This is a genomic window from Teichococcus rhizosphaerae (assembly GCF_002631185.1).
Taxonomy (GTDB): Bacteria; Pseudomonadota; Alphaproteobacteria; order Acetobacterales; family Acetobacteraceae; genus Pseudoroseomonas; species Pseudoroseomonas rhizosphaerae.
Genome location: NZ_PDNU01000047.1, coordinates 1 through 41,231 on the forward strand (window position 1 = coordinate 1; position 41,231 = coordinate 41,231).

The 41,231-nt window shown below is 66.2% G+C and carries 31 protein-coding genes and 3 pseudogenes; 19 read left to right on the forward strand and 15 right to left on the reverse strand.

Going from position 1 to position 41,231, the window contains the following annotated elements; genetic code table 11:
- Positions 1-3,419, reverse strand: a pseudogene (locus CR162_RS22520) (calcium-binding protein); the annotation flags it as partial.
- An 884-nt stretch (positions 3,420-4,303) separates the two neighbouring features.
- On the opposite strand from CR162_RS22520, the gene CR162_RS18575 reads away from it, so the two are divergent.
- Positions 4,304-6,421 (forward strand): ELWxxDGT repeat protein, encoded by a 2,118-nt coding sequence (locus tag CR162_RS18575; RefSeq protein WP_099097021.1) that lies wholly within the window; start codon positions 4,304-4,306, stop codon positions 6,419-6,421.
- 471 nt (positions 6,422-6,892) lie between these two features.
- Here the strand turns inward: CR162_RS18575 and mobC are convergent, their stop codons facing one another.
- Entirely contained in the window at positions 6,893-7,339 is a 447-nt protein-coding gene (gene mobC, locus CR162_RS18585) for a plasmid mobilization relaxosome protein MobC (RefSeq protein WP_099097023.1), read from the reverse strand.
- 27 nt (positions 7,340-7,366) lie between these two features.
- On the opposite strand from mobC, the gene CR162_RS18590 reads away from it, so the two are divergent.
- Positions 7,367-8,443, forward strand: a complete 1,077-nt coding sequence (locus CR162_RS18590; RefSeq protein ID WP_099097024.1) for an IS5 family transposase — start codon at positions 7,367-7,369, stop codon at positions 8,441-8,443.
- Positions 8,444-8,513: 70 nt separating this feature from the next.
- Here CR162_RS18590 and CR162_RS18595 read toward each other — a convergent pair whose 3' ends face one another.
- Genes CR162_RS18595 through CR162_RS18605 form a run of 3 tightly spaced genes read right to left on the reverse strand, consistent with a single transcriptional unit; the run spans position 8,514 to position 10,043 of the window.
- Entirely contained in the window at positions 8,514-9,380 is an 867-nt protein-coding gene (locus CR162_RS18595) for a type IV secretory system conjugative DNA transfer family protein (RefSeq protein WP_245870487.1), read from the reverse strand.
- On the reverse strand, positions 9,377-9,700 hold the full coding sequence (locus CR162_RS18600; protein WP_099097045.1) for a conjugal transfer protein TraD: 324 nt from the start codon (positions 9,698-9,700) through the stop codon (positions 9,377-9,379). The genes CR162_RS18595 and CR162_RS18600 overlap by 4 nt, the downstream gene beginning before the upstream one ends.
- 4 nt (positions 9,701-9,704) lie before the next feature.
- Positions 9,705-10,043 carry a conjugal transfer protein TraD gene (locus tag CR162_RS18605; protein ID WP_099097025.1) on the reverse strand — a complete coding sequence of 113 codons (339 nt, stop codon included), beginning with the start codon at positions 10,041-10,043 and terminating at the stop codon, positions 9,705-9,707.
- A gap of 189 nt (positions 10,044-10,232) precedes the next feature.
- Here CR162_RS18605 and traA point away from each other — a divergent pair, with 189 nt between their 5' ends.
- The gene (traA, locus tag CR162_RS18610) at positions 10,233-13,526 is read left to right on the forward strand and encodes a Ti-type conjugative transfer relaxase TraA (protein WP_218014931.1); all 3,294 of its coding nucleotides are present in this window, start codon (positions 10,233-10,235) and stop codon (positions 13,524-13,526) included.
- A gap of 68 nt (positions 13,527-13,594) precedes the next feature.
- Here the strand turns inward: traA and CR162_RS23335 are convergent.
- A pseudogene (locus CR162_RS23335) lies at positions 13,595-13,672 on the reverse strand (hypothetical protein); the annotation flags it as partial.
- Here CR162_RS23335 and CR162_RS23340 point away from each other — a divergent pair.
- Positions 13,652-13,858 (forward strand): hypothetical protein, encoded by a 207-nt coding sequence (locus CR162_RS23340; RefSeq protein WP_218014934.1) that lies wholly within the window; start codon positions 13,652-13,654, stop codon positions 13,856-13,858. The pseudogene CR162_RS23335 and the gene CR162_RS23340 sit on opposite strands and share 21 nt — an antisense overlap.
- Positions 13,859-14,017: 159 nt before the next feature.
- Positions 14,018-14,824: an IS5 family transposase gene (locus tag CR162_RS18625; RefSeq protein WP_099097026.1), complete on the forward strand. Its 807-nt coding sequence runs from the start codon at positions 14,018-14,020 to the stop codon at positions 14,822-14,824.
- 1,152 nt (positions 14,825-15,976) lie between these two features.
- On the opposite strand, the gene CR162_RS18630 is transcribed toward CR162_RS18625, so the two are convergent.
- Entirely contained in the window at positions 15,977-16,519 is a 543-nt protein-coding gene (locus tag CR162_RS18630) for a hypothetical protein (RefSeq protein WP_141563231.1), read from the reverse strand.
- A gap of 584 nt (positions 16,520-17,103) precedes the next feature.
- Between CR162_RS18630 and CR162_RS18635 the strand changes: the two genes are divergently transcribed.
- The 11 genes from CR162_RS18635 (at position 17,104) to CR162_RS18680 (ending at position 29,144) form a co-directional block, all read left to right on the forward strand.
- On the forward strand, positions 17,104-17,736 hold the full coding sequence (locus CR162_RS18635) for a ParA family protein (protein ID WP_176559921.1): 633 nt from the start codon (positions 17,104-17,106) through the stop codon (positions 17,734-17,736).
- Positions 17,717-17,968 carry a hypothetical protein gene (locus CR162_RS18640; protein WP_099097029.1) on the forward strand — a complete coding sequence of 84 codons (252 nt, stop codon included), beginning with the start codon at positions 17,717-17,719 and terminating at the stop codon, positions 17,966-17,968. The genes CR162_RS18635 and CR162_RS18640 overlap by 20 nt, the downstream gene beginning before the upstream one ends.
- A gap of 319 nt (positions 17,969-18,287) precedes the next feature.
- A complete protein-coding gene (locus tag CR162_RS18645) occupies positions 18,288-19,004 on the forward strand; it encodes a hypothetical protein (protein WP_099097030.1) in 717 nt (238 codons plus the stop codon).
- A gap of 194 nt (positions 19,005-19,198) precedes the next feature.
- The gene (locus CR162_RS18650) at positions 19,199-21,343 is read left to right on the forward strand and encodes a sensor histidine kinase (protein WP_099097031.1); all 2,145 of its coding nucleotides are present in this window, start codon (positions 19,199-19,201) and stop codon (positions 21,341-21,343) included.
- Positions 21,344-21,516: 173 nt separating this feature from the next.
- Positions 21,517-23,046 carry an IS21 family transposase gene (istA, locus tag CR162_RS18655; protein ID WP_099097032.1) on the forward strand — a complete coding sequence of 510 codons (1,530 nt, stop codon included), beginning with the start codon at positions 21,517-21,519 and terminating at the stop codon, positions 23,044-23,046.
- Positions 23,036-23,818, forward strand: a complete 783-nt coding sequence (istB, locus tag CR162_RS18660; RefSeq protein ID WP_099097033.1) for an IS21-like element helper ATPase IstB — start codon at positions 23,036-23,038, stop codon at positions 23,816-23,818. The genes istA and istB overlap by 11 nt, the downstream gene beginning before the upstream one ends.
- Positions 23,819-24,156: 338 nt before the next feature.
- Positions 24,157-25,626 carry a DUF2231 domain-containing protein gene (locus CR162_RS18665; RefSeq protein WP_099097034.1) on the forward strand — a complete coding sequence of 490 codons (1,470 nt, stop codon included), beginning with the start codon at positions 24,157-24,159 and terminating at the stop codon, positions 25,624-25,626.
- Between the two features lie 291 nt (positions 25,627-25,917).
- Positions 25,918-26,136: a hypothetical protein gene (locus tag CR162_RS22155; RefSeq protein WP_141563232.1), complete on the forward strand. Its 219-nt coding sequence runs from the start codon at positions 25,918-25,920 to the stop codon at positions 26,134-26,136.
- A gap of 69 nt (positions 26,137-26,205) precedes the next feature.
- Positions 26,206-27,873: a DUF2491 family protein gene (locus CR162_RS18670; RefSeq protein ID WP_176559922.1), complete on the forward strand. Its 1,668-nt coding sequence runs from the start codon at positions 26,206-26,208 to the stop codon at positions 27,871-27,873.
- Between the two features lie 30 nt (positions 27,874-27,903).
- The gene (locus CR162_RS18675) at positions 27,904-28,317 is read left to right on the forward strand and encodes a DUF350 domain-containing protein (protein ID WP_099097036.1); all 414 of its coding nucleotides are present in this window, start codon (positions 27,904-27,906) and stop codon (positions 28,315-28,317) included.
- Positions 28,318-28,343: 26 nt separating this feature from the next.
- Positions 28,344-29,144: a hypothetical protein gene (locus tag CR162_RS18680; RefSeq protein ID WP_099097037.1), complete on the forward strand. Its 801-nt coding sequence runs from the start codon at positions 28,344-28,346 to the stop codon at positions 29,142-29,144.
- A 164-nt stretch (positions 29,145-29,308) separates the two neighbouring features.
- On the opposite strand, the gene CR162_RS18685 is transcribed toward CR162_RS18680, so the two are convergent.
- The 7 genes from CR162_RS18685 to CR162_RS22165 form a co-directional block, all read right to left on the reverse strand.
- On the reverse strand, positions 29,309-29,608 hold the full coding sequence (locus CR162_RS18685; RefSeq protein ID WP_245870488.1) for a hypothetical protein: 300 nt from the start codon (positions 29,606-29,608) through the stop codon (positions 29,309-29,311).
- A 78-nt stretch (positions 29,609-29,686) separates the two neighbouring features.
- Positions 29,687-30,034, reverse strand: coding sequence for a hypothetical protein (locus tag CR162_RS22160; RefSeq protein WP_141563233.1), 348 nt, complete (start codon positions 30,032-30,034; stop codon positions 29,687-29,689).
- Between the two features lie 126 nt (positions 30,035-30,160).
- On the reverse strand, positions 30,161-32,362 hold the full coding sequence (locus CR162_RS18690; protein WP_099097038.1) for a hypothetical protein: 2,202 nt from the start codon (positions 32,360-32,362) through the stop codon (positions 30,161-30,163).
- A gap of 85 nt (positions 32,363-32,447) precedes the next feature.
- Complete coding sequence (locus tag CR162_RS18695; RefSeq protein WP_176559923.1) at positions 32,448-34,226, reverse strand: matrixin family metalloprotease; 1,779 nt, start codon at positions 34,224-34,226, stop codon at positions 32,448-32,450.
- A 101-nt stretch (positions 34,227-34,327) separates the two neighbouring features.
- Positions 34,328-34,600, reverse strand: coding sequence for a hypothetical protein (locus CR162_RS18700; protein ID WP_176559924.1), 273 nt, complete (start codon positions 34,598-34,600; stop codon positions 34,328-34,330).
- A gap of 8 nt (positions 34,601-34,608) precedes the next feature.
- The gene (locus CR162_RS18705; RefSeq protein ID WP_245870489.1) at positions 34,609-35,562 is read right to left on the reverse strand and encodes a hypothetical protein; all 954 of its coding nucleotides are present in this window, start codon (positions 35,560-35,562) and stop codon (positions 34,609-34,611) included.
- Between the two features lie 26 nt (positions 35,563-35,588).
- Positions 35,589-35,813 carry a hypothetical protein gene (locus tag CR162_RS22165; protein ID WP_141563235.1) on the reverse strand — a complete coding sequence of 75 codons (225 nt, stop codon included), beginning with the start codon at positions 35,811-35,813 and terminating at the stop codon, positions 35,589-35,591.
- 308 nt (positions 35,814-36,121) lie between these two features.
- Between CR162_RS22165 and CR162_RS18710 the strand changes: the two are divergent.
- Positions 36,122-37,168 (forward strand): annotated as a pseudogene (locus CR162_RS18710) (IS5 family transposase).
- A gap of 57 nt (positions 37,169-37,225) precedes the next feature.
- Here the strand turns inward: CR162_RS18710 and CR162_RS18715 are convergent.
- The gene (locus CR162_RS18715; RefSeq protein WP_099097042.1) at positions 37,226-37,582 is read right to left on the reverse strand and encodes a hypothetical protein; all 357 of its coding nucleotides are present in this window, start codon (positions 37,580-37,582) and stop codon (positions 37,226-37,228) included.
- A gap of 330 nt (positions 37,583-37,912) precedes the next feature.
- On the opposite strand from CR162_RS18715, the gene CR162_RS18720 reads away from it, so the two are divergent.
- A complete protein-coding gene (locus tag CR162_RS18720; protein ID WP_218014933.1) occupies positions 37,913-38,407 on the forward strand; it encodes a thermonuclease family protein in 495 nt (164 codons plus the stop codon).
- Positions 38,408-38,466: 59 nt separating this feature from the next.
- Entirely contained in the window at positions 38,467-39,384 is a 918-nt protein-coding gene (locus CR162_RS18725) for a 3'-5' exonuclease (RefSeq protein ID WP_099097043.1), read from the forward strand.
- The last annotated feature ends 1,847 nt before the right edge of the window (positions 39,385-41,231 follow it).

Consider the following 41,231-nt stretch of genomic DNA (forward strand, 5'->3'; position numbering starts at 1 on the left):
ATCAGGCGCTGGCCCAGATCGGAGGTGACCGCCTCGACGTTCATCGCCGCCGTGCCGATCATGATGAGGCTCTCGACATTGGGGTGCAGGTAGTAGGTGGAGCCGCTCTCCATCAGCACCGTGTCATTGCCGTAGGCGGGGCCACTGTACTCCACCAGCAGGCCGCCCTGGCTGTCGATGTAGTACCAGTCGTCGCCCGCGCCGCCCTGCACCGTGTCGCCGCCGGCGTGATAGAAGATGTCGTTGCCGTCGGTGCCGACGCGCGTCTCCTGCACGCCGGGCGTGCCATCGTCGATGTGGGTGGTCGGCAGGCTGCCGAAGGAGGACAGGCCGGAGTTCTCCTTGATGATCGCGGAGGACAGGGGCGAGGTGCCCTCCACGAAGGCGAAGTCGGACGCGTGCAGGTTGGAGAGTTGCACGTTCTTCAGCGTCAGGCCGTCGCCGCCGTCGAGGTTGAAGATCACGTCCGCGCCGCTCTGGTAGGCACGCAGGATGGCCGTGTTGAAGTCATGCAGGCCGAAGTTCTCGAGCCGGACCACGTCGCCGGAGGAGAAGTCGGTGACGGTATCGTGGCCCATCCCCTTCTCGAGGACGAAGGTGTCGTTGCCCGCGCCGCCGGTGAGGAAGTCGAAGCCCCGCTTGCCGTTCAGGGTATCGGCTCCGGTCCCGCCCACAAGGTTGTTGTCGAAGCGGTTGCCCGTGCCCACATGGTTGGCCGAGCCCGTGAAGACGAGGTTCTCCACGTTGTCACCCAGCTTGTAAGAGGTCAGGCCAGTGATCACCTGGTCCACGCCGGGGTTGCCGTAGATGCCCTCGAACGCCCTCTCGATCACCCGGTCATTGGCGTGGACGACATAATAGGTGTCGCCGCCGCCGCCGCCGATCAGCGTGTCACCGCCGCCGTTGCCCTTCATCGCGTTGTCCAGGGCGATGTTGTTGGAATTCTTGGTCCCGACCAGCGTCTCGCCGCCTGCGGCCGTCCCATTCACGGTCGCATTCGAAGTGGGTGTCGCCGCGGCAGAGGTCGGCACCGCGTAGGTGATATGCTCGACCGCCGGGCTGATGACGACGTTCTCCGAGGTCAGGGCCCCCACCGTCTGCCCGAGCAGCGTCAGGGTCTGCCCGTTGCCGAGCGCGATGGAGACGTTGCTCCCGACCTGCGTGGCGGCGGCTTTCACGGCGGCGAAGTTGGCGAAGGAGAAGCCGTCGAGCCGGATGACGTCGCCCCCGGCACCCGCCTGGAAGTCGGTGATGAGGTCGTTGCCCTGGCCGCGCGCGATGACGAAGGTGTCGGAGCCGCCGTTGCCGGTCAGGACGTCGTTGCCGCCCTTGCCGTCGATCAGGTTCGGCGCGTCGTTGCCGTCGATGCGGTTGTTCAGGCCGTTGCCGGTCCCCGAGGTCCATCCGGTGCCGGTCAGCACCAGGTTCTCGACGTTCGCAGCGAGAAAGCGGCCGTCCTCCCAGGTATAGACGGTGTCGATCCCCCCGTTTGCGGCCTCGACGACGGTGTCGCCCGGATTGAGGTAGTAGTGGTCGTCGCCTGCGCCGCCAACCAGGGTATCGCCGCCGCCCTGGCCGTTGATCACGTCGTTGTTGGCCGTGCCGTTAACGGTCTCGGCAGCGGCGGTCCCGTCTCGCCAGACCTCACCCTCGCCGCTGAGCGGCGCCAGGTCGGAGCCGGGTACGCCGCCGGGCGGAGGAATGTTGACCAGGTCAAAGTCGCTGGCGGTGAGGGCAGAAAGCTGGATGCCCTTCAGTGTCAGGGTCTGACCGTCACCGAGGGCAATTACGACGTCTTCGCCCTGCTGTGTGGCAGCGGCGAGGACGGCGGCACCGTCCGTGAAGGAGAAGCCGTCGAGCCGGATCAGCTCGCCGGAGGCCGCTCCGGGATGGAAGTCGGTGACCGTGTCGTTCCCCTCGCCCTTGCGGATGACGAAGGTGTCGTCGCCGTCGCCGCCGGTCAGCCAGTCGTTGCCGCCCATACCGTCCAACGTGTTCGACGCCTCGTTGCCGTCCAGGCGGTTGGCCAGGTCGTTGCCCGTGCCGCTGGCCGCTTCCGTGCCGGTCAGGACGAGGTTCTCGATGTTGGCGCCGAGCGTCCAGCTCATCCCGGCGCGGACCGTGTCGATACCGCCGTTGGCGGCCTCGAGCGCCACATCGGCCGCATTGCGCACCTGGTAGGTGTCGTCGCCTGCGCCGCCCTCCAGGGTGTCGCCGCCGCCGAGCCCGTCCAGCATGTCGTTGCCGGAGGTGCCAACCAGGTGCTCGCCCGCGAGGCTGCTGTTGCCCATCACCGGGTTAGTCGGCTCTCCGCTCACCGGTGGCCCCTCCACAGGCGGAACTTCGGTGTCGGGGGTGTCGTCGAAGGCGTTCTTGTATGCCTGGGAGGTCACATCCAGGGGGCCTACCATGTCCATGGCGCCTTGGTAGTCATCGTCAGAGTTCCAGTAGATCTGGTACTCGGCACCGGCGCCGTTATTGGCGCTCTGGAACCAGTCCAGAACGCCCTCGATGTAGGCGGAGGCGTCGGCGACCCGGATCTGCCCCTTCTCGATCTGGTCCTGCGTCAGCGGTCGGTCCTGCGGCACACCCCACTCGGAGAAGCCTACGGGCACTCCGTACTTCTCGCCCATGTACTTGTTCCAGGCGAGGTTGTAGTGCGCCCACTGCGTGGGGTCGTCGTCCCTCATCTTGGCCTCGGACATCGCCGCGAAGGCCGCAGCCGCGTCCGAGCCGTGGTTTTGCTTCCAGTAGAAGTCCATGCCGATGACGTCGACGTACTCTGCGCCGGGAAACGCGTCTTCGGGATTAGGCAGGCGGGAGTCGGCCCACCCCTCCATGACGTTCCACTCGAACTTGAACACGTCTCCCCGTTGGGCGTCGATGGCGGCCTGCTTGAACGCTTGGACGAAGTTGATGAATGCCAGCTTGAAGTTGGCAGCATCCTCGGCCGTGGTCACCTTCCAGGGGAAGCCACCTTCTTTCATGTCACCTTCGGGGGTCAGCGGGGAGTAGTTGAACTCCCAGCCGGTCCGGATGTGGATCGTGGTCTCTCCGGGCTGGGCCAGCAGGATGGCCTGGGCCATCTGGTAGTAGTAGCCATCGAACTCATGGTTCGCCGCCTCGGCCAGGGTCGCCGCGCCGTCCGAGTTGGTGGGCGGGTTCCACTGTTTGGTGGCGTCGTTCCAGGTGGTCGTCGCGTCCTCCCAGACAGTCAGAGGCACCGACCAGAAGATGTCTGTTTCCGCGGGGCGGTTCGCCCAGAGGTTCTTCACGAAGTTGACGTCGGCGATGGCGTTAGACCAATGGGCCATGCCCAGTGACGCGTAGACCAGCTGGGGTGCCGTGCCCCCCATGTAAGTCGTGTAGTCGGTGAAGGCCTGATCGTCGTTTCCGACGTAGACGCCGCTGAGGGTCATGCACGATTTTCCTTGGCGCGCGCATTTGCGACACCTTCTGGACGTGAAAAGGGGCGCCCACCCGAGGGCAGGGCAGAGCTGGTCAGAGCGGACAGGGCCGACTGGGAGAGGGGAACGGCGTCAGCGCATGATGATTCCTAAACCTATGCGCGAATTTCCTTCAGAGATTCTCTCTCAAAAAGGCGAATGACGGTCAATGAAAATTCTTCCGCAGACGCATTTTTTGCGAAATGCGCCGATCGGTCTCGATATGTTCATTATTTAGGCGCGAGCTTTGCTGCCCTGTGAGTAGTGCAACGGGGCTGGAGGCGCCGTTTGCTTCCTGCCAGTTCCTTGAGCTTTGACGCTTCCGAAACAGTCCCGCCCACGTGTTGGCCCAGTGAGGATGCTTGGCTCGTACTCAGGTCATCTGAAAGGCAAGGTCACGTTTCGGTCAGCAAAACAGGCCTTCCAGAGGTGGCATGCGCTAGGTAGAAGCCCGCATCCCTTTGCTACAAAAAGCGAATCGCTCTGGAGCCATGGCTGCGCAGTCGTGGTCAGGTCGCAAAGCCGCGTCGCACAACATGATTATCGTCTAATTTATATTGACAGTTTGTTGACGCATATTCAAGACAGTTCGTGGTTGCCAGGTCCGCAACTGGCGCGTTCGCGGCGCCCGGGGTTTCCAAACCCTTCGACACGGCGCGTGCTGCCGGGAGACGCTCTTCTTCCTGTCGGTAGAGGAGGACCGGTTCGTGCCGCGGGGATAAACTCGCCGATCCCGGCGTGCCGCTAGCGCTCACGGTCCGGGCGGCGTTGGTGAACCTGCAGCGGGCTGCGGAGGCCCGAATAGAAAAGGTGCGCGCGTCATTCCGGGGGCGGGCGAGGAAACGAGTGGACGGTCGATGGTCGCTTCGAACACCTATCTGTACACAGGCTTCGGCGAGGGCGCGCCGCAGCGCGGCATCTGGCTGCTCGACGTGGACACGGGCGAACGCAGCCTTGTGAAGGGCATCTCGGCTGCGGGCCTCGTCCAGACGGTCGGCGGGCGCGTGCTCTTTACCGGCACCGACGCTGAACACGGCGTCGAGCTCTGGGTCACGGACGGCACCACCGAAGGCACGGTGCTGCTGAAGGACATCCACCCGGGCGGGATGCCGAGCAACGGGACGTTTCCGAGCGAGTTTCCGCAGGGGCTCAAGACCCTGTCGGACGGCCGGGTCCTGTTCACCGCGAACGACGGCGAGCACGGCTGGGAGCTTTGGGTCACCGACGGCACGCCGGACGGCACCAGGATGGTCCTCGACCTCGTCCCGGGCGCCGGGGGTAACCAGCCGAGGGACTTGGTTTCCCTGCCGAATGGCAAGGCCACCTTCGTCGCGCTCGGGGCTGATGGCCATCCCGGCCTTTGGGTGACCGACGGCACCGCTGAGGGCACGAAGGAGATCCTGGACGCCTTCCCCTACTTCACCGCCAACCAGGACAACCGTGCCGTGGCGCTCGGTGAGGGGCAGGCCCTCTACCGCGTCGAGTTCGACGCCAAGGGCCAGGGCGGCCAGTACTGGGTGACGGATGGCACTGCCGAGGGGACGCACCTGCTCGACGTGCCCTGGGACGACGGCCGCGCCGCCTACAGGACGCACGACATGGTCCGGACCGAGGAGGGTGACGTCATCGTGCCGGTCGCGGGGACGGCGGATGGCAGCGTTCCGCCTGCCCTGTGGATCGTGGAAGGGGCCGACGCCTCCGCGAGGCATCTCCTGGATTTCCCTGCCGGGACCAGTTTCAGCGGCCTGACCTTCACCAACCTCGGTGCCGGGCAGACCCTGATCCGCGCGGGAGGCGCGGACGCCAACCTCCTCTGGGTCACGGACGGCACCGAGGCTGGCACGCTCCGCGTCGAGGACGGATGGACCGGCGCCCCCGCCTCCTCCTACGTCCCGGTCGGCGACGGCAAAGCCCTCCACATCGAGCAGGAGGGCTCCACGGGGCCGACCACCGTGTGGCTGGTCGACGGCACCGACCGCGTCCTGCTCATGGAGGCGAGCGCAGACAATCCCCCAGGCGACGATGTCAACGCCCGGGTCCTCGCCGACGGCCGGACACTCTTCATCGCCCGGGAGCTCGAGACCGCGCGCGAGGAGATCTGGATCACCGACGGCACCGCCGCGGGGACGAAGCTCATCGGAGCGCAGGTTGCCGACCCCAACTTCGTCCCTATCACCCTCCCCGAAGCCGAAGCACCGACCACGCCGGAGACGCCCGTTGCGCCGCACCACGAGTGGTCGGCTGCCAACGCGCTGTTCGACGTCTCCTTCTACCTGGAGCACAACCCCGACGTCGCGGCCGCCGGGGCGGACGCGTACCAGCACTTCCTCCAGTTCGGTGCGGCCGAGGGGCGCGACCCGAACGCCTTCTTCGACATGTCGTTCTACCTGAACCAGAACCCCGACGTGCTGGCCGCGGGCGTCAACGCCCTCGAGCACTACATGACGTCCGGCTGGCAGGAAGGACGCGCGGCCAGCTTCTCCTTCGACGGCGCGGCCTACCTCACGGCGAACGACGACGTCGCTAGAGCAGGAATGAACCCGCTCGAGCACTACCTGCACTACGGCGAAGTGGAGCACCGTGCAGCGCCGCAAGCGATGCCGCATGACACGGGACCGCAGAACCCGCTCGTGGACGCTTTGTTCTATTTCTCGACTTACGCCGACGTCGCCCGTGAGGGTGTCGATCCGACGCAGCACTTCATGACCAGCGGCTGGCAGGAGGGGCGCGATCCCAACGCTTTCTTCGACACCGACTGGTATCTCGCCCATAACACCGACGTGGCGACCGCGCAGGTGAACCCGCTCGAGCATTACCTGCAGTTCGGTGCTGGGGAGGGCCGCGATCCGAGCGCCGCCTTTGACGGGGAAGCCTACCTCGCGCACAACCCCGATGTGGCCGAGGCCGGGATGAACCCGCTCGTCCACTACCTCGAATACGGCATCGCCGAGCACCGCGACGCCTTCGCCGCCTGATCCATTCGCTCATCAGGCCGAGAAAGCTCCACCACCAGGCCCTCATCGCGCCTGGTGGTGGCGGCAAACAGAGAGGCAAAGGGCCAGCCGGGGAATGAGGAGAAGGGCGGGGCAGCGACGCAATCAGGTTTCAAGCTGAGACACGACCCGCGCGGGTCGGAGCCGCTTCCGGTCAGGGCGTGCGCAATCCGGACCGAATGCACCCGGTGTCGCCGTCCACCGCACCGCTCGCTCGCCGCCACACTTCGCGCTGATGGGAGAAATCTGCGCCGGGTGATGCTCCGCAAGGCACCCAGGCGTGGCGCCGTCCGATTGCGCGGTCTTCGAGGACAGCGACGAAGGTGTGGAGGCCGCGCACCGTGCAAGCATGACATGCTACGACATCCGCAGCGCCTTCCAATCGGTATAAGCGGCAAGGAACAAAGAAAAGGCAGGCTTGCACCGTGCAAGACCTGGTGTTCTTCCTGGCCCTCAACTCTCCCTGTCCGCAAACCGCGCAGGCCGGCGCCGTGGCCGCCTTCGGCGCTTCGCCTCGGCCGCGCGCGCCTGGGCGTCGGCCAGTTCTACCGCCTCGGGCTTAGGTGTCGGGCGCTCATCGAGGGGCAGACCCCAATAATCAAAGTTGCCGGTCATCATCGCCACGACACGTAGCATTTCATCCCGCACTGCCTCGGCTGCCTCGCGAGCCTGTAGGCCCTGGTTGGGGGGATACTCCCCTTTATGGACCGCGACGTTGAGTGCCCGCGCGATCTGGTTGACGTTGTTCCCGATCCGCCGCAGCTCCTTAAATACCTCGCGCAATTCGTCCAACTCGGCCGCATTCCACTGCGGCCTGCGAGCAAGATGGATGATCGCAAGGGACCGGAGCCAGTTGGACACTTCGAAAAACCTCGCGGCTGAGGCGTCGACCTGATTCACTGACGCTGGTCAGCGGAGGCGGCGGGAATGGCGTATCAGCCTGGCTTCTTCGATGTGGATGAGCGCTATGCGGCCTTGTCGGCGGCTGGCGATCCACTGGAGCGGCTCTCGGCGGTGGTCGATTTCGAGATCTTCCGCCCGGTGCTGGATGCGGCGCTGAGGCGGTCGGACCGCAGCCGTGGTGGGCGCCCGCCCTATGACGCGGTGCTGATGTTCCGCATCCTGGTGCTGCAGGCGCTCTATAGCCTCTCCGACGAGCAGGCGGAGTTCCAATTGCGGGACCGGCTGTCTTTCATGCGCTTCGTGGGCCTGGGCCTGCACCAGGCGGTGCCGGACGCCAAGACGATCTGGCTCTGTCGCGAGCAGCTCAAACAGGCGGGCGCCATTGAGGGCCTGTTCCGCCGCTTCGACGAGGTGCTGACGGCCAAGGGTTATCTGGCCATGGGCGGGCAGATCATCGACGCCACGATCATCGCCGCGCCGCGCCAGAAGCTCACCGTCGAGGAGAAGGCCACAATCCGGCAGGGCGGCACGCCTACGGATTGGTCTCGCGCCAAGCGGGCACAGAAGGATCGAGATGCTCGTTGGACCCTCAAGCGTGGGAAGGCCAAGCCCAAACCCGAAGGCAATCAGCGCCAGGCCATCCAGATCGCGGTGCCGGTCTTTGGCTACAAGAGCCACATCGGCATCGACCGGCGGCACGGGCTGATCCGCCGCTGGACGGTGACCGATGCCGCCCAGCACGACAGCCGCAGCTTTGCTGGCCTGCTCGATCCCGGGAACACCGCCAGTCGTGTCTGGGCCGACACCGCCTACCGCACGAAACGCAACCTGGAAGTCCTGGAGCGCCGCGGTCTGAGCGAGCGCATCCTGTTCCGCCGGCCACCTCGGCGCCAACTCTCTGAGCTGCAGGCGAAGGCCAATGCGTCACGCGCCCGGATCCGCTCCGGCATCGAGCATGTCTTTGCCGCGCAAAAGCACCGCATGGCGCTGTTCGTGCGCACCATCGGCATGGCTCGGGCCCAGGTGAAGATCGGCATGGCCAACCTGGCGTACAACTTCACCCGCCTCGCCTGGCTCAGCAGCCGACCTGCGCCTGGATAGCCCGGCAGCTCCACAAAGAGCGGCGCCAGCGGCGCCAAGCCCATCATCCAGTTCCATCAGCAGGGTCGCGTCACGACCGGACGCGACCATCACGCTCCCAATGGTCATGCAGCGGCAGGTACTTCGAGGTTTCCAGGCGGCGCAGCTCCGGCAGCCCTTTGCGGCCCGGTTCGCCGCGGCAGGCGAGGTGCAGCAGCAGGCCGGCGATCAGCGCCTTGGCCTCCTCGTTCCAGTGGGCCTCGGTGACCTGGCCGGGCGGATCGAAGACCAGGGCATCGGCCAGCGTCGCGGCGTCGTCGGCGAGATCGGGGGAGCGCGGGTCGAGCACCGCGGCCGGGTCGTAGCCGGCCGCGGGCTGGCCGGCGGCGCCGAAGGGGTCGAGGACGAAGACCGGACCGAAGCGGCGGCGTGCGCGGGCGGCGATGCGGGCGTTCTCGCCCTTGGGATCGACGCAGAGGATGGGCCGGTCGGCGAGCAGCAGGTTGGGCAGCACGGTGCCGACGCCCTTGCCGGAGCGGGTGGGGGCGAGGGTGAGGAGGTGGGCCGGGCCGGTGTAGCGCAGCAGCACGCCGCGCCGGCCGTCGCCGCGGCCGACGAGCAGCGCCGCGGGATCGGCGGCGCGGGCCGGGGATGCCAGCGCGGCGGCGACCTGGTGCGGGCTGGCCCAGGCAGCCGAGCCCATCACGTCGGGCGGTTGGGGCGGGCGGAGGAAGCGGCCGAGGAAGCCGAGGGCGGCACCGGCAACGCCGCTCAGGAGGATGCCGCCGTTCCAGACCAGGTTGCCGTACTCCTTCGGCACGAGCAGGCCGAGGAGGGCGAAGACAACGAAGCCGCCGAACAGGCCGACGACGCCGGCAATGGCGGCCGAGACGAGAGATGCGCCGAGGCGCCAGGTGAAGGCGATGCCGTCCAGCGCCGCGAGCAGGGCGGCCTTCACGCCGGTTGCTCCCCGGCCGTGCCCCCTTCCTCCGGCCCGATGATGCCAGCCGCCGCGGCGGCCTCGCGGTCGGCGGCGAAGGCACGCAGGCCGAGCCGGCGCCAGCGGGCGCGGAGGTGGTCGGGGGCGTCGTCGCCGGCACCCCGGAGCTGCCCGGCGAGGTCCAGCAGGGCGCCGAGCATCGTGGCGCGGTCGTCGTCGGTCAGCTCCACCAGCCCGGCCTTGGCGACGAGGCCGCCCAGCTCGATCAGGTGGCGGGTGCGCTCGCGGCGCGCCTTCGCCCAGTCGCGGGTGTCGGTGCGGGCGCGGGCGGCCTCGATCCGGTTACGCGCCACCACCAGCCGCCGGCGTGCCCGGGCCAGCCGATCCAGCGCCGCTCGCAGGCTCGCCGGCTCCGGCCCCCTTGGCTCCTTTGCCTCGCTTGGCGTCGCCGCGAAAGAAGGCCGCGCCGCGTTCGGTCCACCTCGCGACGGCTTCGGGCTGCTTCTTCGATTGCTCGACGGCGGCGAGCAGGGCACCGGCCAGGGCCTCGACGGGGAGGGCGTCGGCGCCGGTGACCTGGACCAGCTCGCCGAGCTGCACCGTCTTCTGGTTTTTGAGCTTCCTGGCCCGCTCCATGAGGGCTTGCAGCTCGGCATCGAAGTCACGGGGCTTGCGGGCCATTGGCAGTCTCTCACCACAACACGGAAGAACGAAGCGTGACCCTACCAGGGGCTGTGCCGCCCGTCACGGCCCACCGGAGCGCAGCGGAGGGGCAGAGAAGTGCGCGCTTATACGCCGCGTTGCGGCGTGCGCGGGACCGTGCCAGGTTTCCCGTTGGAAAACCCCTGGGCGGAGGAGGGCGGCGGGCGCGTGGCGATCTATCACTTCTCGGCCAAGGTGATCGGGCGCGCGGCGGGCCGCAGCGTGGTGGCGGCGGCGGCCTACCGGGCGGCCGAACGCCTCCATGACGACCGCCTGGACCGCGATCACGACTTCCGGGCCAAGGCGGGGGTGGTGCACTCGGAGATCCTGTTGCCCGAGGGAGCGCCGGAACGCTGGCACGACCGGGCGACCCTGTGGAACGAGGTGGAAGCCGGGGAGCGGCAGAAGAACAGCCAGCTCGCGCGGGATGTGGAGATCGCACTGCCGCGGGAGCTGTCGCGGGCCGAGGCGGTCGCGCTGGCGCGGGACTTCGTGGCCGAGCAGTTCGTCAGCCGCGGCATGGTGGCCGACCTCAACGTGCATTGGGCGGTGAGCGCGGATGGCGAGGCGCAGCCGCACGCGCATGTCCTGCTGACGATGCGGCGGATCGAGCCGGGGCGCGGGCCGGAGGGACGGGAGAGCGAAGCCGGGTTCGGGCCGAAGGAGCGCGCCTGGAACGACCGGGCGCTCCTGGTGGGATGGCGCGAGCGGTGGGCGGAGATCGCCAACCAGCACCTGCACGAGCTGGGGCACGACGCGCGCATTGACCATCGCGCCCTGGCCGCGCAAGGCATCGCGCTGGAGCCGCAGCACAAGGTGGGGCCGGCCGGGCAGCGCCGGGCCGAGCGGGGCGAGGAGGCCGAGCGGCGGGCCGAGCACGACGCGATCGCGCGGCGGAACGGCGAGCGGATCGCGGCGGACCCTGCCGTCGCGCTGGATGCGCTGACGCGGCAGCACTCGACGTTCACCCGGCACGCGCTGGCGCGGTTCGTGTCGCGGCACACGAACGGCGCCGAGCAGTTCGCGGCCGTGCTGGCGAAGGTGGAAGCGTCGTCGGAGCTGGTTCGCCTTGGCGTAGATGGCCGCGGGCGGGAGCGGTTCAGCACGCGCGAGATGCTCGCGACAGAGCAGCGCATGGAGGACGCGGCAGAGGTGCTCGCCCGTTCCTCTGCACACCGGGTCGGGCCGGCCGAGGCGGAGCGCGCCGCGCGCTCGGCCGCGGTGCGCGGGCGGCGGCTCGGCGAGGCGCAGCGCGACGCGCTGCGGCACGTCACGGCGGGGCGCGACCTGGCGCTGGTGGTGGGCTACGCCGGCACCGGCAAGTCGGCGATGCTGGGGGTCGCGCGCGCGGCCTGGGAGGCGCGGGGCTACCGGGTTCGCGGGGCGGCGCTGTCCGGCATCGCGGCCGAGGGGCTGGAGGCCGGGTCGGGCATCCAGAGCCGGACGCTGGCGAGCCTGGAATGGGGCTGGCGCGAGGGGCGCGAGGCGGACCGGCTGACCAGCCGCGACGTGCTGGTGGTGGACGAGGCCGGGATGGTGGGCTCGCGGCAGATGGAGCGGGTGCTGACCCACGCCCGCGCGGCCGGCGCCAAGGTGGTGCTGGTGGGCGACCCGGAGCAGCTCCAGGCGATCGAGGCCGGGGCGGCGTTCCGGGCCTTGGCCGAGCGGCACGGGGCGGCGGAGATCGCCGCGGTGCGGCGGCAGCGGGAGGACTGGCAGCGGGACGCCACGCGGGAGCTGGCGACGGCGCGGACCGAGGCGGCGCTGGCGCGTTACGAGCGGGCTGGGATGGTGCAGGCGCATGCGACGCAGGCGGCGGCGCGGGCGGCGCTGGTGGCGGGCTGGGACGCCGCGCGTCGGGAGAGTCCACAGCGGAGCCAGGTGATCCTGGCCACCACGCGGGCGGACGTGGCGGCGCTGAACGACCTCGCGTGCGCGCGGCTGCGGGCGGCGGGCGAGCTGGGCGCGGAGCACCAGGTCGCGACGGAGCGCGGCGTCCGGGCCTTCGCCGCCGGGGACCGGCTGATGTTCCTGCGCAACGAGCGGGCGCTGGGCGCCGGGCCGGGCGGCGCGGGCGGCGTCGCGGTGAAGAACGGCAGCCTGGGGACGGTGCGGGCGGTGGAGGCCGGGGGCGCGCGGCTGACGGTGGCGCTGGACGGACCCAGCGGGTCTGGCGGACCGGAGGGCGCCGGGCGGGGCGCGACGGTGACCTTCACCCTGCGCGACTACGGGCACGTGGACCACGGCTATGCGGCGACGATCCACAAGGCGCAGGGCGTCACCGTGGACCGGGCGCACGTGCTGGCCAGCAGCCACATGGACCGGCACGCGGCCTATGTCGCGCTGACGCGGCACCGGGAGGGGGTGGCGCTGCACTGGAGCGTCGAGGAGCTGGGCAGCCGCGAGGGGCTGACGCGGACGCTGGGCCGGGAGCGGGCGAAGGACACGACGCTGGACTACGCGGGGCCGGAGCACGTCGCGGCCTTCGCCGAGCGGCGCGGGTTCGATCCGCGGCGGCCGGAAGCGGAGCCGGAGCGCGCGTCACCGACGCGGGCGGCGGAGACCGCGCCCGCGCCGCTGCTGCCGGCCGTCTGCGACCCGCGGGGCCGGGACAGTCTCGGCCGGGGCACCACGGCCGCGGATCTCGCCGCGGTGGCCGCGCGCGACCCGCGGGTGCAGCAGCGCGCGGCCGAGCGGGCACGGGACCTGTGGGACGCCTACCGCGACCCCGACGAGGCCGGGCGACGGCTTCATGCCCTGATCGCACGCGCGGGCGGCGACCTGCGGCGCGCGGCGGCGGTGCTGGACCAGGAGGGGCCGGAGAGCCTCGGCGCGCTGCGCGGACGCGAGGGGTGGTTCGCCACGAGCGCGGCGAAGGCGGAGCGGGCGCGCGCGGTGCGTGGGGCGAAGGGGCTGGCCTGGGGGCTGCGGGGCGAGGCGGAGGACCGGGAGCGGGCCGGGCGGGCGCATGCGGAGGCGGTGGAGCGGCAGCGACGGCGCGACGCGGTGGCGGTGCCGGGCCTGTCGCCCGCGGCCTGGGCCGCGGTGCGGGCGGTCGAGGCGGCGCGGGAGCGGGGCGGCGGTCTGGCGCAGCCAGGGGACGAGAGCTGGCGGCGCGTCGCGCGCGCGCAGGCGGCGGTGGCCGAGGCCTGGGCGCAGGCGGTGGTGGCGCGGCCGGCGGTGGCGGCGGAGCTGCGGGCGTTTGCCCGGGCCGCCGAGGCGCGGCTGGGCTACGACGGGGTGCCGGAGGCGCTGCGGCGGGCGGAGGCGGGGCGCGGCCTGCCCGAGGCGGAGCGCCCGCGCGAGGGGCTGGCCGGGGTGGCGCGGGCGCTGGCGGCCGAGCGGCTGGGGCGGGGCGCGCATGAGGAGCGGGAACAGGCCCGCGAGAGGGCGCAGGAGCGGCAGCGCCAGGCCGAGCAGGAGCGGCTCGGGCTGCGGCGGAGACGCGGGATGCGGATGTGACGCAAGAGCACGGCGGGGGCGACCTTGCTGCCGTGTGGGCGTTCGTCGCGGAGATAGGCCCAGAGCCTGCCGGTCCTGGTTTTGCCCGTCCCCGGCGCCAGCACGGGCACCGGCGTGTCGTCGGCATGCAGCACGGCCCCGGCCATGACTGCCGCCCCAGGGCGTTCACCAGGGGCTGCAACAGCGCTGCCGACTGGCCGACCCAATCGGTGAGGGTGGAGCGCTGCAGCTCGACGCCGTCGCGCCCGCTGCACCTGCTGTATGCCGCGAACCGGAGGGTGACGCCGAAGCTCCGCAGCTTCATCGACTTCGCGGTCGGCTGCTTCGGCTGACCGAAGGTGCGGAAGGGAGGGGCAGTACCTTGGACAGCGGGTTTGTTGACGGCGCAGGGCACCCGGTTCGCAACCTGTCGAATAGTGGCCTTGGGTCGGGATAGCCCCTCCCCTACCTAGAGGGTGTTACGGACCTGCGGGTGCCCTCGTTTGGGATGAATGTCCTCTCGCAAGCCGTACCCGTCCGATGTGTCTGATGAGGAGTGGGCGCTGGTCGCGCCTTACCTGACGCTGCTGCCCGAGGATGCTGGGCAGCGCGAACACCCGTTGCGGGAAGTGTTCAACGGCCTGCGGTATCTGGTGCGCTACGGCGTGGCCTGGCGGGCAATGCCGAACGACCTCCCGCCCTGGCACGCGGTCTACGACCAAGCGCAGCGCTGGCTGCGGGTAGGCTGCTTCGAGATGCTGGCCCAGGACCTCAGGGCGATGCTGCGGCTGGCCCAAGGTCGCACGGAGGAACCCTCGGCCGCCGTGTTGGACAGCCGCACCCTGCGCTCGACGCCTGAGAGTGGTAGCAGAGCGGCCTGGGACGGCCACAAGCGCGTCAGGGGCTCCAAACTGCACCTGGCCGTCGATACGCTCGGCCACCTGCTGGCGCTCCAAGTCACCCCCGCCAATGCCGATGATCGCTCGGCTGTCTCCACTCTGGCCGAAGCTGTCCAGGACGCGACCGGCGAGAGCGTGGATCTGGCTTATGTCGATCAGGGCTATACCGGCGAGCGGCCCGCCCAGGCCGCGGCCGACCACGGCATCACCCTTGAAGTGGTCAAATTACCTGAGGCCAAGCGCGGCTTCGTGCTCCTGCCCAGGAGGTGGGTCGTCGAGCGTTCCTTCGGCTGGTTCGCCCGTTTCCGGCGCTTGGCACGCGATTACGAGCGACTGCCCGAAACGCTGGCGGGCCTGCACCTCGTCGCCTTCACCATCCTCTTGCTCAGGCGCGCCGCAGAACTCGCCGCCAGTGCGTAACACCCTCTAGCTCCAGTGATTTCACACACCGTCAGACGTGGGTTGGAAGCCGAGCCCTCGCCCGGCCCTATTGCGCATGATAACTGTCGTTATCGTGCGTGATTTGGAGGCTGCGGCAGGGAGCCACATTTCAATGTGCTGCCGCGGCAGGGCTCTCGGCATTCCTCTCTTCTCCCGCCATACAAGTGCATGACATGGCGCATCATGCGGGCCTTGATTGTCCCTCATCCTGTTACCGGTGGCGCAGGTCGGTGAGTTTCAGGGGCTCGCGCGGTTCCCCGGCAGCCAGTCTCGTTCATACGACAGGCGCGTAGCCCCTTGGCGTTACGCCGGTAAGCCGGTGTCCCTGTGCGCCTTGCACGGGGTAATTCAGGCGCGATATCCGGCGCCAGTCCGGCCCGCCAGGCAAGACCGAGCCTGGTCGTCAGGAACACGCACTGGGGCTACCCCCTCTGTCTGGGCGCCGGCCCGATGCTTCTCCCACCACGCCTTCGTCGCCACCCGCCGCTGCTCCCGCTTGGCGTCGGAGAACTGCCGGGTCGCCATGTCGGCTTTCCCCAACCAGCCGTCCAGCCGACCCAGCAGGCTGCTGTCCCGCCCCTGTCCCTATTCAGGACCAGGGTGGGGACACTCCGCGCGCGCGAGGGTCAGGTGGTGGCGAAAGTGTCCCCACCCTTCCACTGCCTCTTGCTAAATAATTGAATTATCTATTGGCAGAGGTGTCACCACTAGGGGGTGGAGACAGGGTGGGGACACCTCCGGAGACACTCTGAGAGCCCCTTGGCGAGGATGCCGACCCGCCCCTCAGCATGGGCACCCTCTCCAGCCTGACGACCACCAGTGTCTGGTATTTCCCCTTTTCTGGGTTAGCGCCTGGATGGGGTCTGTCCTGGGGATGAAGCAGGCGGCCTTTCCGGTGATGTGGAGGCTCAGGGGTAATTCAGCCGCGCTATCTGCCCGTCCAGCGTTCCCGTACGCCCCTGAGCGGCCTTTCTCCGCGGTTGCATCTTCCGCGGCCTTGTGCATGACCAGCATGGTCCAGCCGCCCGGCCACCCGGCGCCTTGTCCGCCCCGGGGTCTCCAGGGGCTTCAGGCCACCATTCCCGCACCGCTTCTCGGATCAGCGCCAGACGCCGCTGATGGGCACACCACTCAGTTCTGCCGCCAGTCCGAAACCGCGAGCTTGCGGATCCGGCTCGTGACGTCCTCGAAGCTGCGCACCTTCCCCTCCCAGACAAAGTCGATGAGGTCGCGGTTCGCCACCACCCAGGCCGACACCGCCTCGAACTCCTTCTGCGGCATCTCTCCGCTGGCCTGCAGGATGAGCGGTTCCAGCAGCACCAGGACAAGCCGCTCCGGCTCCAGCCGGGCACCAGGCGTCACGCCAATCACCAGGGGCTCATCGCCGCGTCCACGCCGCAGCCAGACCACGCCCGGCAACCCGGTCAGGTGCGGCCGAAGACTGACTGGATCGGGCAAGCCCCGGGGGCCTCCCGCAGCAGGATGCCTGACCTCCGCCTCCCGCGCCGTCGCGGCGTGGCCCAGGGTGACACCCTCCTCGTCGGCCGCCAGCGTGATCGTGGGGTCCGCCGCATAGACCATCCGCAGGGCGCCCGCGAAGGCGGCCTGGAAGGCGACAAGGTCCTGGCTGGGAGCACCGAAGCGGCGGAGCAGCTCATCCCATGTCACCGTCACGGGCTGATCGATCCCCTGCCCTGCGGCACATGCCTGATCCAGCCGCTGACTTACTGCCAGCATAGACGCTGGACAGGCTGTTGCCTTGGTTCACGACAGTGCGGCTCTGCATATCGGCCGTATTCTACCTGATTGCGGCCAAGCGCAGCGCCCACGTTGTTCGTGGCGGTGATGATGCTCCCTCGCCCCTTGGGCGGCCGACGCAGCCGGCACGGTGCGGCGGCCAGGGCCGGCGGCTGATCCCATCGTCGCTGCAGTGCAGGCCGACCTAGAGGGCGTGGTCCCGGCTCAGGATAGCGAAGTACGGGGTGGGGTTGGATTGGAGGGGCCTCAACCACCGGGCTTGGCTCCAACATGCCTATAAAAAATGCCTGTATATGGCCAGGTATCTGAAGGCGGTGATGACGCATCTCGATTAAAGACTTAAGCCTCCGCACAAATAAACCATGCAACCATGATTACAAGCAATCAACCATGTAACTTTGTAACCATACAACCAAATTTGTGAGATGGACTCACCCACGAACCATGATTACAACCTTAGCACCATGTAACCAAAAGGTGCGGTGGTGCAGACAATCGTAGTGGCCAGCCAGAAGGGCGGTGCGGGGAAAACTACCCTCACCTCCCATCTGGCCGTCGAGGCCGAGCGGCAGGGCGTCTCTCCTGTCGCCGTCATCGACACAGACCCCCAGGCAGGCTTGTCCGGCTGGTTCCGGGTACGGGCCCCCGATACTCCGGCTCTGGTCAAGGTTCTGCCGGAGGGGTTGGAGGCTACCCTGAAGAAGCTGGCAGAGGGTGGGGTTCCCCTCTGCATCGTCGATACCCCGCCCGCCATCACCGAGAGCATCGCCAGCACAGTTGCCTTGGCGGATCTGGTGCTGATCCCGGCCCGGCCTTCACCCAACGATCTGCGGGCCGTGGGCGCTACGGTGGACATCGTGGAGGAAGCCGGGAAGCCGATGGTGTTCGTGGTCAACCAGGCCATCAGCCGGACCAAGATCAAGTCCGAGACTATCAAGGCCCTCAGCCAGCACGGCCCCCTGGCGCCGGTCGAGATCCACCACCGGGTAGACTTTGCCGCCTCGATGACAGATGGCCGGACGGCCGGAGAACTCGACATCAAATCTGCCAGCGCCGCCGAGATCACTGAACTCTGGACCTACCTTGCAGACCGCCTTGCGCGGAGGAAACGCTATGGCCTCACCGCCCGCTAAGATCGACGCATCGCTGCTGGCCCGGAAGAGCGATCTCCCGACTACAGTGGCCCCGCCGAAGCCCGAGCCTGCCGTCACGCCATCCGGCACCCCGGTGCGCGAGGGCCTGACCATCCGCATCCTCGCTACGGATAGCGAGCGGCTGCGGACTCTGGCTTACAAGACGCGGCAGAAGAAGCAGGCCCTGCTGGACGAGGCCATCCGCCAGTACCTGGACAAGATGGGCGTGTGATGAATGAACCATGGTTACTTGCAACCATGGTTGTAACCATTCAACCAAGGTTCGAACCATACACGGTTAAACCGTTGTAACTACTAAACCGTTGAAATTATTAGCTTGTCATACTCGGGCGCGGCTGGAATCATTCTCCCCAGCCGCGCAATCCCGCCGGCCGGAAACAGAAAAGGGCCGGCCCCGCCGAAGCAGAACCGACCCCTCCGATACCGAGACTAGCCCGGCGCGTGTGAGAACCCCAGGCTAGTCGCGTGCCTTCGAAATCGCAAGCCTCTTGCGGTGCGGGGAATCTGTGTCCTGCGGGCTGGCAGAAGCCATGCCTGACCTGATGACGCGCGTGGCCGGCTTGGTGGCCGGCACACCGCGCGAGCTGCACCAGAAGCGCCTGGCTGAGGAGTACCTCGCCGGCGGCCTGGACATAGCTGACACCCTGCCAGCGCTCTACGCGCTGCATGCAAGCTGGGATGCCCGCCGGGAGCCGCAGGCGCCGCGGCCGCGCAGCACGCCCCGTGAGCCGCTCTCGACGGGCCGCTATGTGCCGGCGTTGAGCCTGGATCCGGTAACCCACCTGCGCGGTTGCGCGCTGGCGACGCTGCTGCTGGTGCGTTCGCTGGCCGACCAGGCCGGGCGTCTTGTCACCCTGACGGTTTCGCTTGCCACCCAGCTCGGTTACACGCGCCGGGCGGTGCAGTATGCCTATCATGAGCTGCGCGCCGCCGGATACCTGGAGCACCGCTACGATGCCCAGCACGGGGTCGTGGTGCTGGAGCTGCTGGAGGCGGTGCTGCCGGCACCGGAAGCCGTCCAGGCGCGGCAGGAGGAGCGCCAGGCGCCCACGCCCAGCACCGGCTGGCGCGAGGCCTGGAAGCGCCGGGTGCAGGCGCTCAACGCCGCCGCGCGCCGGGGGGTGCGAAATGCTGTTCGCCCATTAAACGGGATCTCTATCCAGCAAGGCCGGGCAGGGCTGCCGATGCGTCAGCTGACCAGCGTCTTGCAGGTGCCAACCTGTGAAGGGGCATTGAAGTGGCGCTGATTGCAGCGAGATTACAGCAGGCTGGGGACCCGCACGGTATGCATTGAATCCTCAAGGCGAGGTGATTACAACTTATAGTTGCGTTTCTGCTTAATTCTGCCACCCTCGCCCATGTTAGGATGCGTGAGCGGGAGGGTTAAGGAGGAGCAGGGTGCTTCCTGAGCAGACGTTCTACGGCAACGGCAGAGGCTGAGATGCCCCTCCGGCTTATTTTTACCCCCCTATCCAGTCGGACATTTGGCCTCCGTTTACATTTTCTCACGCTGATAGCTGTGGCCCTCATTCCGGCGCTCGGCGTTGGCGGGGTTGCTGCCTGGCAGGCTGTCACAGGTCGGCTGCATGCTTCCGAGGCCAATCTGCTGGATACCTCTCGGGCTCTTGCCATCGCCCTCGACCGTGAGTTTGAAGCCCATAAGGCGGCCTTGGCGGCGCTGGCTGCCTCGCCATCGTTGGACAGCGCTGATGGTGATGAACGGGCCTTGCGGCAGCAGGCTGGGCGGACGGCATTGGTTCTCCGCTCCCCCATCATCGCCATTGCTCCCGATCTCCGTCAGCGGTTCAACACCAGCCTGCCGGCCGGTCGACCCTTGCCCATGGTCAATTCGACTGAGGCGGCACAGAAGGTCTTCAGGACGGGGAAGTCTGTCGTGGGCAACCTGAACCGGGGCGCCCTGAGCGGCGCGCTTATGGCTGCGGTGATTGTTCCTGCTGTGCGTGAAGGCCAGGTCGTGGCTGCCCTCGCCACTCCTATCCTGCCGCAGCGCCTCGCTGCCTTGTTGGCAACCCAGCAATTAGAGGGTGGCGCTTTTGCTTCCATCGTTGATGGGCAGGGCGTAATCGTCGCCCGCTCCATAGATACTGCGGAACTCGCAGGGCTAGAGGCCAGCGAGTGGTACATCAAGGCGGCGGCGGAACATGCTTCGGGTCTTACCCGTGGACGTACATCCGATGGGCAGGAGGTGATCCTTGCCTTTCATCATTTGGCCAGCGCTGCAGGATGGTCGGTCGCGGTCGCCGAGCCAATTGCCCGTTATAATGCCAGTTGGCAAAGGCCGATGCTGGCTCTGGGGGTAGGGGGGGCGGGGGCCTTGGCGCTCGCCCTGGCTGTTGCACTCGTCTTTGAGCGCCGCTTCCGGCAGCCGCTCCAGGCACTGACGCTCAAAGCCTCTGAAGTCGCGGATGGCAAGAGAACCTCGCTTGCCGCCGTACCGCGCTCAGCCGTTACCGAATTCGAGATGCTGCGGGAGGCTATAACAAGGGCGGACCATGCCCTGCGCAGCCGGACAGCCGCCCTTGCTGCGAGTGAAGCCCGTCTCCGCGCCGTGGTCGAAACCGCTGTGGATGCCATCGTGGTCATCGACGAGAAGGGCATGATCCTGTCCTTCAACAATGCTGCGGAGAGGATCTTTGGCTACACGGCGGGAGAAGCAGTCGGGCTGAATGTCTCCATGCTGATGCGGAAGTCTGACGCCTTTCAGCACGACGGGTACCTGGCTCATTACCAGAAAACCGGTGAGCACAAGATCATCGGAGTTGGCCGCGAGGTCATAGGGCAACACAAGGACGGTTCTGTTCTGCCGCTCGACCTTGCCATCGCGGAATGGCGCGATGGAGAAGGCAGGCGCTTCTTCACTGGGATCATGCGCGATATCTCGGCACGGAAGGCCGAAGAAATCAGACGTGTCTTGCTGGCACGTGAGGTTGATCATCGCGCCAAGAACACGCTGGCTGTCGTGCAATCGGTGCTGCGGCTGACGCCGGTAGGTGAGCCCAAGGCCTTCGCCGCTTCTATCGAGGCCCGGGTGGCATCCCTGGCGCGGGTACACTCACTGCTCGCGCAGGAGGGATGGTCCGGGGCCGATCTGCGCGCCGTGCTGGAGCGTGAACTGGCGCCCTATACCCCGGTGAGCAGCGACAAGGAGGTCCTGATCTCCTTGGATGGACCGGCGGTCCCACTGGCTCCTACAGCGGTCCAGCCAATTGCGATGGTGATACATGAGCTGGTCACCAATGCGGCCAAGCATGGCGCGCTGAGTCAGCCAGGCGGTCGCGTGGAACTGCGATGGCAGGCCGGACGTCGTGCCGATGACGATGGCATGCTGCGATTGTACTGGACCGAAAAAGGTGGCCCCTTACTCGTCGAAGCGCCGACACGGCGCGGGTTTGGCACGCGCGTGATCCAGGCCACTCTGCGTGGACAGCTGGGCGGCTCTGTCACGCAGCACTGGAACGCTGAGGGCATGGTGTGCGAGATCGTGCTGCCTATCAGCCGATTGACGCATCAGCCAAGCGATACGGGCGGAGCCGATCCGTTTCAAATGCTGGATAGTCTTCGCTGACGCCTATGTCGAAGGGCGCCGCTTGCGAATGCCGCGGCTCCCTCCGCCAAGCCTGGAACCTGTTGATTGCCACTGAGATCTGACCCGGTTTGGGGTGAAGTTGCCACTGAGAGTTGACCCATGTTCGGACGCTAGCCTCGGCCTTTTGGGCGGGGGCAGCGGGAGTGTTGGACATGGCGTTGTTGAGCGTTATCCGGCGCTGGCATTTCCGGGAGCACCTGTCGATCCGCGCGATCGCCCGCCGGACCGGCCTGTCGCGGAACACCATCCGCAAGTACTTGCGGTCCGAGGCAGTGGAGCCTGTGTTCAGGGGCCCCGAACGCCCCAGCAAGCTGGATCCTTTCGCCGAGCGGCTGGCAGCCTGGCTGCGGACGGACGCCCGCAGGCCACGCAAACAGAAACGCACCGCGCGACAGTTCCACGCGGAGCTGGTAGGGCTCGGCTATGACGGCTCGTACCGGCGGGTCGCCGCCTTTGTGCGGGCCTGGCGAGATGACTGGCAGCGCCAGCAGCAGACCTCCGGCCGCGGCGTCTTCGTGCCGCTGGCCTTCGGCCCGGGCGAGGCGTTCCAGTTCGACTGGAGCGAGGAGCATGCTGTCATCGGCGGCGAACGCACCAAGCTGCAGGTCGCCCATCTCAAGCTCTGCCACAGCCGGGCCTTCCTGGTGCGAGCCTACCTCCTGCAGACGCACGAGATGCTGTTCGACGCCCACAACCACGGCTTCCGCTTGCTGGGTGGCGTGCCGCGGCGCGGCATCTACGACAACATGCGCACCGCCGTGGACCGGATTGGCCCGAGCCGGGAGCGGCAAATCAACGCCCGCTTCCTGGCCATGGCGAGCCACTACCTGTTCGAGCCAGAGTTCTGCAATCCGGCGTCAGGTTGGGAGAAAGGCCAGGTCGAGAAAAACGTCCAGGATGCCCGGCACCGGCTGTGGCAGCCTATGCCCCAGGCCACCAGCCTGGAGGCGCTGAACGCCTGGCTGGAGCAGCGATGCCTCGCCCTCTGGGAGGAGATCCCGCATGGGGTGGAACCCGGCAGCGTCGCCGCGGCCTGGCGGCAGGAGGTGGACTGCCTGATGCCGGTCCAGCGGGTCTTTGACGGCTTCGTGGACGAGACCAAGCGGGTCTCGCCGACCTGCCTCGTGCACTTCGAGCGCAACCGCTACAGCGTGCCCGCCTCTTTCGCCAACCGGCCGGTCAGCTTGCGGATCTACCCTGATCGCATCGTGGTGGTGGCTGAGGGGGCGGTCGTCTGCGAGCACCAGCGGATCATCGAGCGGTCGCACCATGGGCAGGGTCGGACCGTCTACGACTGGCGCCACTACCTGGCCGTGGTCCAGCGCAAGCCCGGTGCCCTGCGCAACGGCGCGCCCTTCGCCGAACTGCCGGAGGCGTTCCGGCAGCTGCAGCGTCAACTGCACGGCAGGTCCGGCGGCGACCGGGAGATGGTGGAGATCCTCTCCCTGGTGCTGCAGCACGACGAGCAGGCCGTGCTGGTCGCCGTGGAGATGGCGCTGCAGGCCGGGGTCGCCAGCAAGACCCACATCCTGAACCTGCTGCACCGGCTGACCGATGGCGCTGCCTCCCAGGTGCCGCCGATCGAGGCGCCTCAGGCCCTGGTCTTGGCGCAGGAGCCCAAGGCCAACGTCGCGCGCTACGACAGCCTGCGCCCGAGGCAAGGAGGCCGTCATGCGTCATGACCCGGCGGCCGCCGCCATCACCATCATGCTGCGCAGCCTCAAGATGCACGGCATGGCACAGGCCGCAGCCGAACTGACCGAGCAGGGCGCGCCCGCCTTCCAGAGCGCGATCCCGATCCTGTCGCAGCTGCTCAAGGCCGAGATCGCCGAGCGTGAGGTCCGCTCCATCGCCTACCAGCTCAAGGCCGCCCGCTTCCCCACCTACAAGGACCTGACAGGCTTCGACTTCACCAGCAGCCAACTCAACGAAGCCCTGGTTCGCCAGCTCCACGCCGGTGCCTTCATGGACAGCGCCGACAACATCGTGCTGGTCGGCGGGCCGGGTACCGGCAAGACCCACGTGGCCACCGCCCTCGGCGTTCAGGCCGTCGAGCACCACCGCAAACGCGTGCGGTTCTTCTCCACGGTGGAACTGGTCAACATGCTCGAGCAGGAGAAAGCCGCCGGAAGGGCCGGGCAGATCGCCACCCGCCTGCTCCATGCCGACCTGCTGATCCTCGACGAGCTGGGCTACCTGCCGTTCAGCGCCTCAGGCGGTGCCCTGCTGTTTCACCTGCTCAGCAAGCTCTACGAGCAGACCAGCGTCATCATCACCACCAACCTCAGTTTCAGTGAGTGGGCGGCGATCTTCGGGGATGCCAAGATGACCACCGCGCTCCTCGACCGGCTCACCCACCACTGCCACATCCTGGAGACCGGCAACGACAGCTTCCGCTTCAGGAACAGCTCCGCCACCCAGGCCCATCGCGAAAGGAAACCACAGCCGACCTGACGAGATCTGAAAACCCTGCATCCACAACCCGGGTCAGATCCTCGTGGCAACCCCGGGTCAGGTCTCAGTGGCAATCAACAAGATGAGGCAGTAGAGTTCAGGGGGACGCAGCAGGAGGTCGGCGACGGCGTACCCGGGGCGGTTCAGTGGAGTGTCCAGGGCTATGCATGGCGAGATGGCAGTACATGGACAGATCTATAAGCGGGCAGCCAAGAGCCTGTGCGGCTGATCAGCATCGGTGCCAAGGGCGTGATGGCTCCGCACGAACCTTGGGAAGCATTCTGCGTTGAGCAGAGGTGTTAGCCATCCAGCTGCGGCTCTGCTTTGGAAGGGATGCCATGAAACGACCGAGGTTCGCCAAGGCCGCCAGTGCAGGCATCGGCCGGATCGAAAAGGCTTCTTCGCTCGACAAGCCAAGCTATGCTGTCGAAACCGCCATTGCGCGCCCATCGCAGATCGCGGGATCTCCGGCCGAGAAGGCAGGCAATGTCCTGCACGGCACATGGTATGGGCACCCTCTTCACCCGATGCTTGTCACTCTTCCGATCGGCGCCTGGACCTTTGCTTTCGGCCTCGACCTCCTAGCGGTGCTTGGCCTCCGGTCGAAGGGCGTGGAGCGCAGCGCCGAACTCGCCTTGAAGGCAGGCGCGGCCGGTGCCGTTGTCGCCGCCGCGGCCGGATTAGCGGATTGGCAGCACACAAACGGCCGTGACCGTCGGGTTGGCACAGCTCATGCACTCGTCAACACTACTTCCCTCGCCCTTCACCTTGCCTCCGTTGCTCTTCGTGATCGTGGCCACCTTGGTCGAGGCAGGCTGGCCAGCGCAGCCGGATGGGCCTGCCTGTTGGTAGGGGGCTATCTTGGCGGCCACATGGTGTATCGCCGCCAGATCGGCGTGGATCATGCCGACCGGAGCCCGGAGCCCCGTGACTTCCAGGCCGTGTTGCCTGTTTCGGAACTGGAAGAAGACCGCCCCCTGCGCGTCGAGATCCGGGATGAGGACACCCGGCAAAATATCGGCGTTGTTCTGGTCAGACACCGGGGACGCGTGCAGGCGATGGGCGCGCGATGTTCTCATATGGGTGGGCCCTTGGATCAGGGCTGGGTTCTGAATGGCTCACTGGTCTGCCCTTGGCACGGGTCTCGTTATGATCTGGAAAGCGGATGGCCAACCAGCGGACCTTCGACCTGCCCGCAGCCGCGCTACGAAGTCCGGCTCAGAGATGGCATGGTTGAGATCAGGCGAGAACAGGAGCCGGGCGACGAGATTGTTACCGCGGCTGACATCGATAAGGTGCCCCCTTTGCCGGATGGCGTCTCCTTCAGCAAGAAGGCCAACGAGGTGCTGTTCGAGCACCACGAACTCATCCGTCAGCTTTTCAAAGCGATCAAGAACACGCCTCGGGATGATCCCCAGCGCCGTGACCTCATGCGGATACTCGCCTCAGAGCTGGAGATCCACGAGCATGTTGAGGATCACATCTTCTATCCTGCCGTCTACTCCGTCAGCGAAGACGTGCCCATTGCGCATTCCGAGCACCGTCAACTGGCCGACCTGCTGGCCAAAACGCTGAAGCTGAACACGGCGACGCAGGAGTTTGAAGAGCATCTCCAGGCGCTCTATTCCGCCATGGACCACCATGCAGGATCGGAAGAAAGGTCCATGTTCCAGGAAGCGCAGCGGCTGGGTGACGCACGTCTGCGGAAAATGGGACAAGAGCTAGAGAGGATGCTGGAGGAGCAAAGAACGTCACGTGCTCAACGGATGTTCCGCGACCTCAAGATCAGGCTCTTGGAGGGATTATAGAGAAGTTCTCTTTGTCCTGCCGCGATTTGCAACGGGTGAGGGATACTTGCTTGTAGGGCCGCCCAGGCCCGCGCGAGCACCTGGGTATGTCCGTTCCCCGAAGAAAAGGCAGAAATGCTGTTTGTCTCCCATGGGCGCAAAGCCGCCCATCACCACGGGCGATGGCTAGCAGTCTGACGAGCATTCTGCTCAAGGGTTAATATGTTGATTGGCCTTGGAAAACAGGCAGGCAAACACTGTCAAACGAAAAAACTGTGATTGACCATAGGCATTTGCCTGCAAGGAGGGTTCGTGGCTGAGATTGTACACCCGCATGACGATCCTTTTTACGGGGAACTCAGAGCTTTCGCCAACCGCGATGGCTTTGTTGTCATTGAGATGAAGGAAGAAGGAGACGCACCTTTCCTGGTCCTGAGTGCATTGGAAGCAGCCCGTTTGATGGCAGCCATGCGTCACGCTATCTCCGGAATAGAGGATGATGTGAAGAAGGCCATTCCGCCGGAAGATTGACCGTGCATGGCCGGCGAGACCGGTGGCGCGGCCAGCAGCAGCCCATGAATGGCTAGGAGCCCTGTCGGGATGAGAGCACGTCTGCCGGTGGGCCTGCTGAGCCTGCTGCTGCTGCAAGGGCCGGGGAGCGCCTCGTCACTGCCCGTGACTTTGGCCCTGTCGGCCGGCGTGGCGGGCTTCAGCGCGCCCGCGGAGGCGCGGCCCCGCTCCAGCGGCGGCTATTCCCGCCCCGGCGGGTCCTTCCGCACGCCCTCCGTGGGTGGTTCCGGCAGTTACGCCCGGCCGCGCACCCCTTCTTCCGGCGGCTATGCGCTGCCACGTTCCGGCGGCATGAGCACGCCCTACGGCGGCGGGGCCTCGGCCGGCGACCGCAGCTACAACCGTGCCCAGGCCGCCGATGCCTTGCGCAGGATGCGGGAGAGCCAAGCCGCGGCCGAGCGCGCGGCCCGCCCGGCCCCGATGCCGATCCCCTCGCCTTCGAGGGACCCTCGGGGTGGCTCCGGCTCCCCGGGCGGCGGCTATGCCGGAGGCTATCGCACGGCGCCCGGCACCAATTACGGCGGCTGGTACCGCGACCGTGGCTGGCCCATTCCGGGCACCGTGCTCAGCGGCCCGCGTTCCTTCGGCATCTGGGACGCCGCCTTTCTGTGGTTCCTGTTCAGCACGCTGAACCGCCCGGGCCATCCCGACTTCTTCCGGAACCACCAGGACGACCCAGGCTACCGGGAGTGGCGGCAGGAAGCCGAGCGCCGGGCCCAGAGCGACCCCGAGGTCCGTGCCCAGCTGGAGGACCTCGACCGGCGGATCGCGGAGAAGGGCGACCAGCCGCGCGACCCCAGCTACCTGCCGCCCGGCGTGCCGGCGGAGGTCGCCACTGGAGCCGAGGGCGCCGAGTTGCCCGACCGGCGCACGCCCACCGTGGTCCCAGTTGAGCAGGGCGGGCAGGGCATTCCCGCCTCGGTGGTCGGCGTGGTGATGCTGGGGGGTGGCCTGCTGGCGGTTCTGGCCTGGCGCCGCCGCACCGGCCCGCGTTCCGCCGGAAGCCGGCCAGGCGGAGCAGGTGGAATGGGGCAGGGCGGAACTCTGGCCAGCGCGGCCAGTATGCTGCGCCACAAGACGTCCGGCGGGGGCTATGCGCCGTCCCGCTTCCGGGTCGGGATGACACTGACTTTGGACCCCACGCCATTCCTGCTGGCAGCGGGGGCCACGCATCTGTCCAGCCCTCGCGGCGCGGGAGAGATGATCAGTGTGGAGGAAGTTGGCCGCATCGGCGGCGATGTGCCGGGTGGCCTCGTACGCCTCTACCTGCCGAGCGACAGGGCCATGCTGCAACTGCATCTCGGCGAGAATAACAAGCCGGACGAATGCCGCTACTTCGCGTTACTCGACGAGGTCACGCCGGCCGATGAGGCCGAGTGGGGCGCCTGGCTGGACCCGCGGGAAGGCATGATCGGCTGGCCGGAGTTCCAGACCAAGGATGGCAAGATCTATGCCCGCGCCTGGTCGCCCGGGCAGTCACGCGTGCAGCCGCGGCAACTGGCCGAAGAGGTTGATTCAGCCTCCGGCCAGACGACCGTCATCAGCCAGAGCATGCTCTATGCCGCACCCACCGGCCTGGCCATGCCCGCCCCCCAGACGGAATACATCCTGGTCTCCGCCATCGAGGATGGCGGGCAGGCCTGGGTCGAGATCCGCGCCGGGCTGGACATCAATCCAGCCTCCCTGTCACTGGCCTGAACCACCGCAGCGAAGGATGAAACGACAACCATGGACGTGATCCTCGGCACCCTGCAGGAAGGCCTGCCCGTTCTCGTGGTGCAGTTCGCACTGACCCTGGCGCTGCTGGTCGTGGGCGTCGCGGTGTACATGGCAATCACCCCGTTTCATGAGATGCGGCTGGTGCGCGCGGGCAACGCCGCCGGCGGCATCGTGCTAGCGGGCAGCATTGTGGCGCTTGCCATTCCCCTGGCGGCCACGCTGGCGACGAGCCGCTTCTCGCTCGACATCCTCATTTGGGGTGTGGTGGCGCTGGTTCTGCAGCTGCTGACCTTTGTCGCCGCCACGCTGCTGATCCGCGGCCTGCGCGGCATGATCGAGGCCGGCAATATCGCCGCCGCCTGGCTGCTGGTGGGCGTGCAGCTCGCGGTGGCGCTGCTCAACGCCGGCGCCATGGCCGGCTAGTTGGAACAATCGGAAGGGAGATCGCCATGCTTGCCTTTATCCGGAACCTCGTTGGCGTGAAGACCGACCAGGCCGTCAACAATGCCGTGGAGGCAATTGTCCGCTGGGACCCCAAATCCGCCACGGAGGCGGAGCTGCGGACCATGGAGCAGCACCTCGACCAACTGGGCCTGCAGGTTGCCGAAGCGCGTCAGGCTTATGAGCGGGAGAAGCGCGAGGCTGATGCCATCCAGGCATTGTCGCAGCAGCGCCTTGCCGCCGCCGAGCAGCTCCAGAGCCGCGCTGAGGCTGCGACGGACCCGGCCCAGAAGAGCGAGCTGGAACGCTCGCTCAGCACGCTTCTGACGATGCTGGAAGACATGGCTCCCGAGGTGGAACGGGAGAAGCAGGACGCGGCCGATGCTCAGGATTTCCTGAACATGCTGCAGCAGACCTATGAGCAGGCCGGCAACAAGTTGAAAGCCGCGCGCTCGGAGCTGGTGCGCGCGCAGCGGGACATGACGCGCGCGGATGCGCAGCGGCAGGCCGCCGAACGCCGTGCCGAGGCCGCACGCCAGGCTGCCGGCCTGAGTGGCGCCACCAGCGGCCTGAGCGTGGCGCTGAAGTCGATGCGGGACGCTGCCGCCCGTGACCTGGCACAGGCGGAGGCCGCCAATGCCAAGGCCAAACTCCTGACTCCCACCCAGCCCGAGAAGGACGACCCGAATATCGCCGCCGCCATGGACGCGGCTGCGGGCCGCCTGCCGGCCCCAACCAACCTCAGCGACCGGCTGGCGGCAATCCGGCAGAAGCAGGGCACCCAGCGGCGCATCTCTGGAGCAGGTTAACAGCGCCTTTTGCTCTGTTGAAAAGCTCACGCTGTTGTAGCGAGGAGCATGATGCTGTGGGTGAGGGCGCGCAGGTTGAGTTCGCGTCGCTGAGCCTGACGTCCGCGCGCGGTCAACACTGAGCCGAGGCGACGCTTGTGCTGACTGAAGCCACTCTTGATGTGTCAGCGCTGGTGGTAAAGCATACGAGGAAAGCGATGCCGGAGGGCCCGCCAATAGGGTGTCTTCGGCCAGCGCCGCCCGGTGTTGCGGCGGTTGAGGGCGATGACGCTCCGGGGGATGCCAAGGTCCTCACGGCAAAGGCGGTGGTTGTACTCGGCGTCAAAGCCAGCATCGGCCAATACTGTGCCAAAGGTCATGATGCTGGTGGCCTGGCGCATGACGGGCGTGAAGTCGGGTGAGTCCTGACTCGGGCCGATGCCTGTTACCGCGCCGACGATCAGGTGCGAGTGGGTATGGAGCACCACGGCCAGCTTGGGCCAGGCACGCTGACGTGCCGCGTTTCCAGCCCCGTGGCGCCGACCGCGGCCGTCGGAGAGGTGTCAATCAGACCGGCAGTCCGGCCCTGCTTGATGATGACCACCTGGGCACGGTGCAAAGCCCCCTTTTTCCGCCTCGGGCAGAAGACGGCGTGCTGCGTAGGCCAGGGTGGAATAGTGCGGCACCTTCCGCAGGCCCAGGGCTTTTTGGAGTTCCTGCCATTCGGCCACCAGGGTGACGAGACCGCGATAATCGGTCCGCAGGAACTGGCGCAGCGTCAGCAACGCGAAGAGTTGGGCTTGGGTGAAGTCGTGCCGCGAGGTCCGGCTGCCATAGGCCGGGAATGTTTGGCGTCCAACAGCCAAAGCCTCGCGCGCGACCCCCACCGCTGACTTCGTCATGCTGCGCATCGAAAACCTCGCATCCAGAGTTCGGATATCCTCCCAGCGCCACCCCTACCAAGAGGTTTCAGCAGAGCAAAAGGCGCTGTTAGAGGTTTTCTGTTCTAAAAAGATCTAGCCCAGTTCAGTCATAGGTTAGACGCTGAAGATGTCGCGCCCCTCGGTGATGCCGTGATGCAGGTAATGGGCGAGGGGGTTTACCCCGGCAGCCGACACATCCTGATTCAACGCAAGATACTGACTGCTATCGAAGCGGACGCTCGGGTCACGCCCTTCGGCCGCGCCGAACTGCAGGTAATGCTCGAGAGGATTGATGCCTGCATTCTTCACATCGGCATAGGTCGACAGATAGTAATCTGTGTCGAAGAAGGCATTCGCGTCACGACCTTCCTGCCAGCCATAGGCCATGAAGTGCTGCGTCGGGTCGAAGCCTTCCCTCGCAACATCTCGATTGGTACCAAAGTAGAAGCTGGCATCCACCAGGATGTGCTGCGGCCCTGTGGCATGTGGCATTGCCTGGAAGGCATCGCGTCCCTCAGCCGCGCCATGCATGAGGTAGTGGGTCAGCGCGTCCATTCCCGTGTTTGCCACGTCGGCATTGGCGGCCAGATAGGCCTTGCCATCGAAGGCGAAGCTGGCCGCCCGTCCTTCCGCAGCACCTGCCGAGAGGTAATGCTGGAAGGCATTGACCCCGGCAGCCAGGACATCCGGGTTCTGGTTCATGTAGAAGGAGGTGTCGAAGTGACTGTTGGGGTCACGCCCTTCCTTCCAGCCGAATTGCAGGAAATGCTGCACAGGGTCGACACCGGCCTGGGCAATGTCCGCATAGATCGCGCGATAGAAGGCTTTGTCGAACAGCGGCAGCTCCGCCGCCCAGTCATGCGATGTGCCAGGATTGTCGGGGTCTACGGGACCCGGAACTTCCGGCTCATCGGGGCCGGGAATCTCTGTCTCTCCATTGCCGGCCAGCAAGATGGGATGGATGTCAGTGCCGCCCCAGGCGGTGATGCCGTCCACGGCCTTGAGGCTGCCAGGGGTCAGGTCGCTGACCCAAACCCGGATAGGGCCTCCATCGGCGGTGCCGGCCGAGAAGACCACGCTGCCATCCTGCATCACCGTCACCTTATCGGGAAAGGCGATGGGGTTTCCGCTGGAAAAGTCAGCGATGCGGACGGTTCCCTCCACTGTTCCGTCCGTCACCCAGAAATCCGCTACCCCGGTGTTGCTGGGGTAATCCAGATTGGCATTGAGGAAGAGAGCCTTGCCGTTGCCCAGGGAGAGGAACTCATCCCCCCATTGGCCAATCAGGACATCCTCGCCAAGGAGCTTCGTGCCTTCCTTCGTGCCGTCCGTCACCCAGAGCGCGCTTCCGGATGTCGAGAAGATGACCTTGCCGTTGCCAAGCTCGAACAGCTGCTGAAGAGCGCCCGGGCTACCGAACCCGTTGTCCGGAGGAGCCAGGAGGGGGGTGACATTGGTGCCGTCCGTCACATAGAGCCCCATCTGGTGCCCTCTGCCGTCGACGTAGCTGAACTCCATGAACACCCAGGCTTTCTGCTCAGTGCCGACCGCATAAAGGTCACGCCAGCCACCAGTGCTGGAAATCTTGACGGTGCCTTCCGGCGTCCCGTCCGTCACCCACTGCCCGTAAGCGGCTTCGTAGTCTTCGCTATCCTCGGTGGCCCAGGCCGTGAAGTAGACCTTCCCATCCGCCGCAATCCGCTCGATATCGAATTCGATGCCAGAGGGCCCAGGGTTGATGTCGCGCAGCAGCCTGGTGCCGGCCTGGGTGCCATCCGTCACCCAGAGCTCATCACCAGCCCCACCGTTGTTGGCTCGGAAAAGAACCTTGCCATTCCCGATATCCGTGAAGTCCCGGATGTTGGAGCTCATGAAGCCAGGATAGATGTCCCTCAGCAGCTGGGTGCCAGCGGCTGTTCCATCGGACATCCAGAGCTCAGTACCCCGCCCATACTGAGACTGCGTGAAGAGCAGCTTCCCGTTCACGCCGATATAATTGTCGATGGAAACATCACCGATATTGGGGTCGTCCAGGACCTTCCTGGTCCCGGCCTCGGTGCCATCTGTCACCCAGAGCTTTCTGGTATACCCCTCATCCTCGGCGGTGAACGCAACGCGCCCATCCGCCAAGGTGAAGAAATCCCCAGGGTCCGAGCTGCTGAAACCGGGATTGAGGTCCTTGATGAGGCGTGGCTGGCTCATGCCAGGACCTGCAATCCATAACTCATTGCCGCCATCCGAAGTGCGGGCCCCGAAGATGTAGGACGTAGAACCGTTGGCCTGAATTCCCACTTGCGGATGCGGATTCAACGTCATGCTTGCCTCTCAGAATGCGTTCAGGTTGGACGGTGGGCCGCCAGCACAGGCAGGAGCTGGCGCAGCTATCTGGCGCCTGGCCTAATCACGCGGAGTAGATGTCCCGTCCTTCGGTTATGCCGAATTGCAGGTAGTGCGCGAGAGGGTTAACCCCAGCGTCCGCCACATCCTGGTTCACGGCGAGATACTGGCTGCTGTCGAAGCGAACGCTCGGGTCACGCCCCTCAGCACCACCGAAGAGCAGGTAGTGCTCCATCGGGTTCAAGCCAGCATTCCTCACATCGGCGTTCTTCGTCAGGTAGAATTCGGTGTCGAAGAAGGCATTGGGGTCTCGCCCCTCCATCCACCCCGAGGCCATGAAGTGCCGGGTCGGGTCGATGCCTTCCCGCGCGACATCCCGGTAGGAGGCAAAATAGAAGCCGGCATCCACCAGCACATGCTGCTGTCCGGTGGCATGAGGGACCACTTCGTATGCGTCACGTCCCTCGGCCTGGCCGTACAAGAGGTAGTGGGTGAGTGCGTCGATGCCTGCCTTCTGCACATCACCATTGGCAGCCAGGTAAGCCTTTCCGTCAAAGGCGAGGCTTGGCGCCCGGCCTTCCGCCGCGCCTGATTGCAGATAATGCTCCAGCGCGTTCACCCCGGCGGAACGGACGTCCGGGTTCTGGTTGAGATAGAAGGAGGTGTCGAAGTGGCTGTTGGGGTCACGCCCTTCCTTCCAGCCGAACTGCAGGAAGTGGTCCAGCGGGTCCATGCCAGATGCCGCCACATCCGGATTGCTGTCCCGGTAGTGGGTGATGTCGAAGACGGGCAGCCTCGCCGACCACAGATGGGGCTCGGCAGGAACGTCAGGCGTCAGAGGAGGTTCAGGCGTGACTGGCGGTTCGGGCGTTACCGGCGGCTCAGGGACGTCAGGCGTCTCGGGAGGTGCTGGCGGTTCTGGAGCCGGTGGTTCCTCGGGGGCATCCGTGGTGATGACAGGCGAGACCTCCGACCACATGCGCTCCGTGAAATCCCGGTTGTCGACATAGATAGCCTCAACCTTGAACTGCCGGCCGATATCCGCCTCGGTCAGCAGGTATCCGCCAGGGCCCGTGCTCCCATCCGCAGGCACGACAACTTCCCACCCCTCGGGCGTAGAGGCATACCAAACAAACTGGACCTGTGTGCTGGGGCTGACCCCATCAGGGTCCTGCAGTTGTGCATAAACCGCGAGCGTGTCGCCAACCTTGAAGGAGGACTGGAAGAAGACGGTCCCGGTGTTCGGATTGTTCGGCGGAGGCGGCGGCGGAGGCGGCGGCGGATACATCTCCGACAGCAGGGGGGCGCGAGGAAGTTCAGGGTCTTCCAGCCACTCCAGGGATGGCCGGTACAAGCTGTGGAGCGCCTCGACATCGGCCATCGTCATGGCTTTGTTGGATGGGGAAGCTATCCCGTTCATCACGTGGTTGGGGTTATCGTCATGCCCCAGGCCCAGGATGTGGCCGACTTCATGCAAGACCACCTGGTAGAAGGTCGTCAGGAAGTCCAGATAGGCGAGTTCGTCACCCCTCTCGATAATCGGAACGCTGCTCGGGGCCATGAGCTCGATGACCATGGGCTTGCCACCGGAGACGACGGATGGCTGGCTATTGCTGACATTGCCGACATAGGCCAGTCCAATTGGCCCTCCCTGGATATCCGCGAAGCCAATCCAGACATCCGGGCGGACTTCCCTGCCATCGACTTCCTCGAAATCCAGGTCAATGAGGTCGTCCCAGTCATCGAAGGCCAGACGGATGTGGTCCATCAGCGGGTCGGTGTAGTCCGAGATGAAGCTGTGGCCCGGGACCCAAAAATCCTCCCAGGCAAACGACCAGCTCATGGGCCGGTCTTCGGGCCATGCGAATCCAAGGGAGCTAGTCATGTTTCACCTGCCTGCGGGGAGGAAGAGTGGGGAACCACCGACTCGTGGTTCCCCAGGCATCAAACGGCAAAGATGCCGCGACCTTCGCTCATCCCGAACTGCAGGTAATGCAGCAAGGGATTTACGCCCGCGCTGACCACGTCGGCGTAGTTGCCCAGATAGGCACTGCCGTCGAAGGTCAGGCTGGGGTCACGGTCTTCCTCGACGTCGAAGAGCAGGTAGTGCTCCATGGGATTCATACCCGCATCCGCGACATCCGTATTGCGCTCCAGATAGAAGCTGGTGTCGAACAGGGCGTTTGGGTCACGCCCCTCATGCCAGCCGAAGGCCATGTAGTGCGTCAGGGCATCGCCCCCCGCCAGTTGCACATCCTCATAGTTGGACAGGTAGAAGCTGGCATCCACCAGCAGGCCGGCGAGCTTGGGGGCGGCTCCACGGGAGGCTCAACCGGGAGCTCCACCACCACGATGGGCATGAAGACGGAATAGCCGCTCCAGGAGTTGATGGTAGGGTTGCGCTCCAAACTGCTCGCACTGGGGTTGGTGACCCAGACCGCGCCGGCATGCCCTTCAATGGGTGCCGCAAAGGCGAAGCGGCCATCCCCCAGGTCCTGCACGTGGTCCAGCAGGCTAGTGGGATTCTCGTTGCTCATGCGCGCAATCTGGTAGGTGCCAGCTTCGGCACCGTCGGTCACCCAAAGGTCGGCTGCCGTGACGCCCCCCTGCGAGGCATCGCGGTTCATGAACAGGGCGCGGCCGTCACCCAGCGAGACGAAGTCCGTCATGGCATGGATGGTCAGGCGCGTATGGATAATCTTGGTGCCATCGGGGGTGCCGTCAGTCACGAACAGGTCTTCGGCGGACTGGATGATAGCCTTGCCTTCGCCCAGGACAGTGAGCCTCACCTCACCGCTGTACCGCCCGCCGATGGTATGCTGGTCAAGGGTAATCAGCGTCTGGTCGCCGTCCTTGCTAGTGGCGAAGAGAGAGTATTCGTATTCCAGCGAACTCGCGAAGGCGGTGTAGAGCCACTTGTCCTCATCGAGGGAAATCATGTCGTGGCCCACAGGGCGGTCAGTGAGCTGCACTGTGCCGTCGGTCATCCCTGAGATAGCGGAGCCGGCAGCACCGGGATTGATACCCCTGAGGAGGTGCGTACCCTCAGTGGAGCCATCCGTCACCCACAGCTCATCGCCGTGCACGCCATCAGCGACGGTGAAGAGAGCCCTGTCGCCGACGAGGGTGAAGTTCTTGGGCGAGACGCTTCCGTCACCCCGGCCGATGTCGCGCACCATCTGTGCGCCGGATTCAGTGCCGTCCGTCACCCACATCTCGCGACCATGAGGCCATCATTGGCGACGAAAACGGCCTTGCCGTTCGGAAGGGCCGTGAAATCCCCCGGGTCCGAGCTCTCCAGACCGGGATTGATTTCCTTCAGAAGGCGCGGCTCACTCAATCCAGCCCCGGCAATCCAAAGTTCATTGCCAACCTGCCCGTTCGGTCCGCCTGCGGATGCGAAGGTGTAAGCAGACAAACAAAGGCTCATTGAGCTCTTCCTTGGCAATATCAATGAATCTCATCATCGAAAGAAAATTCAAGGAATGCTCTGAAGCTCTATTAATGAGACGTCAACACAGCTAGGGGTTGTCTAAGAAGGCCTACCGCAGGGGTGAAAATGCCTAAATAGCGCGAAACAACAAACTGATAAGTTGATTTTGATTTAGGAATGGAGATTTGTTCACAACAAATTCAGTCGAACACTTCAAAATACCTCGCTGTTGAGGCGCTGAGCTGATTCATTGGCCTCGTTCAGCACAGACAGTGGCGACGGCAAGTTAGCCTGTCTTCTTTGATATGGATGAGCGATACGCGGCTCTCTTCGCGGCCGGTGATCCGCTGGAGCGTCTTGCAGCCGCATCGACTTCGAGATCTTCCGCCCCGTGCTGGATACGGCGCTGACGCGGTCGGATCGCAGCCGCGGCGGGCGCCCGCCGTATGACGCGGTGCTGATGCCGCATCTTGGTGCTGCAGGCGCTCTACAGCCTCTCCGACGAGCAGGCCGAGTTCCAGCTGCGCGACCGGCTGTCCTTCATGCGCTTCGTAGGTCTCGGGCTGCACCAGGCGGTGCGGGACGCCAAGACGATCTGGCTCTACCGCGAGCAGCTCAAGCAGGCGGGTGCTATCGAGGGGCTATTCCGCCGCTTTGACGCGGTGCTGGCCGAGCAAGGCTATTTGGCCATGGGCGGGCAGATCATCGACGCCACGATCATTGCCGCACCACGCCAGAAGCTCACCCTGGAGGAGAAGGCCACGATCCGGGAGGGCGGCACGCCGGCGCACTGGTCAAAGGCCAAGCGGGCGCAGAAGGATTGTGACGCACGCTGGACCCTCAAGCGCGACAGGACCAAGCCCAAACCAGAAGGTGCGCAGCGCCAGGCCATCCAGATCGCGGTGCCGGTCTTTGGCTACAAGAGCCATATCGGCATCGACCGGCGGCACGGGCTGATCCGCCGCTGGACGGTGACCGATGCCGCCCAGCACGACAGCCGCAGCTTTGCTGGCCTGCTCGATCCCGGGAACACCGCCAGCCGCGTCTGGGCTGACACCGCGTATCGGACAAAGCGCAATCTGGAGGTGCTGGAGCGGCGGGGGCTGGCCGAGCGCATGCAGTTCCGCAGGGCGCCGCGGCGTGGGCTCTCCGGGCAGCAGGCGAAGGCCAATGCATCACGCGCCCGGATCCGCTCCGGCATCGAGCATGTCTTTGCCGCCCAGAAGCACCGCATGGCGCTGTTCGTCCGCACCATCGGCCTGGCCCGGGCGCAAGTGAAGATCGGCATCGCCAATCTGGCTTATAACTTCACCCGCCTCGCCTGGCTCAGCAGCCGAACTGCGCCCGCATAACCCCACGGCGCCCATGGAAGGCGGCACCCGTCGTCCGAAGCCGGTGACCCAGCCGGGTCAGCAAGGGCACGGCACAGTCTGAGGCGACGATCCTGCCCGGGAAGGCCACTCAGCAGTGGGTATTTCGAGGTGTCCCGCCGTGTCGGCCATCTTGACGCAACCGCGGTCGAGATACACGCGCCGCCCGTCCTCCAGCGCGAAGTCGACCGGGATCTGATCGCCGCCGAAGTGATCGGCGAGCGCCTCGAGGACTTGGCGAAAGGTTCTCTGCCGGGCTGTTCCCTCGACGCCACCCACCACCCCCGAGGGCCTGTGTTGGTAGCGATCGACCGGCAGCCGTGTGTAATCACTCCGGACGATGCGCGCGACGTCGCCAATGGCGTTTGGGGGGAACAGCGAGAGCGGGATGGGCATCGAGGGAATCCGAGGGCGGCGCGTCGTGGGGAGTGTCGTGGTGGGTGGATGGCGCCGAACCAGCGCCACGGCACGCCACCGGCTCCAGCGGTGGCTCGGCCATCATCGGCGCCCCCGAGCCGTTGCTCAATGGCAAAAATCACGGACCCGTGATGTTGGGCGGCAAAGGTGGCGGTCGCTATGTTCCGCCGCCTGTCGCCGCTTTCCCGCTTGCTCCTGAGTGCCTTCCTGCTGCTGAGCCAGCCCGACTAGGCGGAGGAGCTGCTGGGGCGGGTGGTCGGAGTGCATGACGGCGACACGCTGACCCTGCTGACGCCGCAAAACTAGCAAGTGCGGGCCCAGCAGGAGCTCTCGACCCTGGCCTTTCGCCAGGCCGTGCGGGTCGTGGTGGAGGATACCGACCGCTATGGCCGCACCGTGGGGCGGGTGTGGGCCGGCACGGTCGATGTCAACGCCGAGCTGGTTCGCCGCGGCGCGGCCTGGGTCTACCGCCAGTACAATCGCGACCCGGCGCTGCCGCGGCTGGAGGCGGAGGCACGCCAGGCCCGCCGCGGCCTGTGGGCCCTGCCTGCCAGCGAGCAGGTGCCGCCCTGGGAATGGCGCAGCAACGGTGGCAGGGCGTCCGCGACCCCGTCGCGGCCGCCCGCCAGCCCGACGGCGGCGGCGCCCCAGAGCCGCGGCGGCGGCGGCTTCAGCTGCGGCAGCAAGCGCTATTGCACGCAGATGAGCAGCTGCGCCGAGGCGCAGTTCCATTTCCGCCAGTGCGGCCTGGCGCGGCTGGATGGCGACCGGGACGGTGTGCCGTGTGAGCGGCTTTGCCGCTGAGCCCGCCGCCATTGCCCGCTCCCCTGGCGGGGCGCCGGGTGGAGTGCCATGCAGGCGGCATGCCCTGTGATGCGACCGACCCACCCAGCCCTGCCGCTCTGGAAGCCATGGCCGCCACCCTGGAAGCCAGCGGCCGCTACCGGGTGCTGCGCCGGGTGGAGCCCTGCGTCACCATCGCGCCGCCGCCGGGCACGCCCACCCGCCTTGGCCTGCTGCTCGACCTGGAGACGACGGGGCTCGACCCGGCGCAGGACGAGATCATCGAACTGGCCATGCTGCCCTTCACCTACGGGCTGGACGGCACGCTCTACGGCGTGGGCGAGCCCTTCAGCCGGCTGCGCCAGCCCGCCCGGCCGATCCCGCCGGCGGTGAGCAGCCTGACCGGCCTGACGGATGCGATGGTGGCTGGCCACCAGATCGACCCCGAGGAGGTGGCGCGGTTCATCGCCCCCGCCGCCCTGATCGTCGCCCACAATGCGCGCTTTGACCGGCGCTTTGCCGAGCGCTTCTGCGAGGCCTTCGCGGCCAAGCCCTGGGCCTGCTCGCTGGCGCAGGTGGACTGGGCGGCAGAGGGGTTCGAGGGCACGCGGCTCGGCTATCTCGCCATGCGCTGCGGGCTGTTCTTTGGCGGGCACCGGGCGCTGCATGACTGCGAGGCGACACTGGCGATCCTGGCGCGGCCGCTGCCCACGTCCGGCGTCACAGGGCTCACACGGCTGCTGGAGACTGCCCGCCAGGCCTCCTGGCGGATCTGGGCGGTGGAGGCACCCTTTGAGGCCAAGGACCGCCTCAAGGCGCGCGGCTACCGCTGGAACGGGGAGGCCACGGCAGAGCAGCCGCGCGCCTGGTACACCGATGTGCCGGAGGCCCTGCAGCAGGCGGAGCTGAGCTTCCTGTGGCAGGAGGTCTATGGCCGGGAGGTCGATCTGCCCCAGCAGCGTCTCACCGCCCAGGAGCGCTTCTCCGAGCGGGGGTGAGGAGGGTTGATCCGGGGGCAAGCCTGGCACCGAGGCCAGCTTTGCTGCCCCCATCGCCTCCGCAAGGCTCGCGCCCGCCGTAGGCTGCCCCTGGTCGGCCTGCCAGGCGGCACGACAGCCGCGCCACGCGTCGCCCGATGAGCGCACTCGCATGGACCGACGAGGATAGGCTTGCCCTGGCCTCCGGCCGGCATCCTGAGGCCCTACTCGCCGAACGAGGCGAACGGATCGACCGGCTGGGCCCTCAGGCCTCGGCGAGATTGGCGGCCTTGGTGACTTTGTCGGCCATTTGCTCGACCGTTGTTTGCCCGTTGTTCCGATAAATCGGGAGGCCGGGTCAACCCAGACGTGAGAGGGGGTTTTATCGGCTGCAAAAACCCCCTCCGCAGAAACCTCGCGGAAACTAACCGGAGGCTCGTAATCCCCTATAATATAAAGAAAAAATCTCTCTCTTTTTATATTATAGGGGATATCTAAGGGGGGGGGGTGTGTGGTCTTTTTCGTGTGTGTGGGGGAGGGTTGTCCCCCCTCCCCTTGTCTATAGCATGCAATAACCCCAACAATATCATTCGGAAAGGTATTGCAAAACAACGCATTGGGGGAAATTCGTTCTCCTATAAGGACAATATCCGGTAGGACCGCGCCAATCGCCGCATGGAACCTCGTCCTTGACCGCTTCACGAAGCCGCGTTGCCTTGGGGGCAGCCGGCCGAAGTGTCGGGTATCGCGTGTTGAGGGGACAGACAGTGGCCTTGCTGCCAACTGCGTTCAACGCCGCCAAGGTACAGCCACGGATCACCGAGGGGGCGGCCTGAGGCAGGCTGAACCACACGACGCCAGAGCAACTGCAGCCGGCGGCACCTGCTGATCACCGTGCTGAAGGCAATTTTCAGCCGTCACACCCACTCCGGTCTCCCCCAATTGCTCCCTGACCGGCGGATCTGCCATCAGGGGTCAGTGATGGAGTTCTCACGCTGGGGCAGCAGGCAAGCCGTGAGCGTATGGGATGGCTGCATTGGGATGGGCCTTAAAGCGGCTCAGAAGCCCGCCAGAGCCTCTCCTGATGCGGTCCAGCTACACCCCTACCACAAACCACAAAAAGCCGCCCTACGGGCTTCTGAGGCGATTTCTCTCAAGCTCGTGTTTGCTCGTCCTGAACCTGCCGCAGGACGTGATCCGCAGCGGTGACCTGCCGCAGCGTTTGGAACGGCGGGAGGAGGGTGGCCACACCCTTGGGGCGCTGAGGTGTCGAACACCCCGGGCCGGGCAATGCTGAGCTTTCTCTCCCAGGCTCTCCTTGGCTCCGCAGCAGCGCGCTGATCTGCGAGGCAGTGATGATCCGATCTGAAAGCGCAGCAAATTGGATCCTGGATCAACCCGCCCGAAAAAGGGGTTTCTGCATGCAGAAACCCCCCCTCTTGCAGAAACCTCCGCAGAAACCCCGGGGGGCTAGTAAGCCCCTATAATATAAGAAAAAATCTCTCTCTTTTTATATATTATAGGGATAACTAACTGAGGGGGTGGGGGGGGTGTCTCTATCGTATTTTATAGGGGGGGGGCTCTCCCCCTCCCCCTATAAGGGCCATGCAATAACCTAACCCAATAACCCAAAAAGACGGGCAAAATCAGCGGTTTAAGCGTCTTGTGACTGCCTCTTGGCCCAAAATGCAAAAACTCTCCCCGCAGGAACCTCGGGCTTGACCGTGATCACGGGTCCGTGTTGCGTTGAGCGCAGCCGGCCGAAGTGCCGGGCACGCGTGTTGAGGGGACAGACAGTGGCCTTGCTGCCGACTGCCTTCGACGCCGCCAAGGTGCGGCCGTGAGTTGCCGATGAGGGCAGCCCGACT

Excerpts from the sequence above, each read along its gene's own strand:
- CR162_RS18575 (WP_099097021.1), top strand. The coding sequence starts at position 4,304 with ATGGTCGCTTCGAACACCTATCTGTACACAGGCTTCGGCGAGGGCGCG.
- CR162_RS18590 (WP_099097024.1), top strand. The coding sequence starts at position 7,367 with ATGGCGTATCAGCCTGGCTTCTTCGATGTGGATGAGCGCTATGCGGCC.
- CR162_RS18605 (WP_099097025.1), bottom strand. The coding sequence starts at position 10,043 with ATGGCCCGCAAGCCCCGTGACTTCGATGCCGAGCTGCAAGCCCTCATG.
- CR162_RS23340 (WP_218014934.1), top strand. The coding sequence starts at position 13,652 with ATGCAGCACGGCCCCGGCCATGACTGCCGCCCCAGGGCGTTCACCAGG.
- CR162_RS18625 (WP_099097026.1), top strand. The coding sequence starts at position 14,018 with ATGTCCTCTCGCAAGCCGTACCCGTCCGATGTGTCTGATGAGGAGTGG.
- CR162_RS18640 (WP_099097029.1), top strand. The coding sequence starts at position 17,717 with ATGGCCTCACCGCCCGCTAAGATCGACGCATCGCTGCTGGCCCGGAAG.
- CR162_RS18645 (WP_099097030.1), top strand. The coding sequence starts at position 18,288 with ATGCCTGACCTGATGACGCGCGTGGCCGGCTTGGTGGCCGGCACACCG.
- CR162_RS18650 (WP_099097031.1), top strand. The coding sequence starts at position 19,199 with ATGCCCCTCCGGCTTATTTTTACCCCCCTATCCAGTCGGACATTTGGC.
- istA (WP_099097032.1), top strand. The coding sequence starts at position 21,517 with ATGGCGTTGTTGAGCGTTATCCGGCGCTGGCATTTCCGGGAGCACCTG.
- istB (WP_099097033.1), top strand. The coding sequence starts at position 23,036 with ATGCGTCATGACCCGGCGGCCGCCGCCATCACCATCATGCTGCGCAGC.
- CR162_RS18665 (WP_099097034.1), top strand. The coding sequence starts at position 24,157 with ATGAAACGACCGAGGTTCGCCAAGGCCGCCAGTGCAGGCATCGGCCGG.
- CR162_RS18670 (WP_176559922.1), top strand. The coding sequence starts at position 26,206 with ATGAGAGCACGTCTGCCGGTGGGCCTGCTGAGCCTGCTGCTGCTGCAA.
- CR162_RS18675 (WP_099097036.1), top strand. The coding sequence starts at position 27,904 with ATGGACGTGATCCTCGGCACCCTGCAGGAAGGCCTGCCCGTTCTCGTG.
- CR162_RS18680 (WP_099097037.1), top strand. The coding sequence starts at position 28,344 with ATGCTTGCCTTTATCCGGAACCTCGTTGGCGTGAAGACCGACCAGGCC.
- CR162_RS22160 (WP_141563233.1), bottom strand. The coding sequence starts at position 30,034 with ATGCGCAGCATGACGAAGTCAGCGGTGGGGGTCGCGCGCGAGGCTTTG.
- CR162_RS18690 (WP_099097038.1), bottom strand. The coding sequence starts at position 32,362 with ATGACGTTGAATCCGCATCCGCAAGTGGGAATTCAGGCCAACGGTTCT.
- CR162_RS18695 (WP_176559923.1), bottom strand. The coding sequence starts at position 34,226 with ATGAGCTGGTCGTTTGCCTGGGAGGATTTTTGGGTCCCGGGCCACAGC.
- CR162_RS18700 (WP_176559924.1), bottom strand. The coding sequence starts at position 34,600 with ATGGCCTTCGGCTGGCATGAGGGGCGTGACCCAAACGCCCTGTTCGAC.
- CR162_RS18705 (WP_245870489.1), bottom strand. The coding sequence starts at position 35,562 with ATGGTGCGCGACATCGGCCGGGGTGACGGAAGCGTCTCGCCCAAGAAC.
- CR162_RS22165 (WP_141563235.1), bottom strand. The coding sequence starts at position 35,813 with ATGAGCCTTTGTTTGTCTGCTTACACCTTCGCATCCGCAGGCGGACCG.
- CR162_RS18715 (WP_099097042.1), bottom strand. The coding sequence starts at position 37,582 with ATGCCCATCCCGCTCTCGCTGTTCCCCCCAAACGCCATTGGCGACGTC.
- CR162_RS18725 (WP_099097043.1), top strand. The coding sequence starts at position 38,467 with ATGCCCTGTGATGCGACCGACCCACCCAGCCCTGCCGCTCTGGAAGCC.